The sequence below is a fragment of the Pseudomonas algeriensis genome, from assembly GCF_048847255.1.
In the GTDB taxonomy this organism is placed as follows: Bacteria; Pseudomonadota; Gammaproteobacteria; order Pseudomonadales; family Pseudomonadaceae; genus Aquipseudomonas.
Genome location: NZ_JBKKRK010000003.1, coordinates 114,286 through 168,771, shown reverse-complemented (window position 1 = coordinate 168,771; position 54,486 = coordinate 114,286). Strand labels below are relative to the sequence as shown.

Sequence of the window (54,486 nt, the reverse complement as noted above, 5' to 3'; positions counted from 1 at the left end):
GCTCGTCACTCGAATACAGCGGGGCGATGGGTGCGCGTTGCTGCACATCGCCAAGCTTGCGCCAATTGAGGTTGGCCACGCTGCGACGGGCCAATGCGAGGGCGTGCTCGTCGCTGTCGGCGTAATGGTCGGCCACCCCGGAAATCTTGCAGTGCACATCGGCACCACCCAGGTCTTCGGCGCTGACCACTTCGCCGGTAGCGGCTTTTACCAGGGGCGGGCCGGCGAGGAAGATCGTCGCCTGCTGGCGGACCATGATCGCCTCGTCCGCCATCGCCGGCACATAGGCGCCGCCGGCGGTGCAGGAGCCCATGACCACGGCAATCTGCGGGATGCCCTGGGCACTCATGTTGGCCTGGTTGAAGAAAATGCGGCCGAAATGCTCGCGGTCGGGGAACACTTCATCCTGGCGTGGCAGGTTCGCGCCGCCGGAATCCACCAGGTAAATGCAGGGCAGGCGGTTCTGTTGGGCGATGGTCTGGGCCCGCAGGTGTTTTTTTACCGTCAGCGGATAATACGAACCGCCTTTGACCGTCGCGTCGTTAGCGACAATCATGCACTCGACGCCTTCCACGCGACCGATGCCGGCGATCACGCCGGCCGCCGGCACGTCTTCCCCGTAGACTTCGTAAGCCGCCAGCGGGCTGATTTCCAAAAAGGGCGAGCCTGGATCCAGCAAGCGATTGATGCGTTCGCGCGGGAGCAATTTGCCCCGGGACGTGTGCCGCTCCTGGGCCTTGGGCCCGCCGCCTTGCTGGACGTGTTTGAGCAAGGTGCGCAAAGCCTCGACCTGACCAAGCATCGCGTCGCGGTTGGCGATGAACTCAGGCGAGCGGGTATGGAGCTGGGTGTGCAGCGTGGCCATGGTCAGCTCCGTTAGCGGGTTTCGTTGAACAGTTCGCGGCCAATCAACATCCGACGAATCTCACTGGTGCCCGCGCCGATTTCGTACAGCTTGGCGTCACGCAGAAGACGACCAGCCGGGAATTCATTGATGTAGCCGTTGCCGCCCAATATCTGGATGGCATCGAGGGCCATCTGTGTGGCGCGCTCGGCGCTGTAGAGGATCACCCCGGCGGCGTCCTTGCGGGTGGTTTCGCCGCGCTCGCACGCCTGGGCCACTGCGTACAGATAGGCGCGGCTGGCGTTGAGCTGGGTGTACATGTCGGCGACCTTGCCTTGGATCAACTGAAATTCGCCGATGCTCTGGCCGAACTGCTTGCGGTCGTGGATGTACGGAACGATCAGGTCCATGCACGCCTGCATGATGCCGGTCGGGCCACCGGACAAGACCACGCGCTCATAGTCGAGGCCGCTCATCAAAACTTTCACGCCACCATTGAGCACGCCGAGGATATTTTCCTCGGGCACTTCGACGTCATCGAAAAACAACTCGCATGTGTTGGAGCCGCGCATGCCGAGCTTGTCGAATTTGTTGCTGCGGCTGAAGCCTTTCCAGTCGCGTTCGACGATGAACGCAGTGATGCCATGAGGGCCTTTTTCCAGGTCAGTCTTGGCGTAAATGACGTAGGTGTTGGCATCGGGCCCGTTGGTGATCCAGGTCTTGCTGCCGTTGAGCACAAAGCGGTCGCCACGTTTTTCGGCGCGCAGTTTCATGGAAACCACGTCGGAGCCGGCATTCGGTTCGCTCATGGCGAGGGCGCCGACATGTTCGCCACTGATGAGCTTGGGCAGGTACTTGCTCTTTTGCTCATGGGTGCCGTTGCGGTTGATTTGATTGACGCACAGGTTGGAGTGGGCGCCGTAGGAAAGGGCGACCGAGGCCGAGCCGCGGCTGATTTCCTCCATGGCGACCACGTGGGCCAGATAGCCCAGGCCGGCACCGCCGTATTCTTCCGGCACAGTGATGCCCAGCAGGCCCATGTCGCCGAATTTGCGCCACATGTCGGCGGGGAACAGATTGTCGATGTCGATCTGGGCTGCCCTAGGCGCCAGCTCGGCCTTGACGAAGGACTGGACCTGGTCGCGCAACATATCGATGGTTTCGCCAAGGGCAAAATTCAGGGATGGGTAGCTCATGGGACACCTTTTGTTTTTTTGTCGGGTGCGGAAAGTAGCAGGTCTGCTCTCACCTTTACGTTAACGTAAGCTTGTGACGGATGGCTGTCAATCGCTCTTTACGTTAACGTCAACTTGGGCGAGAGTAAGGCCGCTTTCCTACGGAAATTGCCGATACACCCACCGAATAAAGACAAGAGGGGTCGTCATGGATCAACCCGGTTCGCAAGCGCAATCGAGCTACACCCGAGGCAGCCAAGCCAAGTCCTTGTTGGAGCAGACCATTGGCCAAGCATTCGACCAGACCGTGGCTCGATGCCCTGATGGCGAAGCACTGGTGGTTCGTCACCAGTCGCTGCGCTACAAGTGGCACGAACTGGCCGAAGTGGTCGACTTACACGCACGGGCTTTTTTGGCGTTGGGGTTGAAGACAGGCGATCGCCTGGGCATATGGGCGCCCAACTGTGCGCAGTGGTGCGTGAGTCAGTTCGCCAGTGCGAAGATCGGCGTGATTCTCGTCAATATCAACCCGGCGTATCGTGCCTCCGAACTGGAGTACGTACTCAAGCAGTCCGGCTGCCAGTGGCTGGTGTGCGCGGGGTCATTCAAGACCTCGGATTACCATGCCATGTTGCAAGCATTGGCGCCGGAACTGGCAGACCAACCTATCGGGCATTTGCACAGCGAGCGCCTTGCGGATCTGCGCGGTGTGATCAGCCTCGATCCGCAGCCACCCTCAGGCTTCCTGCCTTGGTCGCAGTTGACGGCCCTGGGTGCCTCGGTGTCGCCAGGGCAACTGGCCGAGCGCCAGGCCAGCCTGCGTTTCGATCAGCCCGTGAATATCCAGTACACCTCCGGGACCACCGGGTTTCCCAAGGGGGCGACCCTCAGTCATCACAATATTCTCAACAACGGCTACATGGTGGGTGAAAGCCTCGGCCTGAGCGCTGGCGATCGCTTGGTGATCCCAGTGCCGCTGTATCACTGTTTTGGCATGGTCATGGGCAACCTGGGTTGCGTGACGCACGCCAGCACCATGATCTACCCCAACGACGCGTTCGATCCGTTGCTGACCCTGCGCACCGTGGCCGAGGAAAAAGCCACCGCGTTGTATGGTGTGCCCACCATGTTCATTGCCATGCTGGACCAGCCGCAACGGGGGGATTTCGACCTGTCCAGCCTGCGTACCGGGATCATGGCCGGCGCTACGTGCCCCATCGAGGTGATGCGGCGAGTCATCAACGAGATGCACATGGCTGAGGTGCAAATTGCCTACGGCATGACGGAAACCAGTCCGGTGTCGTTGCAGACTGGTCCCACAGATGAATTGGAATTACGCGTCACTACCGTCGGCCGCACTCAGCCGCAACTGGAAAGCAAGATCATCGACCAGGCGGGGGAAATCGTCCCTCGCGGCACCATCGGTGAGTTGTGTACGCGAGGCTACAGCGTGATGCTCGGCTACTGGAATAATCCCAAGGGCAGTGCCGAAGCCATCGACTCGCAAGGCTGGATGCACACCGGCGACCTGGCGATCATGGACGGGCAGGGTTACGTGCGTATCGTCGGGCGCAACAAGGACATGATCATCCGTGGTGGAGAGAATGTTTATCCTCGGGAGTTGGAAGAATTCTTTTTCACTCATCCCGCAGTGGCCGACGTACAAGTGATTGGCATTCCTTGCTCGCGTTATGGCGAAGAGATCGTAGCCTGGATCAAGTTCCACCCCGGGCACAGCGCCTCCGAGCAAGAGCTGCAAGCGTGGTGCAAGGAGCGAATTGCTCACTTCAAGACGCCGCGGCATTTCAAGTTCGTCGAAGAATTCCCCATGACGGTCACGGGCAAGATCCAGAAATTTCGCATGCGGGAAATCAGCATCGAAGAACTGAGCGATAGCAATGGCTGAGTAATTTCCCTGTGGGGCGAGCTTGCTCGCTCCCGCAGGAAAACCCAAACGCCAGACAGCACAAAGGGGAGCCGAGGCTCCCCTTTAATTTTGTCGTCGCGTGCTCTTTTTTTATTATTGAGGGGCGGCCTGTTGTTGTTTTTGGCAGCCGTGACCCTTTACCGCTGTTTTTGGCGATCCCCATCCGGGATCAAGAGCAAACGTATTTTTTTGAGCGCTGATCTGCTTTTTCGCCTGGCGATCCAACCGATTCGGGTGCTACCTGAAGGTAGTTTTATTGTTCTCTGCCCGGTTGCGGGTTGCTCCTGAAAGCACCCTGAAAAGCACATCTTCTCCAAAAAAATCTGTTAGCTGCGTCTCTGCCGTGTTGTTTTTGTTATGCCAGAGTCGTTTCGTCTTGTTTTTATTGGGTTTGTCGCTTTTTTTTATTCTTGTTGTGCAGGAGATATAGCAGGTGGCGTGCCAACTTTTAAAAAGCTATATAGAACAATGACTTGTAATTTTCTCGAAAAAATCAGGACGGCCAATCCCAGACAAATTGTTTCCGTGTTACTCGTTTCACCCCCGTTACAGACGAGGGCGGTAACACCTCACTGCGCCAGCCGCGCCTTTGCAACACGCGAACCGGTGGGGTGGCCCAGCACGTCACAAATCTGCTGGCCCGCGGCAATCAGTGCGTCCAGGTCGATACCGGTTTCGATACCCAGCCCCTTGAGCAGGTAAAGCACGTCCTCGGTGGCGACGTTACCGCTGGCGCCCTTGGCATAGGGACAGCCGCCCAAGCCGGAAATGGAACTGTCGAACACGGCGATACCTTCCAGAAGGCTGGCGTAGACGTTGGCCATTGCCTGGCCATAGGTGTCATGGAAGTGTCCCGCGAGTTTTTCCCGGGGAACGTCACCCGAAACCACTTCAAACATCCTGCGTGTGGCGCCGGCGGTGCCCGTCCCGATGGTGTCGCCGAGGGAAACCTCGTAGCAGCCCATGTCGTACAGCTCCCGGGCGACCCAGGCCACTTGCTCGGGTTCGACCGCGCCTTCATAAGGACAGCCCAGCACACACGACACGTACCCGCGTACGCTGACACCGTTGCGCTGTGCGGCCTCCATGATCGGGGCGAAACGTTCCAGGCTTTCCTTGATGGAGCAATTGATGTTGCGTTGGGAAAATGCTTCGGATGCCGCCGCGAACACCGCAACCTCCTTGACGCCTGCCGCCAGCGCGTCCTCGAACCCCCGCAGGTTCGGCGCCAACGCGCCGTAGGTCACACCGGGCTTGCGCTGAATCTGCGCGAACACCTCGGCCGAGCCGGCCATTTGCGGCACCCATTTGGGCGAGACAAAACTGCCAACCTCGATGTAACCGAGGCCCGCGGCGCTCAAGGCATCCACCAGGCGCACCTTGTCGGTGACGCTGATGGGTTGCGATTCATTCTGCAGCCCGTCGCGGGGGCCGACTTCGATCAGGCGTACAAAAGAGGGCAGGGACATGGGGATTGACCTGTGGTGAATGGGCTCGGTGTGGAAGCGAGCTTGCTCGCTCCCACTGGATAACTGTTGTGTTACTGGACGGTTTCCTCGCCCTTGAGCGTCTGTTCCAGCGCCTGGATGCAACGTTCCTCGGCGGTGTCGAGTTCCAGTTTCATCTGTTCGATGTCCAACAGCTGCTGTTCGAGTTGCTCACGACGCTCGGCAATTTTCGCCAGCATGCTGTGTAACTGTTTCTGATTGCCGCTGGTGGGGTCGTACAGCTCGATCAGCTCACGGCATTCAGCGAGGGAAAACCCAATGCGTTTGCCCCGCAGGATCAGTTTCAGGCTGACTTTGTCCCGTGGCGAGTAAACACGTTCCTGGCCTCGACGCTCCGGACGCAAGAGACCCTGTTCTTCATAGAAGCGGATGGCTCGAGTGGTGATATCCAGCTCGCGGGCGAGATCGGAGATGCTGTAGGTCAGGCTGCTCATGGAAGCGCTCGAAACGATAGGAGTTGGCGCTAAGCTAATTGCAGGTTGACGTTCACGTCAAGCAATGAGCTGTCGACGAAACCTGTGGGAGCGAGCCTGCTCGCGAAAGCGGTAGTCCAGCCAATATGAATAGTGACTGATCCGACGCTATCGCGAGCAGGCTCGCTCCCACATTGGACAGGCTAAACCTTATCGAGCTTCTTCTCATGGGCCGTCACCTGTTGGCACAGTTCGATGATCTGCTCGCGCATCCAACGATTGGCCGGGTCCTGGTCGGTGCTTTCGTGCCAGTAGAGATGGGTTTCCACTGGCGGCACATCGTTGACGGGCACGTGGACCGCATGCAGGTCATGACGGCGCGTGAAGCGCTCCGGAACAGTCATGACCATATCGGTCTGCTGGAGCACCTGGGACGCCATCAGATAATGCTGCGAACGCAGGGCAATCTTGCGCTGTATGCCCATTTTGCCGAGGGCCAGGTCCACGTAACCCAGGCCGTTGCGGCGACTGGAAATATGCACGTGGGTCTGGGCCAGGTAATCGTCGAGGCTGAGTTTTTCCTTGTTCGCCAGCGGATGGCCCTTGCGCATGGCGCAGACGTAACGGTCCTCCATCAGCTTGACGTGGCGTACTTGTGGGTCGGTGTTGAGCGGGGCGTCCACCGCGAAGTCCAGGCGTCCGGCGGCCAGCTCCTTGGTGGTCTCCCGGCGCTTGGACAGGAAACTCTCGATAGCCACGGTCGGCGCCAGGCGACGCAGGCGCTGGAACAGCGGCGGCAGGATCACGCCCTCGGTGAGGTCGGTCATGCTGATGCGGTAGGTCTTGACGGCTTGCAGTGGGTTGAAGATCCGACTTTCCTGTACCGATACCCGCAGCAGCGACAGGGCGTTGCGCACCGGCCCGATAATATTCTGGGCCATCGGTGTAGGCACCATGCCCTGGGCGGTGCGCACGAACAGCGGATCATTGAAGGTCTCGCGCAAACGCGCCAGGGCATTGGACACGGCCGGCTGAGTGATGCCGACGATCTGCCCGGCACGGGTCAGGTTGGCTTCGGTGTAGATCGCATCGAAGACAATGAAAAGGTTGAGGTCGACCTTGCTCAGATTCATGGCGCTGCACTCTTATTCTTGGGCTTGTATGAGGTGCCGGGTGGCAATGCAAATCAGTGAACCATATATCGGTGATGAATGTTAATACACGCCGAGAATAGGTTAGGTAAATTTTCGTAGCTCAACTAGCATCGATTCCATGACCTAAAAACAACCTCTGCCAAGAAGGTGCTGCCCATGGATTTTGCCTATTCCCCCAAGGTTCAGGAGCTGCGTGAACGCGTTACGGCGTTCATGGATGCGCATGTCTACCCGGCCGAAGCGGTATTCGAACGACAAGTGGCCGAAGGTGACCGTTGGCAACCCACCGCGATCATGGAGGAGCTGAAGGCCAAGGCCCGGGCCGAAGGGCTGTGGAATCTGTTCCTGCCGGAATCCGAACTGGGCGCAGGCTTGACCAACCTTGAATATGCGCCGCTGGCGGAGATCATGGGGCGCTCGCTGCTGGGGCCGGAGCCGTTCAACTGCTCGGCGCCGGACACCGGCAACATGGAAGTGCTGGTGCGTTACGCCAATGAAGAACAAAAGCAGCGCTGGCTGGAACCGTTGCTGCGGGGAGAGATTCGCTCGGCCTTCGCCATGACTGAACCGGACGTCGCTTCGTCGGATGCCACCAACATGGCCGCCCGTGCCGAGCGCGATGGCGACCAGTGGGTCATCAACGGTAAAAAGTGGTGGACCTCAGGCGCCTGCGACCCGCGCTGCAAGATCCTGATCTTCATGGGCCTGAGCAATCCCGATGCACCTCGTCACGCCCAGCATTCGATGATCCTGGTGCCGGTGGACACGCCCGGGGTCAAGATCGTCCGGCCATTGCCGGTGTTCGGTTACGACGACGCGCCCCATGGCCACGCCGAAGTGCTGTTCGACAACGTGCGGGTGCCGTACGAAAACGTCCTGCTAGGCGAGGGCCGCGGTTTCGAAATTGCCCAGGGCCGCCTCGGCCCGGGCCGGATTCATCACTGCATGCGCTCAATCGGCATGGCGGAGCGCGCATTGGAATTGATGTGCCAGCGGGCCATCAGTCGCACCGCCTTCGGCAAGCCACTGGCGCGCCTGGGTGGCAACATCGACAAGATCGCCGATTCGCGGATGGAAATCGACATGGCTCGCCTGCTGACGTTGAAGGCGGCCTATATGATGGACACGGTCGGCAACAAAGTGGCCAAGAGCGAAATCGCCCAGATCAAGGTCGTTGCGCCGAACGTGGCGCTGAAGGTCATCGACCGGGCGATCCAGATTCATGGCGGGGCTGGGGTTTCCAACGACTTTCCGCTGGCCTACATGTATGCCATGCAGCGAACGTTGCGCCTGGCCGACGGCCCGGATGAAGTCCACCGCGCCGCCATCGGCAAGTTCGAGATCGGCAAGTATGTGCCCAAGGAGATGTTGCGCAGCGGGCATTGAAGCTTATTCACACTGACACGTAATCGCGAACAGGCTCGCTCCCACTGAGTTTGTTGGATGAACGCAGCATTGGCTTTCACCGCAAGCACCTTGGGAGCGAGCTTGCTCGCGATGGCCGTCTCCTGGACGGTGAATGAGCTTATTCCTTGACGCTCATGTATTCCTCGGCCCAACGGATGTACTCCTCGGGCTGGGTGTAGGTGTGGGTCAGTTCGGTGGCGCTCAGGTCCGAGGCCTGGGTAAAGATCTGGCGCTGTTCCCGCAGGCTGTCATAAGTGGCCTTGATCGCGGCGAAATAGGCGCCGTGGCCATCGATGGTGATCCGTACACCCAGCTCGGCCAGGCGTTTGTCGTCACGCAGCAGCGGGTTGCCGTAAGTGACCAGCATCAGCGGCACGTTCAGGTTCTCGCTGATCTTTTCCAGATGCTCGAAGTCCTGTACCCCGACCATGCAGATCCCATCGGCGCCGGCACGTTCGTATTGTTGGGTGCGGCTGATGATTTCCTGAACCGGCAGTATTCCCGCGTTGGTCCGGGCGATGATGGCCATCTCCGAATCGACGCGGGCCTCCAGGGCGGCGCGGATCTTGCCGACGCCTTCGGCCACGCTGATGAGGTCCGTGGACTTGCGGCCGAACTGGGCGGGCAGCAGGGTGTCTTCGATCGTCAGCGCGGCAATGCCGGCGCGTTCGAGCTCGATGATCGTGCGCATCACGTTCAGCGCGTTGCCGTAGCCGTGGTCAGCGTCGGCGATCACCGGCAGCTGGGCCACGCGACCGATGCGGGTAGCCTGTTCGGCAAATTCACTGAGAGTGATCAAGGCAAAATCCGGCGCGGCCAACACTTGCAATGAAGCGACCGAGCCGCCGAGGATCCCCACTTCGAATCCCAGGTCTGCGGCTATGCGCGCTGACATCGGGTCGAACACGGACGCAGTGTGGTAGCACGTGTCGGAAGCCAGCAATTGGCGGAAGTTGCGACGCAAATCTTGATGGGAAAGCCTGGACATATAAGTTCCACCAATGGAATGGAAGGGCTTGAGCAAAAGTGTCAACGCCGAAAAACCAAAGGCTATCATGCGGCAGGCACAAAGATGATGACGAATGTGCATGGGCCATGCTTTGCAGTGCACCAAAAAAGGCCACAGACCGGAAGGCCTGTAGCCTGGCGAGTGCCTACAGCTTAAACGATGTCAGGACAGGGTCGTTTCCCCCCACATCTTCTTGATCTCGTGAATGTTTCCAACGTTGAAGCGGGTCGAGAAGGGAATAGTGCAGAAGACTTCGTTCTCGTTCGTCAATTGGACAGCGGTATCCACCGCATCCGTACCGGCTCGCAGCAAAGGCGCTTGGTCCCAGTTGTTCATCAGGTTATCCATTTTTTTTCCTCTTTTGGTTATAGGGCAGCCAATGACTGCCCGGGGTTGAGCAACGACAGCGTGTCTTTGAATAACGCTGTCTCTTGTGCAGCTACGCCGGGGTAAAACGGCTTATAGTTGTCATCGAAACACCAGGCTTCGTCCGGTCTGATCGAGTGTTCAGGATGAATGAGCAGACTCAACGATGCAGACATTGACCGAGGCGCGATCTGTTTGTGGATCTCTCGAAATGCAGGCATGTATAAAACTTCGCCTGGCGCAAGTTTTACGCTTCGTTCCTTACCTAGTCTGGGCACCTTGCCCATTTGTAAGGGCAGTTCATCAAGTATTTCGCGGACAACCGTTGTATAACCATCTCCGCTATAGCCCACCGCATACATGTCGAAGTCATGATTGTGGTTCAGGTTGTAGATGAAAGTCTTGCTCTCGTCATGTGTTTCCACGGGTGCCCAGAATCCCAGGCGCAGGGTGAACTCATCGTTGCTGTGCAGTACAAAGGCATAGGCATTGTAGATATTGTTGCGGATGGCGAAACCATCTCTCTGTATTACGTCATGCAGATGGTGACTCAATAAAGAACGATTCGTCGCCAGCTGGCGCATGTCTTCAATGACATCGGCTTTGTCACGCTGCAGATCGTAAGTGTTTATGCGCTCCAGGAAAGTGTCGAGTTTCATGCGGCCTTCTCCAGTGGACGAAGCAAGCTGTCCAGGCGCGCACTTTTGTGTTTTTTCAGCAATGGAGCGTATGCCAGCGCCTTGGGCCGGTCCGCTCGGTAGAGTATCTGGAAGGCTTTCCACACCACAGCGGGATGATAGTGGTAGACCAACTCCTCCGCGACCTTGACGCCATCGAGGTCTTGGATTGTGTCGAGCAGCTCCAGGCTGACCAGATAACGAGAGGCACTTTCATCGTGGGGCAACCACGCTATCTTTTTCAACGTGACACGATCGAATACGCTGATATCGGCCGCTCTGTTTGGCAGATTGATTCGCCCTGTAAGTCTGGCTGGCTTGGGGGCGGTTTGGATGTAGTCGAATAATGTATGACGGCCGTCGATGATCAGCGGGTTTCTTTCGTCAATAACTACTCTATCGGCCTTTTCGATACGCTGTTCCATCAAAGTGTATCGCTGGACCTGGAAGGGTCGGTCAAGCGCGAACAGAATGCTGTGGCCGGGCACTGAGTACAGTGGCGATGAAGTTGAGTCGAATGTAGGTGATTTAACACTTATATTGCCTATGCTCGTCTGGTGCAGTATCACGGTTCCCGTATGCGGGTTGGTGGCGTTCATGATTGTTGCCCGCCGGAATGGCTCCCTGGCAAAGTTTGGTGCGGTGGTAAGTTGAGAAACCAGCTGTCTAGTTTCGGAGGTCATGTCCAATGATTTAATTGTTTCCGCAATGTCCGTTGGCGAAACTATCTCGGTAATTAGATTTTTGATCATGATCGTTTTCGTTGCAGTGGGTCGGCGTTGAAAAGTATGGAGTTGGACAGGGTGGGAGGCAACTTGCTAATTGTCGAGAAGTATTGCTGGGGAAATATCGAGTTGCTTTCTGGTTAAAGAGGGTTGTTATTGTTTCAATGTTACATCCTCACGTTGCGCGAGGAGTAAATGGAAAGTGCCGGGACAGGGCGGCGGATTTATGCCGCCTCGGCCTGTTCTCGCGGCCTGAGCAACGTCACGGCGCGTACCGTGTCGCCCGGTTGCACTTGCAAACGTTGGGCTGTGGCGCGGTCAACGAGCAGGCTTTGGCCATGCAGGTGGGCCCGGGCGCTGGTGACGCGGCAGCTTTCCAGGCGCCGGTTGTGGATCAGCCACACCGGCGCCTGCCCGTCCGGCGTGCCGATCGTCAAGGTCAGTGGCTGGCTGTCACGTACGCTGCGGATCTTCGAGACAGGTGCCTCGATGACCGGCCCGCCGTCAAAGATGTCCACGTATCCCTTGTGGGCGAAGCCTTCGGCACCGAGGATTTTCAAGGCGGGTTCGGTGTCCGGATGCGCTTTGCCTATCGCTGCCTGGGCCTGCTCGGTGAGTAGGCAGGTGTACAACGGTTGGCGTGGCATCAGCTCGGCGATGAAGGCCTTGTTGCCCATGCCAGCCAACTGGTCGGCGTAGCTGAAGTCCTTGTTGAAGAAGTGTCGTCCCAGGCTATCCCAGAAAGGCGAGCAGCCCTGGTCGTCCGCGGGACCGCGCAATTCTGCAATCAGCTTTTCGCCAAACAGCTGGGAAAACTCGGCCACGAACAGCAGGCGCGCCAGGGACAGCAAGCGCCCGTTATGGCCACGGCGCTGATGGGGATGAAGGAACAGCGAGCAGATTTCCGATTGACCGGTCATTTCGTTGTTGAGGAACAGCGTCGGGATCTGTCGCTGGATGCCCAATTCAGGCGCCGAGCTGACGGTCACACCCACGCGGTAGTTGTACCAGGGCTCGCGCACCCCCACCGCACCGGTCAGCGCGCTGATACCCACCACGTGCCGGTCGTCGTCCTCCAGCACGAACAGGTAGTCGGCATCGGCACGTTCCACCTGCCCGGCGAAGGTCCGTTGGGCCCAGCGCACTCGGTGCGCCAGGCGTTCTTCGTTGGCCGGCAGGCTGGTAAACCCCGGGCCGGCGCAGCGCGCCAGGTCCATCAACGCAGGCAGGTCGGTCAGGGCGACCGGGCGGACAATCATGGTGTCGCTCCTTGATCATGCCGGGCGCGATGCTGCCATAGACGGGCTCGAAGGCGTTTCATAGGCGGGCCACCCGGATCCGGTCACCCTCCGCAATGCCCAACGCTTGCAACATATCGGGCTGCAATGGGACGGGGCCTTCGCCGTTGACTTCCAGGTCGGCGACAATGGCTCGGTAATGGCCCAGGCGATCGTTGCTGACCAGGTAGCGACCCGTGGCGTCGATGTGTCGGCTCTGGCGCGCGATAGCCAAGTGACTCTGGGTGATCGAGCGGATGTTCGCGACCCGGGCGTGCAGCGTGGGGCCACCGTCGAAGATATCCACGTAGTTGTTGGTTTCGAAACCCTCGCGCTCGAGGATGTCGAAGGCTTCCTGGCCGTCCGGGTGGACCCGGCCAATGCAGGCCTGGGCCGCCGGGGGCAACATGGGGACATAGATCGGGTATTGAGGCATCAGCTCTGCGAGGAAGGTTCGGCTGCGCAAGCCGCACAGACGTTCGGCCTCGGTGTAGGGCAGGTCGAAAAAATGCTGTCCGACGGCGTCCCAGAAGGGCGACTGGCCATCCTCGCTGCTGAAACCGACGATCTCAGTGATCACCGAGTCGGCAAAGCGCCGCGGGTGGGCGCCGATGAACATCAGCCGGGCCCGGGAAAGCAACTCCGATTCCGGCGTGCGTACCCGTGCAGCGTCGATGTGGAAACCGCGCAGCAGCGTCTGACCGTTGAGGTCCTGGCAGAGCGACAGCGCGGGTACGCCGTGCTGGATGTTCAGCTCGCGGGATTCGCTGGAAAACGGCCGGTTGCGCAGGCTGTAGAATGGTTCGCCGCAACCCGTGGTGGCGACAATTTCCGAACAGCCCACGAGGCGACCTGATTCCAGCTCCTGCAAAACAAAAAAATAATTCTCCCCGCCCGGGGTGTGCACTTCGGCCTCGAAGGAGGCGCACGAGGCGAGAATTTTTTCCCGCAGGTGATCGACGTCGTCGGGAAGCGAAGTGACGCCTACCAGGCTATCGCGGGCCAGCTGTTGCAGTTGCGGCAAATCGGTCAATTGAACTGGACGTAAAGCCAGCATGGATTGCACTCCTGTTCCAAAGAACCCGCTGATAGGCACCGGGCTTGACGATCACTGTCGTTGTCCACGCGTTGTTGCTTTGCAGCTGAAAACTCTACACCGTCGTGTTTATAGCAGGGGAGCGAGGTATGCGCTCCAGGTCCTTAACGACTCGAGGCTGCGCAGTTGGTCGTTGCGCACTTCGATCAGCACCGAATCCAGGCCGCGGCCGTCGCCATGTACCGGAACCGTCATGTCGCTCAAGGGGCTGACCTTGTAGGGCTGGTTGCCGGCGACCCGCAGCGAGTGCCGGGCCAGCCCTTCGACGATGTGCTGGGCATATTCCCTGGCTTCGCCAAACAGGACGCCGGCCTCGAGTGCGCGCGGCTGGCCGTAGAACACCGGGGTGAAACTATGGATGCCCACTACCCGCACGACCCGGTTGTCAGCCAGGCGGCGGTCGATCAGGGTTCGCAGTCGGTCATGAAAAGGGTGGAACAGGCACTGCTGGCGGTATTCGCGCGTGGCGTCGTCCAGCGAGTGGTTGCCGGGGATCTGGTAGATCTCGCTTTGCGCCGGGATGCTGTCGGGGACGTGCAATGGGCGGTTCAGGTCGATCAACAGTCGCGAGTAGTTGGCCGACAGCAGGGTCGCGCCAAGGGTTTCGGACAGCCGCTCGGCCAAGGCCAGGGCACCGATGTCCCAGGCGATATGTTCCTGGGCCGCCGTCTCATCCAGCCCCAGGTCATTGAGCGCGCCTGGGATGAATCGGCTGGCGTGTTCACAGACCAGCAGCAGCGGATGGTCCGACTCTTCCCGCAGCAATCTGAAAGCAGGCTTGGTGTACAGACCTGATTCGGCGCATTCAATGGGTTCGCGCATAGTGCTCACAAGGCTCGGCAGATGGCGACGCCTGGGCCAAGGCCGGCTCCCGGGCCTTCAAGGCTGGACAAGCTTCAACCAGCGGGCTGGACACCGCTTCGAACAATGCCCGACTGCGCAGGGCATCTATGGCCTGGCTTTCCGATGGCGGCAAAACCAGGCATGGATCGCTGGTCTGGTCTCTGGAGAGAGGCATCCGTGCTCCTTGCCTGGATGGGTGTTGGGTTTTTTTCATCATTTCGAAAATAGTATTTGGGTAGCGGGTGCTACGTGTCCAGAGGTTTTTACGTTCCGTTTAAAAAGTCTGAACTTATGTGTAAGCCTTGTAGGGCAAGGCTTTGGTTGAGGTGCCTTTGTATGTCAGGTAATGCTTCTGCCGGTGTCGGACATAACGCCTTTTTGTCCAACGTTATTGGAGTTCATATAAGGTGCTGTACAACAAAGTGCGCCATTGCCCTGTCACTGATCCCCTCCAACCGCCCGAGAACCCCCCGTGCAAGCGACCCGCCTGACCTTGATGTGCCACGCCCGTACCGCCGCTCAGAAAAGCGCTCGCTTGGGCCTGGACGAACCGCTGGATGCCGGTTGGCTGGCGAAGCGCCCCGAGATCGGTCGCCAATACCACCATGTCCGGCATCTGCTCTGCGGGCCGGAACTGAGGACGCGCCAGACGGCGGCCTTGTTGGGTGACTCACCCGTGGTGACCCCGGCATTGGCCGATTGTGATTTCGGACGGTGGCGGGGGGCGTCGATCGACGAGTTGCTCGCGACCGAACCGCAGCACCTCCAGGCGTGGCGCGATGATCCGGACGCCGCACCCCACGGCGGTGAATCCGTCAGCCAATTGTGTCGGCGCGTCGGTGACTGGCTGGCGTCCCTGGAAAAGACCCCGGGTCGTTGGTTGGCCGTTACCCATCCGTTCGTGATCCGCGCCGCCATGATGAACGTGCTGGGCTGCCAACCGGCCATGTTCAACCGGATCGATATCGAACCCCTTGGCGTCGTTGACCTGCGATTCAACGGGGTTTGGCGCTTGCGAGCCTTGGAGTCACGACCATGAAAAAACTATTGGTGATCGGCATCGGTGCAGGTGATCCGGACCACTTGACGATGCAGGCGGTGAAGGCCTTGAACCAGGTGGATGTGTTTTTCCTGATGGACAAGGGACCTGCCAAGGACGGGTTGCTGGACTTGCGCCGCGAGATCTGTCGACGCTATATCGCCGACCATTCCTACCGTTTCGTCGAAGCCAGCAGTCCTGAGCGCGAGCGCGGCGATTCGGACTACGCGGGCACTGTCACGGAGCTGAATCGGGCGAAGCAGGCCATTTTCGAAGGGCTGATCGATGAGCAGTTATCGGACGGACAATGCGGCGGTTTCCTGGTGTGGGGCGACCCGTCGTTGTACGACAGCACCTTGCGTATCCTCCAGGCGATCCTTGATTCGGGACGCTGCGCTTTCGAGTTCGAAGTGATCCCTGGCATCACCAGCGTCCAGGCCCTCGCGGCGCGACATAAAGTGTCATTGAATACCATTGGCGGTTCGCTGGAGATCACCACTGGCCGGCGGTTGGCGGCGGGGCAGGTCGGCGACGCGCAGAGCGTGGTGGTGATGCTCGATGCGCAGGACGCGTATCGTCAGGTACGCGATCCGGACCTGCACATCTATTGGGGCGCCTATGTAGGGACGGCGGACGAAATCCTGGTCGCCGGCCGGCTGGGGGACGTGGCCGATGACATCGAACGCACTCGCCAGGCGGCGCGGCAGGCCAATGGCTGGATCATGGACACGTACTTGTTGCGCAGACGCTGAGCGTCGCGAGCAAACCTGGGCGAAGCTCATGCTGGGTTCATCCCCGCCCAAACCGCTCTCGGTAGACCGACGGCGCAACCCCCACCACGCTACGAAATGCCACGCGGAAACTTTCCACCGAGCGGTAGCCGCAGAGTTGGGCAATGATGTCGGTGTTGTCGCTCGTGCTCTCCAGCAGTTCCCGCGCCCGAGCCAGGCGTTCATGTTGCAGCCAGGCCTTGGGTGAAAGGCCAGAGGCCTGGGTGAAGCGGCGCAGGAAGGTTCGTTCGCTCATGGCGGCGTGGCTTGCCAGCTCGCGCACACCCAGCGGCTCGTGGAGACGTTCCCGGGCCCATTGCATGACGCCGGACAAGTCGCTGCGCGGTGTGCGACTGACCGGCGACGGAATGAATTGCGCCTGGCCGCCGGTGCGTTGCGTCGGCATGACCAGCCGGCGTGCCACGGTGTTGGCGACCTGGGCTCCGAAATCCCGCGCAACCAGGTGCAGGCACGCATCGATGCCTGCCGCGCTGCCAGCCGACGTGATCACTTGGCCTGAATCGACATAAAGCACGTCGGGATCCACATCGATGGCGGGGTAGCGCTCGGCGAGCTCGTCGGTGTAGCGCCAATGAGTCGTGGCGCCCAGGCCGTCGAGCAACCCCGTGGCGGCAAGCACGAACGCTCCTGAACAGATCGACAACAAACGGGCGCCGCGTTTATGGGCTCGCCGCAGGGCCTGGAGCAGGGCATCGGAGGGCGGACCGCTGCGAATGCGCCAGCCCGGCACGACAATCGTATGAGCGCTGTCGAGCAGTTCCATGCCGCCATCGGCCAGCACCTGGAAGCCGCCCATGGCGCGCATCGGGCCTTCGTCGACGGCGACAATGCGGTGCTCATACCACGGGAAATCGAACTCGGGCCGTGCCAGTCCGAATATCTCGACGGCGACGCCGAACTCGAACGTGCACAGGCCGTCGTAGGCAAGGATCGCGACGAGGCCGGGTGTAGGATGCATTTGGCGGAAAATTCCCACAGAGTGTCGTATCCGCCACTGTAGCGGCAAGCGCCAGGTCGATAAAGTCTCTTCGAGCCCTTTTGTTCCAGGAGTAAAAATCATGACCAGCCCCGTTAGCGAAGTGCCTGCCGCCTCATCCGACCTGGCCTTGCAACACTTCAGCCGCCGCCTGATGTTCGAAACCGACTGTTCCGATGTCCATGCCAGCCAGGAAACGGGCGATGTCGATTTTGTACTGGTGGATGTACGCGGTCCGCTGGCCTACGAGCGCGGGCATGTGCCGGGGGCGATCAATCTTCCAACCCGCACGCTCACGGCGCACGCACTGGCGGCCTATCCCGAGACGACTCTGTTCGTGGTCTATTGCGCCGGGCCACACTGCAACGGCGCCAACAAGGCTGCGGTCCGCCTGGCGACCCTCGGGTATCCGGTCAAGGAAATGATTGGCGGCGTCATGGGCTGGCTCGACGAGGGCTTTCGCCTGACCGGTTCCGTAGAGCGCGTGGCGGAGAAGATCGTCAGCTGCGATTGCTGAAATTTTCCGGCGGCTTGTTCACGTTGTGGCGAGGCAGCTTGCTCCCGCTGGGCTGCGTAGCAGTCCTGAGCGGTGCAGAACCTCGCCACCAGCGTTTGCCTCTGTCAGGCTTTTCGTAAATTCATGATCCTCAGCCAAGCCTGGGTATTTCTATAACTATTTGTCGCCTCTACGTAATTCGCCTCCCGAGTGCCCCTCTAGACTCCCGCCCACTTCGGTTTCCCAGACCGAACGCTGTTTCCGAATCTGCCAATAACGATCAAAAAAACCTGCGCACTCAGGAGCAAAAATGAAGAAGCTTGTCATGTTCGGTGCCCTGGCACTGTCCGTATTATCCTTCTCAGCCGTGGCCGAAGACGCCAAGCCGATCCGTCTCGGGATCGAGGCCGGGTATCCACCCTTTTCGATGAAAACCCCTGACGGCAAGCTGGCCGGCTTCGATGTGGATATCGGCGACGCGCTGTGCGAGCAGATGAAGGTCAAGTGTGTCTGGGTCGAGCAGGAGTTCGACGGCCTGATCCCGGCGCTGAAGGTCAAGAAAATCGACGCGGTCCTGTCGTCCATGACGATCACGGACGACCGCAAGAAAAACGTCGACTTCACCATCAAGTACTACCACACCCCGGCGCGTTTCGTGATGAAGCAAGGCACCGACGTCAAGGACCCGCTGACCGAGCTCAAGGGCAAGAAAGTCGGTGTGCTGCGCGCCAGTACCCATGACCGCTTCGCGACCGAAGTGCTGGTGCCGGCGGGGATCAACCTGGTGCGCTACACCTCCCAGCAGGAGGCTAACCTGGACATGGTTGCCGGTCGCCTCGACGCGATGCTGGCTGACTCGGTCAACCTCGACGAAGGTTTCCTGAAAACCGACGCCGGCAAAGGTTTTGCCTTCGTCGGGCCTACCTATGAAGACGCCAAGTACTTCGGCGGCGGCGCCGGCATCGCGGTGCGCAAGGGTGATAAAGAGCTTGCCGAGAAATTCAACGCTGCCATCGCTGAAATCCGCGCCAATGGCACCTACAAGAAAGTGCAGGACAAATACTTCGCCTTTGACGTCTACGGGCATTAATAGCTGAAGCCCACAGGTGGCCCGCCGCTGACCCGGCCGGCCACCTTTTTCATGGGCGATTGTTTTACCCTGAGCCTGTCGAGAAACCGATATCTGGAGTGCCTATGCAACGCATCGACCATATCCTGCCATGGAGTCACCTGGGCACGGAGCGTTCGCTCAGCGTGTTTCGTTACGGCCACGGGCCGCGCAAGGCGTACATCCAGGCGAGCCTGCATGCCGACGAGTTGCCGGGCATGCGCACGGCATGGGAGCTGAAACAGCGACTGAACGATCTTGAAGCCCGTGGTTTGCTCAAAGGCGTGATCGAGCTCGTGCCGGTGGCCAATCCCATCGGCCTGGATCAGCATCTGCAAAGCGCCCATATGGGGCGTTTCGAGCTGGGCAGCGGCAAGAATTTCAACCGTTCCTTCGTCGAACTCAGCGCCCCGGTGGCGCAACGCATCGGTGACCGTCTCGGGGATGACCCGGCCGCCAACATCACCTTGATTCGCCAGACAATGGTCGAGGTGCTGGAAGATCTGCCGCCGCCACCTTCCCAGCTTGAAGCCCTGCACCGGCTATTGCTTCGCCACGCCTGCGACGCCGATGTCACTCTGGATCTGCACTGTGATTTCGAGGCCGCGATCCACTTGTATGCCTTGCCCCAGCAATGGCCGCAGTGGCGCTCATTGGCCGCGCGGTTGAAGGCCGGGGTGGCGTTGCTGTGTGAAGATTCGGGCGGCAGTTCGTTCGATGAGTCCTGCTCGACACCCTGGTTGCGCCTGGCTAGGATTTTTCCGCAAGCGGCGATTCCGCCGGCCAACCTGGCGACGACGCTCGAACTGGGCAGCATGGGCGACACCCGGGTGGAGCAGGCCCAGGCCAATTGCGAAGCCATCCTGGGATTTCTCGCGGAACAGGGCCTCATCGCCGGTGACTGGCCGGCCGCGCCGCAAGAATGCTGCGAGGGCTTGCCGTTCGAAGGCACGCAATACCTGTTCGCGCCGCACCATGGCGTGGTGAGTTTCCTGCGGGAGGCCGGGGAGTGGGTGGAGCGCGGCGATCCGCTGTTCGAGGTGGTCGATCCGTTGAATGACCGGGTCAGCGTTGTGCCAGCGGGCACCAGCGGCGTACTGTTCGCCCTGGATCGTGGGCGCTACACCCAGCCAGGTATCTGGCAGGCGAAAGTCGCCGGGCGCGAGCCTATTCGGGCGGGCAAATTGATCAACGACTGATAAGTGCTGTCTACCTCACCGCACGGTCGTTGTCGTGCGGCTATCCAATGATGGAGGAAGACTGATGCTCAAAGCGTTCGCCCTGTTTCTGCTGCTGGTATCGGCCGGCGTGCAGGCCCAACCGTCGCTGCAAACGGATTTGCCCCTCAATTACCTGGCCCGCGCCGACGAGCAGGCCCGAAACCGGCCGCTGGTGATTTTCCTGCACGGTTCGGGCAGCAACGAAAAGGATCTGCTCAGGCTCGCCGATGAACTGCCCAGGCACTACAACTACCTCTCGGTGCGCGCGCCCAAGTCCATGGAACCGGGCCACTACCAATGGTTCGCCAAAAAGGGCGAGGGCGCGTATGACGGTGACACTTCAGACTTGAAGGCCAGTGGCCAGATGCTTATGGAATTCATCGAAAAGGCGCGGGCCAAGTACCCGACCGATGCGGGCAACGTCTACCTGGTGGGCTTCAGCCAGGGCGCGATGATGAGCTACGAAATCGCCTTGCGACACCCGGAAGCCGTCGGGGGCATCGCTGCGATGGGTGGGCGAATCCTGCCGGTGCTGCGGGCCGAACTGACGCCCGACGAGGCACGAAGGGCGCTAGCCGTGTTCATCGGCCACGGCACCGCGGATCCGATCATTCCCTTCCATGACGGCACCGACGCCGACACCTTCCTAAAGACCCTGGCCCTGGAGCCGGAATTCCATGCCTATCCGGGCCTTGGCCATGAGATCAATGCGCAGGAAGTGAAGGATCTGCGGGCCTGGCTTGAGCGACTCAACCCCTGATAGGCACATCAGCCCCCAAAAGGAGATTGTGCTGCGCTTGGGTTTTGAGTCCTCCACAAATCCAGTGTGGGAGCGACCTGCTCGCGATGGCGGTGTTTCAGTTGATGGGGATGGCGAATGTATCGCCGTCATCGCGAGCAGGCTCGCTCCCACAGGGGGTGTGCTGCGCTTGGGTTTTGAGTCATCCACAAATCCAGTGTGGGAGCGACCTGCTCGCGATGGCGGTGTTTCAGTTGATGGGGATGCTGAATGTACCGCCGTCATCGCGAGCAAGCGCGCTCCCACAGGGGGGTGTGCTGCGCTTGGGTTTTGAGTCATCCACAAATCCAGTGTGGGAGCGAGCCTGCTCGCGATGGCGGTGTTTCAGTTGATGGGGATGCTGAATGTACCGCCGTCATCGCGAGCAGGCTCGCGCCCACGGGTCAGGCATGCTGCGCCAGTGTTCTCACTTCCCGCTGGCGATCTGCTTGACCAGCGCCTCATGGCCGGCCTGGTCGCTGGCCCTGGAAATGATCTGCACCACGGCCATACGCGTGCCGGAGGCGCCGATCAGCGTGGTGTCCAACGTCGGCCCGCCACCCTGCGTGGCCTTGGTGTCGAGCTGACGCAGGCCCAGACCGGTGGTTTTCTGGACCAGGCTTTGTTCGCCAAGAATTTTGGCATCCGGCAGAGCCTTGGTTTTCTGAACGGCAAAATCGGCAAAGGTGCTGTCCAGGAAGGCCGCGTCGTTGTCCTTCACATTCGCCCCGTCGACCAAGGTGTTTTCAGCCGTGATCACCACTGTCTTGCTCGTGGCATTGCTGTACATCATACCGGTCGCCCCGGCTGTCCCCTGGGCCACTTCGCCCGCGGATAACGGCGTTGCCGTGTAGCCCTTGGGCAGGGTGAAGCTGAACTTGCCGCCCAGCATCGAAATCTTCTGGACCGGTGCCTGGGCCACGGTCTTGGGCTGGGCCGCCATGGCAGGCCATGCGGCCAGGCTGGCGACCGCCGTCAGCAGCACGGCGGCGGCTCGTTTACTCAGCAATGACATTAAAACGCTCCACGCAGGCTCGATCTAAAGCTGGATCATCCCATGGGCCTGGCCTTGACTCCAGCGCCCGACCGTCAAGGACGATCCCAGTAGGGCACCTCGCCGAAACATTCAAGGAAAAAGTCGATCACCGTACGCACCTTCACCGACAGGCGTCGGCTGCCGGGCCAGAGGATAGCGATTTGCTGGGGTTCGAGGCTGTTGGACGCTTCGTAGTCGCTCAGCACCGGCACCAGCGTTCCGCTGCGCACGGCTTCGCCGATGAGCCACGACGGGAACATCACCAGGCCCAGCCCTTGCACGGCGGCCTGGGTCAGGGTGTCGGCGTGGTTGCCGGTGATCGGGCCCCTGACACTGTATGGCGTCCAGGTTTGACCGGGACGTCGGAAGAACCAGCGCTGCTGGCCCGCCACGCCTTTATAGGCCAGGCATTCATGGGCAGCCAGGTCCTGGGGCTTGCGTGGCGTGCCATGACGGGCGAGGTAGTCGGGGCTTGCGGCAATCTGGAAGCGGTGCGGCGCGACGATCCGCGCCTGCATGCTGGAATCGTGCAGCGGCCCGATGCGAAAGAGCAGGTCGGCACCTTGCTGCAGCGGGTCCACATAATTGTCGGTCTGCTGGATGTCCAACTGCAGCTTGGGGTAGCGCTCGCACAACTGGCCCAGCCACGGCGTCAGGTGTCGCTGGCCGAACACCACGGGAGCGTTGATCCGTATCAGCCCGGCCGGCTCGCTGTACTGCTCCTGCAAGGCTTGTTCGGCTTCCTCCAGTTGCACCAGCAACAACCGTGCGTGGTGACCGAGCAGGCGGCCGGCTTCGGTGGGCGAAACGGCGCGCGTATGGCGATAGAGCAGTTGCTGGTTCAGCGCTTGCTCCATCAATTGGATCTGGCGGGAAATCGAAGAGGGCGCCAGCCCCTCACGCCGCGCCACTTCCGAAAAGCTGCCGTGATCGAGCACCGCGACAAACAGTCGGAGTGCCTTGAAACCCAGTTCATCGAGACCTTGCATGGGAAATCCGTTGTGCGTACTGCGCAAAAGTGTTGTTGGAATGCTCACATTTATCGCATAGGAGCGCCAGTTGATAATGCCCGTCGTTTCTTTCCAAGACAGGTACATTCGATGCAACCGACATCACAAGACGCGGCCGCGCCGATAGCGGCTGCGGCGCCACCCCGGCCATTTTTGCGCTGGCTATTGTTGCCCCTGGTCATCCTGGCGGGCATGGGATTGTCGGTGGAGGCCGGTCTGCTGGGACCGTTGGGCATCCAGGTCGGCCATCTATGGGCGACGTTGAGCATCTTTGGCGTGGGCGCCGCGCTGCTGTTCCTGCTGCTGTTGCTCAGCGGCCCGCAGCGAGGCCCATCACTGGACACGTTGCCGCGCTGGCAATTGATCGGCGGCTTTCTGGGACCCATCTATGTGGTGGTCCTGACCCTCGCCACCCCTCACATCGGTATTGCGATGACCATGATCGCGATCCTCTCCGGCCAAGTGGGCAAAAGCGTGCTGATCGACCATTTCGGTTGGTTCGGCGCGAGTCGCAAGCGGGTCAATCGCGAGCGTTGGCTGGCGTTGGCGTTGATTGTGGTGGCCCTTGTTCTGATAGCCCGAGGTTGATATGAGCATCATTGTGTTATTGCTGGTGGTCGTTGCCGCCGGCGCGGTACTGAGCGTTCAGGCCGCGATCAACGGACGCCTGGGCGAGACGGTTGGCGTGCTGCGCAGCAGCCTGCTGACCTTTGTGGTGGGCACGGTGGTCACGGGGCTGTTGATCGTGTTTTTCGAGCCGGCGCACGCCATGAGCCTGTTGGAGGTGCCCAAGTGGCAGCTCAGCGGTGCGTTGTTTGGCGTGGTGTACATGATAGTGATGGTCGGCGCGGTGCCACGAGTCGGCACGGCCGTTGCCACCGTGGCGGTCATTGTCGGGCAACTGGGCATGGGCATGCTGATCGATAACTTCGGCTGGCTGGGCAATCCGGCTATCGAACTGTCCAGCAGCCGCTTGCTGGCCATGGCCTGCCTGGCTTTGGCGCTGGTGTTCATGTACCGCAGCAGTACGCCGCGTGCCTGAGCGCTTCAGTCCGGTTCGACGTCCAGCTGCAAGCTGTCGTCGGCCAGGCGCTCGGAACGCCGAACGATACCGCTGATGCGTCGGCCTTCGGCGCTGAACACCACGATCTGTGCCTTTGCCAGGTCTTCGGGAAGCGGCGGGCGTACATGCAGGGCAAACCACGGCGGCTCGCCGTCGTCCAGACGCTTGACGTCGAACTGGCAGTCGACGCTTTTGGTCTCGCGGCCGAACAGCGTGTCGAGACCGTAATCAAGATGAGTCGTCGCGGGTGGGGTTGGGTCCATCGGCTATCTCCTTGGAAGGCTCGGCTATTGTTCAAGTGAGTCCCGCGACGCCGGAAAAATTCCGTCGGATACGCGGCGATTGATCGCGACGGGCGGTGGGCGGCGGACGTTGCTGGTAGAATTGCCGACCTTGACTTACGAGAGGTATGCCCATGAGCGAGCCGATTCGCCTGACCCAGTACAGCCACGGTGCCGGTTGCGGCTGCAAGATTTCGCCCCAGGTGCTGGAAGTGATCCTGGCCGGCAGCGGTGCGCAGAACCTTGACCCCAAGCTTTGGGTTGGCAATGCCTCCCGGGACGATGCAGCGGTGTATGCCATCGACGAGGAGCGCGGGGTGGTCTCGACCACCGATTTCTTCATGCCGATCGTCGACGATCCTTTCGATTTCGGACGCATCGCCGCGACCAATGCCATCAGTGATATCTACGCCATGGGCGGCGATCCGCTGATGGCGATTGCAATCCTCGGCTGGCCCGTCAACGTACTGGCCCCGGAGATTGCCCGGGAGGTCATTCGTGGTGGCCGCTCGGTGTGCGACGAGGCGGGCATTCCCTTGGCGGGCGGCCATTCGATCGATGCGCCGGAGCCAATGTTTGGCCTCGCGGTGACGGGGCTCCTGCACAAGCGCCACATGAAGCGCAACGACACCGCCGTCGCGGGTTGCCGCTTGTACCTGACCAAACCCCTGGGCATCGGCATCCTCACGACCGCGGAAAAGAAAGGCAAGCTGCGCGCCGCCGACGTGGGCCTGGCCCGGGATTGGATGTGCACCCTCAACAAGCCCGGCAGCCGTTTCGGCAAGCTCGACGGCGTGGCCGCAATGACCGATGTCACCGGTTTCGGCTTGCTCGGACACTTGGTGGAGATGGCCGATGGCAGCCAGCTCACCGCACGCATCCGCTACGACGCCGTGCCGCGCTTGCCGGGCGTCGAGTACTACCTGGACCTGGGCTGCGTGCCGGGCGGCACACTGCGCAACTATGACAGCTACGCCAGCAGGGTCGGTCGGGTCCAGGAGTTGCACAAGCGCGTGCTGTGCGACCCGCAGACCAGCGGCGGCTTGCTGGTTGCCGTCACGCCCGAAGGCGAAAGCGAATTCCTGCAGGTTGCCGTCGAGCTGGGCCTTTCGCTGGAGCCGATCGGTGAATTGGTCGAGCGACAGAGCCACGCGGTCGAGGTGTTCTGATGCCCCGCGACATCACCGATTACCGCGATATCTTCCTCAACGACCGTCCGATGATGGACACCCGAGCGCCCGTCGAATTCCTCAAGGGCGCGTTTCCCGGCGTGGTCAACCTGCCCCTGATGACCGACATCGAACGGCAACGCGTTGGCACTTGCTATAAACAACAGGGCCAGCAAGCTGCCATCGTCCTCGGGCATCAATTGGTTAGCGGTGACACCAAGGCCCAGCGCATCCAGGCCTGGTCCGACTTCGCCCGTTCCCATCCCGACGGAGTGCTTTATTGCTTTCGTGGTGGCTTGCGCTCGCAGATTGTCCAGCAGTGGCTCAAGGAAGAAGCCGGCATCGACTACCCCCGTGTCGGCGGTGGCTACAAGGCCATGCGTACCTTTCTGCTCGAAGCCGTCGATCAAGCGGCTGCCCAGTGCGACCTGGTCTTGTTGGGCGGCATGACCGGCACGGGCAAGACCGAAGTGCTGACGCAACTGCCCAACGCACTGGACCTGGAAGGCTACGCGAATCATCGCGGTTCCAGCTTTGGCAAGCGCGCCACCGGGCAGCCGTCCAACATCGATTTCGAAAACCTGCTGGCGGTGGATGTGCTGAAGAAGCGCGCCGCCGGGCTCGAGCAATTCGTGCTGGAAGACGAAAGTCGCATGGTGGGCAGCTGCGCCGTGCCGCTGCCGTTGTACCAGCGTATGCAGCAGGTGCCGATGGTCTGGCTAGAAGACAGCCTGGAGCGACGGGTCGAGCGAATCCTGGGCGATTATGTGATCAACCTCTGTGCCGAATTCATCGACGTGCATGGCGACGAAGGCTTCTCGCTGTTTTCCGAACGGCTGCTGTCAAGCCTCGATAACATCCATAGGCGGCTGGGGGGCGACCGTCATCGCCGGTTGATGGACATCATGGAGGCGGCCCTGGCCGAGCAGGCCAGTACGGGAGCCGTCGATTTGCATCGCGGCTGGATCGAAGGCTTGCTGCGCGAATATTACGACCCGATGTACGTATTCCAGCGAGAAAAGAAGGGCGGGCGCATCGAGTTCGCCGGGGAGCAGGCGGCGGTATTGCAATACCTGCGTGAGCGCGCGGCTCGGGGCGGGTAGGACGCCATCTGGCATTCAACACACCGTGCCCCTGGGGGAGCGAGCAGGCTCGCTCCCCCATTGGGTGTCCAGTCAATAGAAGTGGCCTGCTGTTTATGTCGGGCACGTCTCCTGCCCGTTATCCAACCCTTGCTTGTAGCTTTGGCTGTTGAGGCTGGCCTTGCCGTTGTGCCAGGTCAGGGTCAGTACATACAGCGAATCGAAATCGCTCGACGCCCAATCATCGGTAATCTCTTGCCGCTTGCCCACCGCTTCACCGGCGACTTTATTGATCAGCTCCGGCAGGTAGCCATGGGACCAGGCGGTGTAGATAGTGGAGTTGTGGTATTTGTCGTCCAGCAGTTCGTTGGCCAGGTCGCTGGTGTCGTTGGCTGAGTATTCGATATTGACCGGCAAGCCCAGCTTGATGGCACTGGGGCTGATGGTCATCAATGGGCGGATATAACTGTAGGAATTGTCCAACTCACCTTCTTCGACGTTTCGGGTAGGGTTGGCGGCGAATACATAGTCAGCTTTGCCGAATTTTTCCGGCAGCAGGGTAGCCAGATCGATGGCGCGGTTGAGACCCTGGCAGTTGAGCTGGCCGAGGCCTCCGGCGGGTTTCTCGGCGTGGCGCAAGAACACCAGGGTCTGGACACCGTCGGCTGGCTGCGCGCGGCTGACGCTGGATTCCAGCGACAGCGCCAATCCACAGGCCACAACCAGCGTCGGCAGCAGCAGCCACGAACGGCGTTTGAGGTAACGGGTGAATCTCTGTGGGTTCATCATGGAATAGACGTCTTCGATGCTCTCGATCAGGCTGACAAACCCCGGCACCGCGAAGCCCCTGGGCCCGGGTGTTTTCCTTGTCGTTACGCCGCTTCGATTCCTCGGGGCATCTCTCTGAGTACCTGCTCGCCCTTTGGTTCGATCCTGGCCGATGCGCTGTTTTTAACGGCATGCGGTCAGGAGATGAAGCGAATGTTAGCGACAGGATGTTGCGGATTTAAGAACGGGCGACGGCCCAAAGCTGGATCGGCTGATTTATGCTTCAGCTTTCTGGCTGACTCTTGGAATCCATTTCATGCCCAACCTGACCCCCTTTCCCATCACCGAAAAATGGCCCGCCCAGTACCCGGAGTGGATCCAGCTCTACTCCCTGCCAACCCCCAATGGGGTGAAGGTCTCGATCATGCTCGAAGAAATCGGCCTGCCGTACGAGCCCCACAAAGTCGATTTCGGCAGTAGCGATCAGTTGTCGCCCGAGTTCCTGTCGCTGAACCCCAACAACAAGATCCCGGCGATTCTCGATCCCCACGGCCCTGGCGACCAGCCGCTGGCGTTGTTCGAGTCGGGGGCGATTCTGATTTACCTGGCGGACAAGAGCGGCCAATTGCTTGCCCAGGAATCGGCGGCGCGCTACGAGACGATCCAGTGGCTGATGTTCCAGATGGGCGGGATCGGGCCGATGTTCGGGCAACTGGGGTTCTTCAACAAGTTCGCCGGCAAGGACTACGAGGACAAGCGACCGCGCGACCGTTACGTCGAGGAGAGCAGGCGCCTGCTCAAGGTACTCGATGGCCGTTTGCAAGGGCGGGACTGGATCATGGGCGAGCGCTACACCATTGCCGACATCGCGACGTTTCCGTGGGTGCGCAACCTGCTCGGTTTCTACGAGGCGGGTGACCTGGTGGGCATCCAGAACTTCCCCAACGTGACCCGGGTGTTGGAGCGTTTCCTGGCGCGGCCGGCGGTGACTCGCGGGTTGAAGATCCCGGAATGACCCGCATCCACGGCTCGCTGACGGAGTGATTATTGCCCGCTCGGTAACACTCTGTTTTCCGAGCGCCGTTTGTGCCCTGGCTGGCCAGGGCATAAGCTTTGCCTCGTGATTCAAACCTGACCCCGGAGTCCCATGTCCAGCCAGTTCCCCGCAGCACGTCCACGCCGTCTGCGCCGCAACGCGAGCTTGCGCAGCCTGTTCCAGGAAACCGAGTTCACATTGAACGATCTGGTGCTGCCAATCTTCGTCGAGGAAGAAATCGACGATTTTGTGCCGATCAAGAGCATGCCGGGTGTGACACGTATTCCCGAGTCGAAACTGGCCGGCGAGATCGAGCGCTATGCCCGCGCAGGTATCAAGTCGGTGATGACCTTCGGTGTGTCTCATCACCTGGACAACGATGGCAGCGACACATGGAGTGAGCGTGGCCTGGTGTCGCGCATGGCCGGGATCTGCAAGGACGCCGTGCCGGAAATGGTGGTGATGTCCGACACTTGTTTCTGTGAATACACCGATCATGGCCATTGCGGTGTGCTGCATGGCGATGAAGTGGATAACGACCGCACCTTGGTCAACCTGGGCAAGCAAGCCGTGGCGGCGGCGCGCGCCGGTGCCGATGTCATTGCGCCGTCGGCGGCCATGGACGGGCAAGTCCAGGCTATTCGCAAGGCTTTGGACAACGCGGGGTTCAGCCAGACCGCCATCATGGCCTACTCCACCAAGTTCGCCTCGGCGCTCTACGGGCCGTTTCGCGAGGCTGGCGGCAGTGCCTTGAAGGGCGACCGCAAGAGTTACCAGATGAACCCGATGAACCGTCGCGAAGCCTTGCGCGAGTCGTTGCTGGACGAGCAGGAGGGCGCCGATGCGTTGATGGTCAAGCCGGCAGGGGCCTATCTCGATATCATCCGCGACATTCGCCAGGCGTCGAACTTGCCCTTGTCGGCTTACCAGGTCAGCGGTGAATACGCGATGATCAAGTTTGCCGCCCAGGCCGGTGCCATCGACGAGGCCCGCGTGGTACGTGAAAGCCTGGGCGCGATCAAGCGGGCCGGGGCAGACCTGATCTTCACCTACTTCGCCCTGGACCTGGCCTTGAGCGGAATCTAACCCAGCACCGTACTAGCAAGCTCCCTCGCCACGGGTTTGCAGGTGGCCTTGAGTGAACGGCGTTGCCTTGTAGGAGCAAGCTTGCTCTCTATTGGATTTCTACCGGCTTTTGGTCGTATGGTTGCTCCCGAACAATGGATCTGATGGAGCACCATGCATTTCACTCGATTGACGATCAGCCTCGCCGCTTCACTGGCCCTGGCCGGTTGCGGCACTCGCCAGGCTCAGGAGCCTGAACGCCAGCCTGCCGAAGTCAAGGCGCAGATCGTTCGTTTGTTGCCGGCCAAGACCGCTGATCGGGCAGGCTGGGCAACGGATATCTACGTAGCCTTTTCGGCGCAGCAGATCCCGCCCACGACGCAGAACATCTGTTCGGTGCTGGCGGTGACCGAACAGGAATCCACGTTCCAGGCCGATCCGGCCGTGCCCGGGCTGGGCAAGATCGCCCGACAGGAGATCGACCGTCGCGCGGCCAAGGTGCACATTCCGGGGTTCCTGGTCAGCGGCGCGCTCCAGGTGCGTTCGCCGAACGGTAAAAGCTACAGCGACCGTCTGGACGCGGCGCGAAGCGAGAAAGAACTCAGCGCGATTTTCGATGACTTCATCAGCATGGTGCCGTTGGGCAAGACGTTGTTCGACGGCTTCAATCCCGTGCACACGGGTGGCCCGATGCAGGTCAGCATCGCATTTGCCCAGGCCAATGCCCGGGATTATCCGTACACGGTGGATGGCTCGATTCGGCGGGAAGTGTTCAGTCGTCGTGGCGGCATGTATTTCGGCATCGCCCATTTGTTGGGCTATCCGGTGAGCTACACCGAGCCGCTGTACCGGTTCGCCGATTTCAATGCCGGGTGGTATGCCAGTCGCAACGCGGCGTTTCAACATGCGGTGAGTCGCGCTTCGGGTATTTCTTTGGCCCTGGACGGCGACTTGATCTTGCATGGCTCGATCATGCCGGGCAGCACGGAATTGGCGGTGCGCACCTTGGGCAAGTCCCTGGGGATGCGCAACCCGACCATCCGCGATCAGTTGGAGCTGGGCGACAGCCTCGCCTTCGAAGACAGCAAACTCTACAAGCGCGTGTTCGAACTGGCTGAGAAGGCCGAGGGCAAGCCGCTGCCTCGGGCACTGTTGCCGGGCATTGTGCTCAAGAGTCCCAAAATCACACGCAAACTGACCACCGCATGGTTTGCCAAGCGCGTGGACGAACGTTATCAGCGCTGCATGGCTCGGGCTTCGGGGCGCTAAAACTTCTGGCCATGAAAAAGCCCGGCGGTTGAGGCCGGGCTTTCAGGGGGATGACTTGCAAGCGGGTTGGACCGTCATGGCAAGGGGCTGTCCTCGCCATGACTCGTATTGAACGTCGTTTGGAACCGGGTCAGGCATTGCGTGAAAACCACTCATGCACGGTTCTGAGCCAGACGATCGGAGCCACCTTCGGCGACGCGGCGTTCCAGCAAGCGGTCGGAACCACCTTCGGCGACGCGGCGTTCCAGCAAGCGGTCGGAACCACCTTCGGCGACGCGGCGTTCCAGCAAGCGGTCGGAACCACCTTCGGCGACGCGGCGTTCCAGCAGACGATCGGAGCCACCTTCGGCGACGCGGCGTTCCAGCAGGCGGTCGGAACCACCTTCGGCGACGCGGCTTTCGATCAGGCGGTCGGAGCCACCTTCGGCAACGACGGGTTGGGAAGTGGCGGCGAATGCGTTGGCGGCCAGTACCGAGAAAGCGAAGCTGAGGATGATTTGGCGTTTCATGATGGTGTGCTCCGGGGTGTGTTGTTTGTGTGGGGCCATTGTTGCGCCGGGCAGGGAGCATGAGAACTTCATTGACGTGATGGTGAACATCGACGGCGGTGATAGCTCGTTGCAGGTGTGTCAGTCAGATTGATGGAACACTCGCGGACCAGGAAGCTCTACCGGCATAATCCCTTTTGCAGGAGGCAGGTGCATGTACCAGTTATTCGGTCACAGCCAGTCCGGCTCGGCAGCTGTCGAGGTCGCCTTGAACCTATGCGGGGTGCCTTATCGACGCGTCGATACCTATTCGACCGAGGACAACGAGGCCGCGAAAGAACTCGAGGCGTTGAATCCTCAGAAGCAGGTCCCGACCCTGCAACTGCCGGACGGCTCGGTGTTGACCGAGGCGGCGGCGATCCTGATTCACTTGGGGTTGTCTTTCCGAGAATCAAAACTGTTGCCGGAGGATCCGGCCCAGCGCGCGCAGGTCATACGTGGCCTGGTCTATATCGCCGCCAACTGCTACACACCCATTGGCATTATCGATTTCCCCCAGCGCTGGCTGCCTGATGCGGACGAAGTCACCCAGGAACGTCTGGTGTCGGGCACGAAACAGCGCCTGTATCGCAACTGGGCGCTGTTTGCCGACCAGTTTGCAGCGTCACCCTTTCTCGGCGGCGCCGAGCCCGGCGCGCTGGATATCCTGGCGGCGGTGATCACGAAATGGGTCGAAACCCGGGAAGCGATGCTCAATGCCCGCCCTGAGTTCCATGCCTTGCTGGCGCGTATCGACCACCACCCGCGAGTCGCTCCAGTGCTTTCACTGCATTGGCCCGATTGAATCAGGGGCAGGCGTTGCGCGATGCCGCTTGCCCCACGAGGTCGACCAACTGCCGGACGTTGTTTTGATGCCCCTTCACCAAGTCGTCGATATTGCCCGTGGCCGGCGTTTGCAGGCTGCTGCGACAGGTGAGGGCGTGGGCGTCGCTGCCCAGCGTGCGCAGTCGCCATTGCACGTCCATGCGCGCATACCGACCGGGAATCGAGTCGAAGCGCTGCACGTCGACCCGCAGCAACCGCTTTGGCGCACCGGGGTTGCTCAATTGCTCGTCAAGGCTGCTGCGTAGTTCGTCCGCCAGGCTTGAGCCCCACCATTCGGTTTCGAGGATGGCCAACCCGCTGTCGCCCTGGCGAATCACCATCTGGGTGCGATCCACTTGCGGTGGAACGCTGAGTTGCTCGATCTGGATATCCACGCCCGCATGCACCTGGCCCGCCGGTTGGACCGGGCTCAGGGTGTGATAGTGGATAGGGTCGCTGCGGCAGGCGCCGAGGAGCAGCGCCAGGGCAATCAACGAAGATTTCAGCGTCAGCGGCATCGAGCGTGCTCCTGTCATCATTCTTTCACCGGAAAAGTCAGGTTTTGCGCCGGGGCGTCCTTCGGACGGCCGCGAAGCAGCGATTCAGGATGTCGGCTCAGGTAGTCCGACAGCTCGCGCAGCGAACGGGACATGCGGCCCAGGTCATCCAGGGTCTGGGTCAGCTGTTCACGCTGTGGCGAGTCTTCCGCCAACGTAGAATTTGCCGATTGCAGGGTCTTGCTCACGTCCTGCAAGGTGCTTTGCACGCCCGGCAGGGTCTTGTTGTTGAATTGCGAGAGTCCTTTGCGCAGCTCCACCAGATTGCCGTCCAGATTGCTGGCGATGCTCTCCAGCGGCAGCTTGTTGATGCGCTCCACCACCGTTTGCAGCTGTTCCTGCAATTGCTGCAGGCTGCCCGGGATCGTCGGGATCCGCAGGGGGCGGGCGGCGAGGTCGAAGGCGACCTTTTCCGCTTTGGGGTAGAAATCCAGGGAGATATACAACTGCCCGGTCAGCAGGTTGCCGCTGCGAGCCTGGGCGCGCAGGCCCCGTTCGACGAAACTGCCCACCAGCCGGGCAGCGGCGGCTTCGTCTTCCGGATTGTGATTGAGGGATTTGAGCAGTTTTTCATGCGCCTTGCCCAGCAGTTGGGGGTAGATCACGATGCCGACATTGACGGGAAATGTGCGCTGCTTTTCGTCGAAATCCAGGTTCATGGCCACCACCCGGCCAATCTCAATCCCGAGGAATTCCACCGGCGCCCCCACGCGCAACCCGCGCAAGGCCTGGTCGAACCGCAAGGCCAGGTATTGCGCCTTGCCACTGGGCGGGGCAAGGGCGCTTTGCTGATCGGCGAACAGCTCGAAATTCTTGTCTTCGGGTGCGGGCGTGTCGTTGGGGCTGTACTCCGGGGCCCTGAAGGCGATGCCGCCGACCAGCAGGGCGGAGAGGGATTCGGTCTTGACCGCGAAACCGTTGGCGCCGACGTTCACATCGACACCGCTGACGTTCCAGAAGCGGGTGTTCTCGGTGACGTAGGCATCGTTTGGCGCATTGACGAACACTTCGATATTGACCCCCTTGCCTTCGGCGTCCAGGGCATAGGACACCACTTGGCCCACCGGGATCTTGCGCAAGTACACCGGCGAGCCGATGTCCAGCGAACCGAGGTCCTGGGAGTGCAGGGTAAAGCGCTTTCCCGGCTCTCCGTAAGTGATGGGGGGCGGGGCCTCCAGGCCGGTGAAGGACTTGGCGCGCACGGTGGAGTGGCCGGCGTCGGCACCGATGAAATCCCCGGACAGCAAGGTATCGATCCCGGAGATACCGCCGGCGCCGATACGCGGCCGGACCACCCAGAACACCGAGTCTTCATGGGTGAACGTGTCCGCGGTCTTGGCGAGCTTGACGGTGGCGGTCACATTCTTCTGGTCGGCGCTCAGTTGCACGTCGGTGACCTGGCCGATGACCACGTTGCGGTATTTGACCGGAGTCTTGTTCGCGGTGAGGCCCTCGCCCGTCTTGAAGGTGATGGTGATGGTCGGGCCTTCCTGCAGCCAGTTATGGACCACCAGGGACACCCCCACCAGCACGGCGATGATGGGTACGATCCATACCAGCGACACCGTCCAGCGACGGCTGGTGACATGGGCCCGGCCCGGTGCGGGCTGTCCATCAGTGGCTTGCGACTTCATCCATGACCTCCTCGGATGGTTGGGTATCCCAGATCAGCCGTGGATCGAAACTCATGGCCGACAGCATGGTAAACAGCACCACGAGACCGAAGAACAGTATTCCCGGTCGCGGTTCGATGTCGCTCAGGGCCTGGAATTTCACCAGCGCCGCCACCAACGCTACGACCAGCACATCGAGCATCGACCAGTAGCCGATGACCTCCACCAGCCGGTACAGCTTCGCTCGCTGGACCTGGGCCCAGGTGCTGCGCCGCTGCACGGTCACCAGCAGCAGCGTCAGCACGACGAACTTGATGCCCGGTACGGCGATGCTGGCGATGAAGATGATCAAGGCGATGTCCCAGGCGCCACTGTTCCAGAACTCGAGAACGCCGCTGATGATCGTGCTGTCCGCGCCATCGCCGAGCATTTGGGTGTTCATGACCGGCAGCAGGTTCGCCGGGATATAGAACACCAGCGCCGCCAGCATGTAGGCCCAGGTGCGGGTCAGGGTATCGGGTTTGCGCCGGTGCAGGGCGGCATCGCAGCGCGGACACGTCTCGGGCTCGTCGCTCATGTCGCACGCCAGGCCGCAGCTGTGGCACAGGCACAGGTCCAAGTCGCCGGCCCGGGGCGGGTTGCCTGGCAATGGCCCGTTCACAGGGTGTCCCAAAGGTCGCGGACATCACGGCCGGCAATACGGATCATTAAGAGGCTCAAGGCCGCCAGGGCGAACAGGCCGATGCCGGGCAGTACATCCAGCAGGCCGGCAAGCTTGATCACCGCGACCAACGCACCCAGCAGGCACACCTCCAGCATGCTCCACGGCCGCAGGGTTTCCAGGCTGCGCATGCACAGGCTGAAAGCCGGTGCCCGCCGTTCGGAATAGGCGTAGCCCAGCACCCAGAGCAGGAGCGCCAATTGGAAGGCCGGGGCGATGATGATCGCGACGGCGGCGACCAGGGCGATGAAGGTAATGGGGCCCTGGCTCAGCGCAACGACGGAGTCCCACAGCGTCGCGCTGTTGCTCAAGCCCTGGAGGCGGATGCTCATCACCGGATAAACGTTGGCGAAGACCCACACCACCGCCGCGGTGATGGTCAAGGCCAAGCGCTGTTCGATGGTCAAGCCGTTGTAGCGCTGGATCACGGCGTGACATTGCACGCACGCAGCTTTTTGATGCGGGGCGAGCTCAACCGGCTCGTACACCGCATCGCAATGTTCACAGATGATCAGTCGTTCGGTAACGGCCATGGGGATGCTCGGCGGGGCAACTTCTTCAATATAGAAGTGAGTCGCAAATGAGCAACCCGCCCGAGCCGATCATTCGCCGCGAATGTATTGCTCCAGTTGTCGGATCAGGTCTGCTTGTTCGGCAATGGCCTCTTTCACCAGGTCGCCGATGGACAACAGGCCGACGAGCTTGCCGTCCTCCACGACGGGCAAATGCCGCAAGTGCTTTTCAGTCATGATGCTCAGGCACGTCTCGACGTTCTGATGGGGATCGATGGTGATCACGGGCGAAACCATGATGTCGCTGACTTTCGTGCCCACCGATGAGCGCCCGTGCAAGACCATTTTGCGCGCATAGTCACGCTCACTGATGATGCCCAGCACCTCGTCGTTCTTCACCACCAGCAAGGCACCGACGTTTTTCTCGGCCATGCGCATCAGGGCCTGCAAAACCATGTCGTCCGGTGAAATGGTGTGCACTTGCTGGTTCTTCTCGTCTTTTATCCGGAGCAACTGCGCGACGGTTTTCATGGGGAGGCCTCGGGTGTCGTTTTTTTGCGGGTGGTAAAAGAATCGTAGACCCAACGGCGAAGGGCAAGCGATAAAGCGGCAGTCAGTCGTCCAAAAGCGTCATGGCGGGTGAATTCACTCCTATCTAAAGTCATCCGCCGTTGTGGCGAGGGGATTTAGCGAAGCGTCGCGCCGCCCCGCTGGGCTGCGCAGCAGTCCCAAAAATGTCGACACGACATTCATCTGATGCAAGTTGCTTGAGGGGCTGCTGCGCACCCCAGCGGGGATAAATCCCCTCGCCACAGGTAGAATCAGCGCACATGCAAGTTTTGAGGTTTCAGCGGTGGATCTACAGCAGGGCTTCGTCCTGACCCGGCATTGGCGCGATACCCCGGCGGGCACCGAAGTCGAGTTCTGGCTGGCGACCGATGCCGGTCCCCGGCGCGTGCGCCTGCCGGTGCAGCCTTCGGTGGCGTTCGTGCCGCAAGTGCAGCGCGGCCAGGCCGAAGCGCTGTTGCAAGGGGAGAAGGACATCGAGCTGCGTCCCCTGGACCTGCTGGATTTCGAGCATCGCCCGGTGCTGGGCCTGTATTGTCGACAGCATGGACAACTGGTGCGCCTGGACACCACGCTGCGGCGCGCCGGCGTGGACGTGTTCGAAGCTGATATCCGGCCACCGGAGCGCTACCTGATGGAGCGCTTCATCACCGCCCCGGTGTGGTTCGGTGGCACGCCATCGGCCGACGGCGTGCTGCTTGACGCCCAGATGAAACCGGCTCCCGAGTACCGCCCACCGCTGCGGCTGGTGTCCCTGGACATCGAAACCACCGCCCAGGGCGATTTATACTCCATCGCCCTGGAAGGCTGCGGCGAGCGACAGGTCTATATGCTCGGTCCACCGAACGGCGATGATCGCGACGTTGATTTCCAACTCGAATATTGCGAATCCCGAACGCTGCTGCTCAAGAAGCTCAATGAGTGGTTTGCCCGCTTCGACCCCGACGCGATCATCGGCTGGAACCTGGTGCAGTTCGATTTGCGCGTGTTGCATGAGCATGCTCGTCGGTTGGCCGTGCCGCTGCGCCTGGGGCGTGGCGGCGAGGAAATGCAGTGGCGCGAGCATGGCGCGCGCAACAATCATTTCTTCGCCTCGGCGGCGGGCCGGTTGATCATCGACGGGATCGAGTCCTTGCGTTCGGCGACCTGGAGTTTCCCGTCGTTCAGCCTGGAGAACGTCGCGCAGACCCTGCTGGGCGAAGGCAAGTCCATCGACAACCCGTACCAGCGCATGGACGAGATAAACCGCATGTTCGCCGAGGACAAGCCGGCCCTGGCCCGCTACAACCTCAAGGACTGCGAGCTGGTGACGCGGATTTTCGCCAAGACCGATCTGCTCGAGTTCCTGCTGGAGCGCGCCAGCGTCACCGGCCTGCCGGCCGATCGCAGCGGTGGTTCGGTGGCGGCGTTCACGCACCTTTACATGCCGCTGATGCACCGCCAAGGCTTCGTTGCGCCGAACCTCGGCCAGCGTCCTCCCGAGGCCAGCCCTGGCGGGTTCGTCATGGATTCCCAGCCGGGGCTCTACGAATCGGTGCTGGTGCTCGACTACAAGAGCCTGTACCCGTCGATCATCCGCACCTTTCTGATAGACCCGGTGGGCCTGATCGAGGGGCTGCGCCATCCGGGCGAGCACGAGTCTGTCCCAGGCTTTCGCGGGGCGCGGTTCTCCCGTACCCGACACTGCCTGCCGTCCATCGTGGCGCGGGTCGCTGAAGGCAGGGAGACCGCCAAGCGCGAACATAACGCGCCCTTGTCCCAGGCGCTGAAAATCATCATGAACGCGTTTTATGGAGTGCTCGGCTCCAGTGGCTGTCGCTTCTTCGACCCGCGCCTGGCGTCGTCCATCACCCTGCGCGGTCATCAGATCATGCAACGCACCCGGCAGTTGATCGAAGCAAGGGGGCATGTGGTGATCTATGGGGATACCGATTCAACCTTCGTCTGGCTGCGCCGGCCCCATGGCCAGGAAGAAGCCGCGGCGATTGGCCGGGAACTGGTGGCTTACGTCAACGGGTGGTGGCGCGAGCACGTGCGTGACGAGTTCGGCCTGGAGAGCGCGCTGGAGCTGCAATTCGAAACCCATTTCAAGCGTTTCCTCATGCCGACCATCCGCGGCGCGGAGGAGGGCAGCAAGAAGCGCTACGCCGGCTTGGTGACCCGCGCCGACGGCAGCGATGAAATCATCTACAAGGGCCTGGAAACCGTGCGCACCGATTGGTCGCCCCTGGCCCGGCAGTTCCAGCAGGAGCTGTACGGACGGATCTTCCATCGCCAGCCGTATCAGGATTATGTGCGCGACTACGTGCGCCAGACGCTGGCCGGTACATTCGATGAGCGCTTGGTCTACCGCAAGCGCCTGCGCCGCCCCCTGGATGATTACGAACGCAACGTGCCGCCCCACGTACGGGCCGCGCGGCTCGCCGACGAGTTCAACGAACGCCAGGGTCGGCCTCGGCAGTATCAGAACGGCGGTTGGATCAGCTACGTTATCACCGTGGCCGGCCCCGAGCCGCTGGAAACCCGCAGCGCGCCGATAGATTACGACCATTACGTGACTAAGCAACTACAGCCGGTGGCGGATGCAATCCTGCCGTTTGTGGACGATGATTTTTCGACTTTGGTCGGGGGGCAGATGGGGTTGTTCTGATGCCGCTGAGTGATGGGTTGGAGGGGGAGGCTCTTGCTCCCGCTCGGTTGCGCAGCAGCCGCCTAAAGCGAGGGCCGCTTCGCACCCCAGCGGGAGCAAGCTCCCTCGCCACAGAACCTTCGATTCCCCAAGCTAAACCATCGCCAACCGCTGCTTGCCCTGGGGCTTGGGAAACACCAGGTCCAGCGCCGCCAGATCCTGGCGCTCAAGTTGCAGATTCGCCGCTTCGGCATTCAGGCGCACATGTTCAGGCTGCACGGCCTTGGGAATGGCGATCACATTGTCCTGGCGCAACAGCCAGGCCAGGGCAATCTGCGCCGGTGTCGCGCGGTGGCGTTCGGCGATTTGTTGCATGGTGTGATCCCTGAGCAGCTGCCCACCCTGGCCGACCGGGCAGTAGGCCATGATCGACATGCGCCGTTGCTGGCTCCAGGGCAGCAGGTCGTATTCGATGCCGCGCTCCTGCAGGTTGTACAGCACCTGGTTGGTGGCGCAGTCGGGCGCGTTCAGTTCTTCCATGTCGCCGACGTCGAAATTCGACACGCCCCAGCGCCCGATCTTGCCGTCTTCGCGAAGTCGTTCAAACGCTTCGACGGTTTCTTCCAGCGGGTATTGGCCACGCCAGTGCAGCAGATAAAGGTCGATGTAATCGGTGTCGAGCCGCCGCAGGCTGCGCTCGCAGGCCAGCGGAATGCCTTTGCGGCTGGCGTTGTGGGGGTAGACCTTGCTCACCAGGAACACTTGGTCACGCAGCCCGGTGATCGCTTCGCCAACGACTTTTTCGGCGCCGCCCTCGGCATACATTTCGGCGGTGTCGATCAGGGTCATGCCCATTTCAATGCCCAGGCGCAGGGCAGCCACTTCTTTTTTGTGATGGGACGGTTCTTCACCCAGGCGCCAAGTGCCCTGGCCGATTACCGGCACGGACACGCCGGCCAACTCCAGAGTTCTCATTCGCATCTCCTGTCGTGCGGGTCGATTAAGCTGTGGCAGCAGAATAGACCAGGCGTTCAGGTTTGATTCGCGCCGCAATGCAGCGGGATGCTCTAGGGCCGAAATGCATGACGCAGAGCGCCACGGGAGGCGTCCCCACGCGCAACGTGGGAACGCTCGGTTGGCAGGAGGGTTATTCCGCCGAGAACTTCAGCACCATGGCCTGGGTGTAGGTCTGGCCCGGATCCAGCCGCGTGGTCGGGAAGTCCGGCTGGTTCGGCGAGTCGGGGAAGTGCTGGGTCTCCAGGGTAAACGCGCCCCAGTGCGGATAGACCTTGCCTTGCTTGCCCTTGACCGTGCCATCGAGGAAGTTGCTGGTGTAGAACTGCACACCGGGTTCGCTGGTAAAGAGCTGCAGCCGTCGCCCGGACTTCGGATCCTGGACGTCGGCGGCGAGTTTGTTTACGTCACCCTTGGCGTCGAGCACCCAGTTGAAGTCAAACCCACCCTGTTTTGGCTCGGCGAACTTCAACTGCGGATGATCGGCTTTGATATGGGTGCCGATGGCGGTTGGCTTGGTAAAGTCCATCGGCGTGCCGGCCACTGGCGCCAGCTCGCCGGTGGGAATCAGCTTGGCGGTCACCGGTGTGTAGCGGGACGCGTGCAAGGTCGCGACTTGCTTGAGGATGTCGCCATTGCCTGCACCCGCCAGGTTGAAATAACTGTGGTTGGTCAGGTTCAGTACGGTCGGTTTGTCAGTGGTGGCCTTGTAGTCGATGCGCAGTTCGTTCTTGTCGTTGAGGCTGTAGGTGACGTCAGTCTTCAGATTGCCGGGAAACCCCATCTCGCCGTCTTTCGACAGGTAGGTCAGGGTCACGCCGACCGAGTCCTTGTCGTTGCTCGGCTCGGCTTTCCAGACACGCTTGTCGAACCCTTGCGGCCCGCCGTGCAGCGAATTGTCCTTGTCGTTCTGCGGCACCTGGTAGCGCTTGCCATCCAACTCGAACGCGCCGCCAGCCAGGCGATTGCCGAAGCGGCCGATGGTCGCGCCGAAATATACATTGCCATTCTTCTGGTAGCCCTGGACATCGTCGAAGCCGAGCACGATGTCGTCGGTCATGCCGTTTTTGTCCGGCACGATCAGCAACTGGAGAATCCCGCCATAGGTGATGACGGTAGCCTCCATGCCGTTGCTGTTGCGCAACACATATTTTTCAACCGCCGTGCCGTCGTCGGTCTTACCGAAAGCAACGCGTTCGTTGGTCAGGCCGGCGGCCTGTGAAGAGGTGGCAATCATCAGAGAAACTCCGAGGGCCGAGAGCAGGTGTCTGGATTCAAGCATGAGTGTGACCTTCCTTCCTGTTGTTTTTTTGTTGTTTTAACGCGGGTCGAGTCCGTTAATTGGTCGGACAGCGATGAAGGTTTTTCTGTTCAGTAGTCTTTCTATTTGCGGGTGGAGATGGGATTTATAGCTATAAATTGAGATTTATCAATTAAAAAGTAAGACTAATTGATCGAGGCGAATCGTGACCAGACGTCAACTCTCGGGTAAGGCACTGCACTTTTAGGGTTTTTTCCGCTCTATCCATGGCCAGGAAGCGGCGAGCCCCACCGCTTCCCCATGTCCAGACGAGATTCGATGGCCGGTGTTTTACTTTCCGTGATGGTGTCGCCACGTCGCAGCAACCTGCTGTTGGTGGGCCTGTTGCTGTTGCTCAGCGGCGGCTGCACCCACCAGCAAGGCCAGGACATGGTTACGCAGTTCAGCAACGCCAAGCCCCAGGAATTCTTGCAGACCAGCGTGGACCGGATGGCCACGCTCTCGATGCACGACAACTTGCAGAGCCTTTACCTGCTGATGCACAAACTTTACCTGCGCAACCCGGAAGAATTGCGCAAGTCGGGCTTCCTCGACGTCCGCGTCGCCGTGAAGCAAGTGCGCCAAGCCATCGAGCAACAGCAGCCCTTGCCGACCTTGGGCAATAAAAAGGACCTGGCGGCCCTGAGCTATGCCATGAGCCCCGAGTTCCTTGGTGATAGGGTCGGTGCGTTCATCTACGCCATTGGCAGCATGCTGGTCACGGCCCACGGCAATCGCCTGGAGTTCTACATGACCGACACCATCGATCCGCGCTTCGTCAGCAACGCTGCGCGCAACATCGAAAAGGCAACCTGGTTGCTGGGCCAGCGGCAGAACAAGGACGGCTCGCCGATGCTGTTTTCCAACGAAATCTCGGAGGAGGGCAGCAACCTGAGCTTTGCCGTCGAGTTCGGGAAAATCGTTGCACGCCTGGACCTGCTGACGCAGATGCTCGACGAGCGCTACCGGCGGATAGGGCTCAACTATGCACAGAGCCTGCTGTTCCTGAATTTCCTGCCCGTCCAGTGATCAAAAATGGAATAAAGATAGATCACATCGATATAGGGGGTTATAAGAAAAATCGCTATGCTCGCGGCCAGATTTTTCACGCGGTCGCGCTGAGACGGGTTTGATGGATTTCGGTAATTTCGGTTTAGTCGTAGCGGGCCTGGTGGTCGGTTTCATCGTCGGGATGACCGGCGTGGGTGGCGGATCGCTGATGACCCCCATTCTGCTGTGGTTCGGCATCAACCCCGCGACGGCGGTGGGTACGGACCTGCTGTACGCGGCCATTACCAAATCCGGCGGCGTGCTGGTTCACGCCAAGAACCGCAATATCGACTGGTCCATCACCGGTTGGCTGACCTTGGGCAGCGTGCCGGCGGTCGGGCTGACCCTGTGGTTCCTCAGCAGCCTGAACAGCTCGCCAGACGCGATGAACGCAGTCATCAAGCAAGCACTGGGTTTTGTGTTGTTCGCCACTGCCCTGGCGATCCTGTTCAAGAAACGCCTGCTGCAATTCGCCCACGATCGCGCCGGCGGCCACTACAACCCCAGCGGCTCACGGCTCAACGTACTCACTGTGGTTACCGGCTTGGTGCTGGGCACGATGGTCGCGTTGACCTCCATCGGCGCCGGCGCCCTGGGCACTGTCGCGCTGTTCATCCTCTATCCGCTCCTGGTCACCAGGCGCCTGGTGGGGACCGAGATCGCCCACGCCGTGCCGCTGACCCTGGTGGCCGGCCTGGGCCACGCAAGCATGGGCAACATGGACTGGCACATCCTCGGCTTCTTGCTGATCGGTTCACTGCCGGGCATTTACCTGGGCAGCCATTTGTCGGGACGTATTTCCGATGAACTCCTGCGCCCTTGCCTGGCGGTGATGTTGGCGATGATCGGCTTCAAACTGGCGTTCTGATTTGCTCGGAGTCATGGGCCGATAGGCATAGTCATACCTGTAAACCAGGTACTGATGAGGCCACGATCCATGAACAGCCCAGCCAGAGATCTGCTGCAACGCCTGCGCCGTCGTCGCGTCGAACCTCGCTCCGACATCGCCGACATTCTGCGTCATCACGCCGAACCGCTGCCCGCCGAGGACAGCCCGGCGTTTGGCGAGATGTTCGATCGCTTTGCCGACGCGAAGGTCTTGCTGATCGGCGAAGCCAGCCACGGCACCCATGACTTCTACCGCACCCGCGCGGCCATCACCCGGCACATGATCGAGCATCACGGCTTCGGGATCGTCGCCGTCGAAGCCGACTGGCCCGACGCCGGGCAAATCGACCGCTGCGTGCGTGACCTCGGACCCTCGGCCTGGAAACAGCAGGCTTTCGCCCGGTTTCCAAGCTGGATGTGGCGCAACACCGACGTACAGTCCTTCGTCCGCTGGTTGCGCGATTACAACCTGGAGCAGTCGGGCGATCGGCGCGTGGAGTTTCGCGGGCTCGACGTCTACAGCCTGCGGCACTCGATCGACGAAGTGCTCAACTACCTCGATAAGGCACACCCCCACCTGGCCCGCGGCGCCCGGCATCGTTATGGTTGCCTGACGCCTTGGCACGACGACCCGGCGCTTTACGGTCATTTCACCGAACGCGGCAACCTGGCGACCTGCGAGGACGCGGTGGTCGAGCAGCTCAACACGCTGCTCGCCGAGCGCCTCGATCCCCTGATCGAGGATGACGAGAGTTTCTTCAGCGCCATCCAGAACGCCCGGGTCGTGCGCGCCGCCGAACAGTACTACCGGGCCATGTATCGCGGCGGAAAATCGTCCTGGAACCTGCGGGACCGGCACATGTTCGACACCCTGCAGAGCCTGATGGAACATCGTGGCCCCGATGCGAAAGCGGTGGTCTGGGCGCACAACTCCCACATCGGCAATGCCGCCGCGACCCGCATGGGTTGGGAAGGTGAATTCAATATCGGCCAGTTATGCCGCATGGCTTACGGCCGCGACGCGGTGCTGTTGGGCATGGGCACTGATCATGGCAGTGTGGCGGCGGCCGATGACTGGGACTCACCGATGAAAATCAAGCAGGTGCTGCCCGCATTGGCCGGCAGTTGGGAGCGGGAATTCCTGAATGCGGGTGTTCGCGCATCGCTCACGGACTGGCGGACTAATCCTGACGAGGCACTGCTGGACGCATTGTCCGAGCCCCTGCTCGAACGCGCTATCGGCGTGATCTACCGCCCTGAAACCGAACGCCAGAGCCATTACTTCGAAGCCGTATTGGCCGAGCAGTTCGATGCCTGGCTCTGGTTCGAGCAGACCGAAGCGGTCACGCCATTGCCAACACCTCACACGCTTGAGCACGAGGAAGACACCTTCCCGTTCGGCCTTTGAGCGCTTCGTGACGCGGTTGCGCTATGGGGCCGGTGGCCTAAGCTTCAAGGCAGGCAGCTGCGGTAACGGGCGACTCTCGCGGAACAATCGCCGCCATGTGCAATCAGTACAGCGTAAATATCAAAAGGAGAGGCGCATGCTTATTCGGTCGTTGACCTTCGCTACCTTGCTGGCATTTGCTGGCCCCTTGTTCGCCGCTGATGGCGACTCGCCCCTGGTGGCGGAGGTGGGCAAGACCCGCCCCTTGATCATTATCGCGCCCAGCTCCGTCGACCCTGCATGGTCCACGTTGAAAGCAGAGCTCGAAAAGCCAGAGGGCAAGCAGGGATTCTCCGAACGAAACATGATGCTCTACACCGTTTTCAACACCATCGGGAAACGTGATGGCAAGGATTTGGACCCGCAAAGCACCATGGCACTGATCCGTTCTCTCAAGCTGGGAGCCGGTGCGCTGCCCAAGATCATCCTGGTGGGCAAGGATGGGGAAAAGAAGCTTGAGCATTCCGGCGCGATCACATTGAGCGAGCTGTTCGATGCTGTCGACAAATTGCCTGCGGCTGAAAAGGAAGCCGTGGCGCCAACCCCGCTACCCGAGCCAGAACCCGCGCCGGCCAAGGACGCGAAAGGCGCCAAGCCGGGCAAGGCGGCCAAGCCCACCAAGCCCGCGGCCGCGCCGAAGGCGCTGGAGGATTGACCCTCCATAGCACCGAATTTACGTGGCGAGGGAGCTAGCCCCCTCGCCACAAAAGCAGACTTCATTGTCGTTCCAATGCCGCCAGGATTTTGTGGGCGGCCTTTATCCGTTCTTCGATCGGGTAGTTCTTGTTCGCCAACATCACAATCCCCAAATCCTTTCCAGACACGAGCGCCGCGTATGCGCCAAAGCCGTTGGTAGAGCCTGTCTTATTGATCCAGCTGCCGTCCGGCGCCGGGCGGGGCGGGTTGAGCGGTTCGACTTTCTGTGGGGTCAGGGCCATCTGCGGGGTATTGCCGGCGAGCAGGTCATCCACGGTGAACGGGGCAGGGTAGAACTCCCAGCCCAAGCCCTGGGTCATTCCGCCGACCCGATAGAAACCCATGTGGGTCGTGCCGATGGCTTGCTTCAAGGCTTCGTCCAGCTTTTGCGGTCGCAGGTTGGCCTCGACGAAACGAATGAGGTCCGCTGAGCTGGTCTTCACCCCATACGCCTCGGAATCCAAGGCGCCAGGTCCGACCCGCACGGGCTTGCCATCCTTTGCATAGCCCTGGGCGTATCGGCCCGATTGGTCTTGCGGCACCCGTACATAACTGTGTTTGAGGCCCAGCCCCGGCATCAGCGTTTGTTCCATCACGTCATCGAATGACCGACCCAGGGCGCGGGCCGCCAGATGGCCAAACAGGCCGATGCTCGGGTTCGAGTAGAGCCGTTGGGTGCCGGTCGGGTAGAGCGGTTTCCAGGACTTGTAATAGCTGAACATCCTGTCGGCATGGTCTGCATCGTCGGGAAACTGCAAAGGCAGCCCGCCCGCCGTGTAGGTAGCGAGATCGAGCAGGCGGGTGTTTGCCAGCGCTGCTCCGTTCAGCTGCGGGGCATAGCGACCGGCCGGATCCGACAATTGCAACTTGCCTTGGGCCTGGGCATAGGCGCCGAGCGTGGCGGTGAAGGTCTTGCTGATCGAGCCGACTTCGAACAGGGTCTGGTCGGTGACGGGCTTTCTCGTGTCCTTGGAGGCAACGCCATAATTGAAGAACTGGCGCTGGCCGTTGTGGGTGATCGCCACCGCCATCCCCGCGATGTCCTGCTGTTTCATCAGGGGTTGGATAACGGCATCGACAGTTTCTTCAAGGCGTTCCTGGGCGACGCCGGTAAAAGAAAGGATCAGGAAAAAGCTCCCGGCGAGTATCGATTTGGCAATGTGCATGATGGAGCGCTCTCGTTGGCCTTCCTTGAGGGACGGTCAATCTAGGGCGTTTTTTGCTGCCCGGCAATCCGCAGCAACGGATGCAGGCTGGGTTCCGAGCTGTCTGACAGGGACGTGGGAGCGTTCCCACAAAACGGTCCCGTCGGCCGAAGGGTCCTGTCCTCAAGCGAAACGACACAAAGCGGCGGCCGCCGGGTAAACTCGCGACTCTTTCCGAAGGAGTTCCCATGAGTTACTACCAGCCCGGCATTCTCGCCACCCCTGTTCCGCCTCAGGCCCGTCATCTGTTTTTTGCCCTGGAATCGGTCGAGGCACTGCCGGCTGCGATCGATAAATTGTTGCTGCAATTGGATGGCCGCGCGGTTGTCGGGTTTGGCGAGTCGTTGGTGCAAGCGTTGGGCGCCGAGGTCAAGGGGCTGCGGGCATTTCCTGCCCTGGCCGGTGTCGGCGTCGATAATCCCTCGACCCAGCACGCGCTGTGGTGCTGGTTGCATGGCGAGGATCGCGGCGAGCTGCTGCACCGCAGCCGCGCCATCGAAGCGGCCCTGGCGCCGGCCCTGCGCCTGGTGCAAATGAACGAAACGTTCCGCCATATGACCGGCCACGACCTGACCGGCTACGAAGACGGCACCGAGAACCCCCACGATGACGCGGCCGTCGCCGCTGCCCTGGCCCAGGGCGCCGACGGACTGCGCGGTGGCAGCTTCGCCGCGATCCAGCAGTGGCAGCACGATCTGGACGGGTTCGCGGCGATGCAGCCCCACGAACGCGACAACATCATGGGCCGTCGCCTGAGCGACAACGAGGAAATCGAAGATGCGCCGGAGTCGGCCCACGTCAAGCGCACGGCCCAGGAAAGCTTTGCACCGGAGGCTTTCGTCGTGCGCCGTTCCATGCCGTGGATCGAAGGCGATCGCGCTGGGCTGATGTTCCTGGCGTTCGGTTTCTCCCTGGATGCCTTCGAAGCGCAACTGCGCCGCATGAGCGGCCTCGAAGACGGCATTACCGATGGCTTGTACCGCATGAGCCGGCCGATCACTGGCGGGTATTACTGGTGCCCGCCGCTGCTGGACGGGCGCCTGGACCTGCGCGCACTGGCTCGCCAGTCGGTGTCATCGCCCCGGTAAACCGGCCGCGTTGTGCAAATCGTCGGGTCAACGCTATTCTTGGGCCCGACGTGTTTGCGTGGAACGGGAGAGCAAGCGTGGATAAAGTCATCGTCATCACTGGTGGCGGGCGCGGGATCGGAGCGGCCACGGCGCTGCTGGCGGCGGATCAGGGCTATCACATCTGCATCAACTACCAGTCCGATGAAAACGCCGCTCAGGACATCCTCGAACAGGTCCGGGCCAAGGGCGCGCAGGCCATTGCGGTGCGGGCCGACGTGAGCATCGAAGATGAGGTGGTCGGCCTGTTCAGCCGCGTCGACGCCGAATTGGGCCGTGTCACCGCCCTGGTGAACAACGCCGGTACGGTCGCCCACAAATCCCGGCTCGATGAAATGTCCGAGTTCCGCATTCTCAAAATCTTGAAGACCAATGTGCTGGGGCCGATCCTGTGTGCCAAGCATGCGGTGCTGCGCATGTCGCCCCGCCATGGCGGGCAGGGCGGTAGCATCGTCAACGTCTCGTCGGTTGCCGCCCGCTTGGGCGCGCCGGGGGAATACGTCGACTACGCGGCCTCCAAGGGCGCACTGGATACCTTCACCGTAGGCCTGTCCAAGGAAGTGGCCGGCGAAGGCATTCGCGTCAACGCCGTTCGCCCGGGCTATATCTACACCGATTTCCACGCCCTCAGTGGTGATCCTGAGCGGGTCAGCAAGCTGGAATCGGCGATTCCCATGGCGCGAGGCGGGCGTCCGGACGAAGTGGCCGAAGCGATCATCTGGCTGCTGTCGGACAAGGCATCGTATGCGACGGGGACGTTTGTTGACCTTGGTGGTGGGCGCTGAGAACTGGGCGGTCTGCCCTGGCCTCATCGCGAGCAAGCTCGCTTCCACAGGGGATTGCGTTCCAAATGTGGGAGCGAGCTTGCTCGCGATGGCGGTAGTGCTGGCAAACCAAATATTAGAACGACCGGATAATCCGCCCCAACGTTTCCATCGCCTTTTCCGACGCCTCAGTCCAAGGCCCGCCATAGTTCAGCCGGATGCAATTCCTGAAACGTTGGGTCGGTGAAAAGATCGGCCCGGGGGCGATGCTGATGCCTTGCGCCAATGCCATCTGGAACAGCTTCAGCGAGTCGATCTGCTCCGGCAGTTCCAGCCAGAGGAAATAGCCGCCCGCCGGCTGGCTGACGCGGGTCTGGGGCGGGAAATAGCGGCCGATGGCGGCGAGCATGGCGCTTTGCTGTTCTTCCAGGGCGTAGCGCAGCTTGCGCAGGTGCCGGTCGTAGCCGCCGTGTTGCAGGTAGTCGGCGATCGCGGCCTGGGCCGGCATCGAGGCGCACAGGGATGTCATGAGCTTGAGCCGTTCGATCTTCTGCGCATAGCGCCCGGCGGCGACCCAGCCGACGCGATAACCCGGGGCCAGGCTCTTGGCGAACGAACCGCAATGCATCACCAACCCTTCGGTGTCGAACGCCTTGGCTGGTTTGGGAGCCTGCTGGCCGTAATAGAGTTCGGCATAGACGTCGTCCTCGATCAACGGCACCTGGTGTTGGCGCAACAGCTCCACCAACGCTTGCTTGCGCGCCTCGGGCATGGTGGCGCCCATGGGGTTCTGGAAGCTGGTCATGCACCAGCACGCCTTGATCGGATGGCGCGCCAGCGTCTGTTCCAGCACGTCCAGGTCGATCCCGTCACGCGGATGCACGGGGATTTCCACGGCCTTGAGCTTCAGCCTTTCCAGCACTTGCAGGCTGGCATAGAACGCAGGGGCTTCGATCGCCACGAGGTCGCCGGGCTCGGTCACCGCTTGCAGGCATAGGTTCAAGGCTTCCAGGGCGCCGTTGGTGACCAGCAATTGCTCCATGGGCAACATCAGCCCACCGACCATATAGCGCAAGGCGATCTGGCGGCGCAGTTGAGGATTGCCCGGTGACATGTCGGTCACCACCACGCGTGGGTCCATGTCCCGGGTCGCGCTGGACAACGAGCGGGACAGCCGCTGCAACGGAAACAGCATGGGGCTGGGGAATGCAGAGCCGAACGGTACGGTGGCGGGATCCTTGATCGAGTCGAGCACCGAAAACACCAGTTCGCTGACATCGACTTCAGTGGACTCTTGCACCTGGCTGCTGATGACCGGTTCGCAGAACGGGCGCGGTGCAAGATTATTGACGAAATAACCGGAACGCGGCCGGGCCCGGATCAGGCCGCGTCGCTCCAGCAGGTAATAGGCCTGGAAAACAGTGGACGGGCTGACGCCGTACGTTTGGCTGGCGTAGCGCACCGACGGCACGCGCTGGCCGGGCCCCAGCATGCCGGAGCGGATCAGTTCAGCGATGTCGTCGGCGAATTTTTCGTAGCGTTTCATGGCGGGCCCGGTCATAAGGGACATTGCATCTTAAAGGGTCACCGATTCATCGGCGCGACAAAACGGCTCTTGGCCACGCTGTAGACTTGCTGCTCGTCACTGTCGGCAACCTTGAAGGTCATTTCCTGGGAACCGCTGCGTGGCCGTTCGCTGAGCATCGCCACCGAGACTGGCACGTCGACGATTTCCCCCGGCGCCAGGCTCAGGCGTGTCTTGCCTTGCAGGACAAAGCCGTCGCCGTCCACCAGGGACAATTCATACGCCTGGTGTTGCTGGGTCTTGTTGATGATTTTCAGGCTATAGATGTTTTCGATCTGGCCCTGGCTGTTTTCACGGAACAGCCCACGGTCCTTGCTGACATCCAGCGACACCATGGGGCGCTCCGCCAGCGCCACCGCCAGGGCACCGATCATGACCAGCAGCACCGCCGTGTAGCCCACCAGCCGTGGCCGCAGCAGATGTGTCTTGCCTCCTTGCAGTTGATGCTCGGAGGTGTACTTGATGAGGCCACGGGCGTAGCCCATCTTGTCCATGATCGAGTCGCAGGCGTCGATGCACGCCGCGCAACCAATGCATTCCATTTGCAAGCCATCGCGGATATCGATGCCGGTGGGGCAGACCTGCACGCACATCTGGCAGTCGATGCAATCACCCAGTCCGACATCGGCGGGATTGACCTCGCGTTTGCGTGGCCCGCGAATGTCACCACGGGCCACGTCATAGGAAATGGTCAAGGTGTCCTTGTCGAACATCACGCTCTGGAACCGTGCGTAAGGGCACATGTGCATGCACACCGCTTCGCGCAGCCAGCCGGCGTTGAGGTAGGTGGCCGCGGTGAAAAACAGCACCCAGAACAGGCTGACGCCGCCGATCTGCAAGGTCAGCAGTTCCTCGGCCAGGGGGCGGATCGGGGTGAAATAACCGACGAATGTCAGGCCGGTGAGCAGGCTGATGACGAGCCACAAGGTGTGCTTGGCCGAGCGCCGCAGGAGTTTGTTCAAGTCCCACGGCGCGGCTTGGAGTTTGATGCGCTGGTTGCGTTCACCTTCGGTGATTTTCTCGACCCACATGAAGATCCAGGTCCATGAGCTTTGAGGGCAGGTGTAGCCACACCACACGCGCCCGGCGAACACGGTGATGGCGAACAGGCCGAACGCGGCGATGATCAGCAGGGCGGACAGCAGGATGAAATCCTGAGGCCAGAAAGTCGCGCCGAAGATGTGGAACTTGCTCTCGGAAAGGTCCCAGAGCACCGCTTGGCGACCGCCCCAGTTCAGCCATACCGTGCCGAAGAACAACAGGAACAGAATGCCGGCACCGCTGATGCGCAAGGTGCGGAACAAGCCGGTAAAGCTGCGGGTGTGGATCAGGTTGTCGGTGGTTCTGGACTTTGTTTTTGTGGGCGTGGGGTCGAAGGTCTGTATCAGTTGGGCGGGGATTCTTTCGCTCATGGTCGGTCGCTCATCAGCCGCTATCTGGCTGGGGCACTATGACCATTGAACTGTTTGCATAACAGACTCAGGTGGGTTGATAAAAACCGGATCAGATGCGATGTAGGCCTCGCTTTGCGGCAGTTTGATGCGACTTCCGGATTGGTGTGTATATCCATCTCTGCGGTTGTGGCTACTGACGGTTCCGCCCTTACGGCGGCTTACTTTTTTTCAGACGCCAAAAAAAGTAAGCAAAAAAGGCTTCGCCCCACCACTCGGCACCTCGCCTAGGCTCGGCGTTCCCTCACTCCGGCATTGCTCCGTGGGCCCGCCGCGATGGGCCATCCATGGCCCTGCGCGGCTATCCCGGCATCCATGCCGGGATACCCACTACGCAATACCTGCGTTCGGCCAGCGTGGTTAACGGGGCGTTCAAGATCAAAAGCCGAAGCGAGATCAAGAGCAACGCAAGATCAAAAGCGAGGCAAAATCAAAAGCAACGCAAGATCAAAAGCAAAGCAAAATCAAAAGCAACGCAAGATCAGAAATAAGAGCCAAACGAGCCGTCAGATGACCGAATCCCCGTCCGTCGCCTTCAGATTCTGCCGCCCGTCAGCCGCCCCAGCCACGATCAGGGCATCGACCTGCGCTTCGGTCAGGTAGACCCGCCCGCCATTGAGTTCCACCGCCGACATGGCCTTGTCAGGGTCGGTGATGATGGTCAGCTCGCTGGCCGGGCGAAGTTCCGGCCCGTTGGCGGTGTCGAAATGGCAGGTCTGGTGGTCATCGATACGTACAGTCATGGTACTGCTCCTTCCTGTATGCCTGAACGTTAGGCGCCTCCCGATCGGCAGGGTTCTTCGTGGCTGATCAGCGGTCGCACGTCTCGCATCGCTTGCGGTCAATCGTTTATCGAGTGAAGAGAGGAACGTTCATGGATTCGTGGTGGGATGAAGTCTGGATGACCCTGCAAGCGGAGTTCGCCGACATCGCCGATGTCCAGCAAATGACGCGGGTGACGGTGCGCCTGGTAATGGCTGCACTGTTGGGAGGCATTTTGGGGTTCGAGCGTGAGCACAAGGGCAAGGCCGCCGGGGTGCGCACCCACATGCTGGTGGCGCTGGGCGCCGCGCTGTTCGTGCTGGTGCCGCAAATGTCGGGGTCAGAGGCCGATGCGATGAGCCGGGTGATACAGGGCGTTGTCGCCGGGATCGGTTTCCTCGGCGCAGGCACCATCCTGAAGAATACCGACGGCGACGAAAGTCATGTCAAGGGACTGACCACCGCCGCAGGCCTGTGGATGACCGCCGCCATCGGCGTCGCCGCCGGGCTCGGTCGGGAGGCGACGGCGGTGCTCAGCACCGTGCTGGCGTTGGCGATTTTCAGTGTGATGCCGGTGATTGTTCGTGTGTTGGAGAAGAAGGACTAGGGATGGGTGGAGCTTTAAGGGCGGCGGCCTTGATAAAGGCCTCGTCCAGCGTATTGGCGCTGTATGTAGATGTGAACTCCTCATCCGAGTGGAATTTCTTAAGTTTGTATTGACTGATCATGTAAAAAAAGTCGCAGTGTGCTGTGACTTCCTCGATGCTATGAGAGGACACAACGATGGCTGTCCCTTCTCGGGCTGCTCGTTTTAGGCATTGCCATGTGTAATGGCGAAATTCTGGGTCGATACCAGCAGTGGGTTCGTCGAGAATCAGTAGCTCGGGCTCCATCGCTAAAAGTGAAAGGGTAAAGAACCAACGCTTCTCTCCATAGCTACAAATTGCAGATTTTTTTTTCCAGATTTCTTTATAGCGGTCAGTCAGTTCCGGACACCATTTGGATATTTTTGTTAATGCGGATTGCTGAGTGAGATTCTTGTCTGAGCTAAGAATAGTAATCATTTTGAATATTTCGTGCATGCGTAGCACAGGAGGGGTTGTGATGATCTGAGATAAATACAGTTGACTCTGAAAGGTGTTATGGGTTTTTTTGTTTTTTGTGAAGCTGACCTCGCATAGAACATCAAATAGCGTTGTTTTTCCAGAGCCGTTCGGTCCGAGTATTCCCGTTATTGATCCGGGCTGAATAGTGAGCGAGGCTTCATGGAACAAAATCTTTCCAGGGAATTTAATATTAAGATTTTCGATAGATAGTGAACGCATTAATAGCGGCTCCATACAGGGTTTATTCTCAGGTGCCTCATCGAGAAAAATAGTGTAATTGTCAGGGTGGTCGTTGAGATGACCAGTGTTTCGATGTTTTCCTGGATACCGCTCCGCATGATTTTATTAGCCAGGTGTAGTGGGTTCAGAAGGTTCATCTGGTCCGCAAGAGGGAAGGTGTTTTCTGGTGTTGTGCCCGAACTAGCCACTCCCAGAGCAATCATGGTGAATAATAGGATGGAGAAAATAGTGCTGGAGTTCTGAAAGTTTATGGGGAGTAAAGTCAATATCAGCCCGATCGTGCAAAAAATCAGAAAGCATGCATAGAATCTCACTACGATATCAAATAGCTCAAAAGCTTGTAGTTTCCCGAAAAAAATCTTTGTGAGTAAGTAGAAAGTGCAGCAATAAATCATGGCAATGACAGAGTATGAAAGGAATTGGCCCGCCAGGAATATTATTTTTGATGTGCTAGTATATATGAAGGAGCGGATGAATCCGCTCTCTCGTCGACCGACAATGTAAAGTGCGAATCCGAAGAGGCCAACGCTTGCAGCAATGTAACCGTAAAACCATGAGCTGCCCTCCATGTAATTGAAGTCGGGATTTTTTTCAGGGTTGTTTGCATGGTTGATAAGATAAAATAGCAAGCTAGGGGAGATAATGGTCCATAGGATTGCGGTAGGCTCCTTGAATTGTTCTTTTAGCAATAAAAGGGCTAGTTTTGTCGAGCGGATGAATATGTGTTTTTGCATTAAGTTTTTTCCTATGGGAAAGGAACCATCTGTTTTTTGCGATCTGGTTGTATTGCATGAAGAAAAGGTCGGGAATATAAATTTTCAAGATTGATGTTTTGAGCATTGTTCATGTGCATGAAAAAGTCTGGTGATATGAATTTGCTGCAAAAGCCGAATTGATTCTCAATGGGGACCATCTTCAGGTAGATGTAGCCGAGCGCTTTGTGCTTGGTAAGACATCCTAAAAGCGAAGAGAGGCAAAACGGCTCGATCGGAGGGCTGGAAGGAGCCTGTGATTGGGTGTGTAGAGATGTGATCTCGCGATACGTCTGGTAGTGATTGCATTGCAAAAAATATTTCAAGTATGAGTCATGGATACTTTCGTTTGTTTGTTCTGTAGCCACGAAAACATCAATGAACCGGAAGGTTTGCCATAATTCCAGAAGGGATTTTTCCATGGCCTGTTCTAGAGTGGCCGCGTAAGCCATGCCAGCACAGTAGCGTACATTTTGTTCGGTATTGCTTTGTCCGTAGACGGCCAAGATACAAATGCCAGGGTACGCAACGTCCGATATG

At 60.3% G+C, this 54,486-nt stretch carries 57 protein-coding genes and 1 pseudogene (2 of these 58 cut by a window edge); 25 read left to right on the top strand and 33 right to left on the bottom strand.

All coding sequences use genetic code 11. The features are described 5' to 3' along the window. A protein-coding gene (locus ACLK1G_RS06050) for a carboxyl transferase domain-containing protein (RefSeq protein WP_420764602.1) crosses the window boundary here: on the bottom strand, positions 1–865 show its 5' portion. Its footprint begins 743 nt before the window's first position; only the first 865 of its 1,608 coding nucleotides appear in the window; the start codon lies at positions 863–865; the stop codon falls past the left edge of the window. A gap of 11 nt (positions 866–876) precedes the next feature. Further along, positions 877–2,040 carry an isovaleryl-CoA dehydrogenase gene (locus ACLK1G_RS06045; protein ID WP_420764601.1) on the bottom strand — a complete coding sequence of 388 codons (1,164 nt, stop codon included), beginning with the start codon at positions 2,038–2,040 and terminating at the stop codon, positions 877–879. A 187-nt stretch (positions 2,041–2,227) separates the two neighbouring features. Between ACLK1G_RS06045 and ACLK1G_RS06040 the strand changes: the two genes are divergently transcribed. After that, entirely contained in the window at positions 2,228–3,925 is a 1,698-nt protein-coding gene (locus ACLK1G_RS06040; protein ID WP_420764600.1) for an AMP-binding protein, read from the top strand. Between the two features lie 590 nt (positions 3,926–4,515). Here ACLK1G_RS06040 and ACLK1G_RS06035 read toward each other — a convergent pair. The 3 genes from ACLK1G_RS06035 to ACLK1G_RS06025 all read right to left on the bottom strand — a co-directional run bounded on the left by ACLK1G_RS06035 (position 4,516) and on the right by ACLK1G_RS06025 (position 7,000). After that, positions 4,516–5,415: a hydroxymethylglutaryl-CoA lyase gene (locus ACLK1G_RS06035; protein WP_420764599.1), complete on the bottom strand. Its 900-nt coding sequence runs from the start codon at positions 5,413–5,415 to the stop codon at positions 4,516–4,518. Between the two features lie 71 nt (positions 5,416–5,486). Beyond that, on the bottom strand, positions 5,487–5,888 hold the full coding sequence (locus tag ACLK1G_RS06030) for a MerR family transcriptional regulator (RefSeq protein WP_420764598.1): 402 nt from the start codon (positions 5,886–5,888) through the stop codon (positions 5,487–5,489). A 182-nt stretch (positions 5,889–6,070) separates the two neighbouring features. Continuing rightward, on the bottom strand, positions 6,071–7,000 hold the full coding sequence (locus ACLK1G_RS06025; protein ID WP_420764597.1) for a LysR family transcriptional regulator: 930 nt from the start codon (positions 6,998–7,000) through the stop codon (positions 6,071–6,073). 177 nt (positions 7,001–7,177) lie between these two features. Between ACLK1G_RS06025 and ACLK1G_RS06020 the strand changes: the two genes are divergently transcribed. Beyond that, the gene (locus ACLK1G_RS06020) at positions 7,178–8,407 is read left to right on the top strand and encodes an acyl-CoA dehydrogenase (RefSeq protein ID WP_420764596.1); all 1,230 of its coding nucleotides are present in this window, start codon (positions 7,178–7,180) and stop codon (positions 8,405–8,407) included. Positions 8,408–8,546: 139 nt separating this feature from the next. On the opposite strand, the gene ACLK1G_RS06015 is transcribed toward ACLK1G_RS06020, so the two are convergent. The 8 genes from ACLK1G_RS06015 to ACLK1G_RS05980 all read right to left on the bottom strand — a co-directional run bounded on the left by ACLK1G_RS06015 (position 8,547) and on the right by ACLK1G_RS05980 (position 14,596). Continuing rightward, entirely contained in the window at positions 8,547–9,416 is an 870-nt protein-coding gene (locus tag ACLK1G_RS06015; RefSeq protein WP_420764595.1) for an isocitrate lyase/PEP mutase family protein, read from the bottom strand. A gap of 183 nt (positions 9,417–9,599) precedes the next feature. Further along, positions 9,600–9,785 carry a hypothetical protein gene (locus ACLK1G_RS06010; protein WP_420764594.1) on the bottom strand — a complete coding sequence of 62 codons (186 nt, stop codon included), beginning with the start codon at positions 9,783–9,785 and terminating at the stop codon, positions 9,600–9,602. Between the two features lie 17 nt (positions 9,786–9,802). Beyond that, positions 9,803–10,462, bottom strand: a complete 660-nt coding sequence (locus ACLK1G_RS06005) for a transposase (protein WP_420764593.1) — start codon at positions 10,460–10,462, stop codon at positions 9,803–9,805. Continuing rightward, complete coding sequence (locus ACLK1G_RS06000; protein WP_420764592.1) at positions 10,459–11,232, bottom strand: hypothetical protein; 774 nt, start codon at positions 11,230–11,232, stop codon at positions 10,459–10,461. Before ACLK1G_RS06000 ends, ACLK1G_RS06005 begins: the two co-directional genes overlap by 4 nt. Positions 11,233–11,429: 197 nt before the next feature. Continuing rightward, a complete protein-coding gene (gene astA, locus ACLK1G_RS05995; RefSeq protein WP_420764591.1) occupies positions 11,430–12,464 on the bottom strand; it encodes an arginine N-succinyltransferase in 1,035 nt (344 codons plus the stop codon). Positions 12,465–12,522: 58 nt separating this feature from the next. Further along, complete coding sequence (locus tag ACLK1G_RS05990; protein WP_420764590.1) at positions 12,523–13,539, bottom strand: arginine N-succinyltransferase; 1,017 nt, start codon at positions 13,537–13,539, stop codon at positions 12,523–12,525. Positions 13,540–13,647: 108 nt separating this feature from the next. Then, complete coding sequence (locus tag ACLK1G_RS05985) at positions 13,648–14,400, bottom strand: N-formylglutamate amidohydrolase (RefSeq protein WP_420764589.1); 753 nt, start codon at positions 14,398–14,400, stop codon at positions 13,648–13,650. Further along, positions 14,384–14,596 (bottom strand): hypothetical protein, encoded by a 213-nt coding sequence (locus ACLK1G_RS05980; protein WP_420764588.1) that lies wholly within the window; start codon positions 14,594–14,596, stop codon positions 14,384–14,386. The genes ACLK1G_RS05985 and ACLK1G_RS05980 overlap by 17 nt, the downstream gene beginning before the upstream one ends. 297 nt (positions 14,597–14,893) lie before the next feature. Between ACLK1G_RS05980 and ACLK1G_RS05975 the strand changes: the two genes are divergently transcribed. Beyond that, positions 14,894–15,460, top strand: a complete 567-nt coding sequence (locus ACLK1G_RS05975) for a histidine phosphatase family protein (RefSeq protein ID WP_420764587.1) — start codon at positions 14,894–14,896, stop codon at positions 15,458–15,460. Beyond that, positions 15,457–16,212, top strand: a complete 756-nt coding sequence (gene cobF / locus ACLK1G_RS05970) for a precorrin-6A synthase (deacetylating) (protein WP_420764586.1) — start codon at positions 15,457–15,459, stop codon at positions 16,210–16,212. The genes ACLK1G_RS05975 and cobF overlap by 4 nt, the downstream gene beginning before the upstream one ends. A gap of 37 nt (positions 16,213–16,249) precedes the next feature. Here the strand turns inward: cobF and ftrA are convergent, their stop codons facing one another. Continuing rightward, positions 16,250–17,209: a transcriptional regulator FtrA gene (gene ftrA, locus ACLK1G_RS05965; protein ID WP_420764585.1), complete on the bottom strand. Its 960-nt coding sequence runs from the start codon at positions 17,207–17,209 to the stop codon at positions 16,250–16,252. A 100-nt stretch (positions 17,210–17,309) separates the two neighbouring features. Here ftrA and ACLK1G_RS05960 point away from each other — a divergent pair, with 100 nt between their 5' ends. The 4 genes from ACLK1G_RS05960 to ACLK1G_RS05945 all read left to right on the top strand — a co-directional run bounded on the left by ACLK1G_RS05960 (position 17,310) and on the right by ACLK1G_RS05945 (position 20,811). Then, the gene (locus ACLK1G_RS05960) at positions 17,310–17,744 is read left to right on the top strand and encodes a rhodanese-like domain-containing protein (protein WP_420764584.1); all 435 of its coding nucleotides are present in this window, start codon (positions 17,310–17,312) and stop codon (positions 17,742–17,744) included. Positions 17,745–18,033: 289 nt separating this feature from the next. Further along, positions 18,034–18,813, top strand: coding sequence for an ABC transporter substrate-binding protein (locus ACLK1G_RS05955; RefSeq protein ID WP_420764583.1), 780 nt, complete (start codon positions 18,034–18,036; stop codon positions 18,811–18,813). 104 nt (positions 18,814–18,917) lie between these two features. After that, entirely contained in the window at positions 18,918–20,030 is a 1,113-nt protein-coding gene (locus ACLK1G_RS05950) for a succinylglutamate desuccinylase/aspartoacylase family protein (protein ID WP_420764582.1), read from the top strand. Between the two features lie 64 nt (positions 20,031–20,094). Then, the gene (locus tag ACLK1G_RS05945; RefSeq protein WP_420764581.1) at positions 20,095–20,811 is read left to right on the top strand and encodes an alpha/beta hydrolase; all 717 of its coding nucleotides are present in this window, start codon (positions 20,095–20,097) and stop codon (positions 20,809–20,811) included. Between the two features lie 445 nt (positions 20,812–21,256). Here the strand turns inward: ACLK1G_RS05945 and ACLK1G_RS05940 are convergent, their stop codons facing one another. Continuing rightward, entirely contained in the window at positions 21,257–21,844 is a 588-nt protein-coding gene (locus tag ACLK1G_RS05940) for a DcrB/PsbP domain-containing protein (RefSeq protein ID WP_420764580.1), read from the bottom strand. 74 nt (positions 21,845–21,918) lie between these two features. After that, positions 21,919–22,854, bottom strand: a complete 936-nt coding sequence (locus tag ACLK1G_RS05935; RefSeq protein ID WP_420764579.1) for a LysR family transcriptional regulator — start codon at positions 22,852–22,854, stop codon at positions 21,919–21,921. A 111-nt stretch (positions 22,855–22,965) separates the two neighbouring features. On the opposite strand from ACLK1G_RS05935, the gene ACLK1G_RS05930 reads away from it, so the two are divergent. Together ACLK1G_RS05930 and ACLK1G_RS05925 are read left to right on the top strand one after the other, a co-directional pair. Then, a complete protein-coding gene (locus tag ACLK1G_RS05930; protein ID WP_420764578.1) occupies positions 22,966–23,463 on the top strand; it encodes a DMT family transporter in 498 nt (165 codons plus the stop codon). Position 23,464: 1 nt separating this feature from the next. Next, a complete protein-coding gene (locus tag ACLK1G_RS05925; RefSeq protein WP_420764577.1) occupies positions 23,465–23,917 on the top strand; it encodes a DMT family transporter in 453 nt (150 codons plus the stop codon). A 5-nt stretch (positions 23,918–23,922) separates the two neighbouring features. Here the strand turns inward: ACLK1G_RS05925 and ACLK1G_RS05920 are convergent, their stop codons facing one another. After that, positions 23,923–24,201 (bottom strand): hypothetical protein, encoded by a 279-nt coding sequence (locus ACLK1G_RS05920; protein ID WP_420764576.1) that lies wholly within the window; start codon positions 24,199–24,201, stop codon positions 23,923–23,925. Positions 24,202–24,353: 152 nt separating this feature from the next. Here ACLK1G_RS05920 and selD point away from each other — a divergent pair, with 152 nt between their 5' ends. Both selD and mnmH read left to right on the top strand, forming a co-directional pair. Continuing rightward, on the top strand, positions 24,354–25,388 hold the full coding sequence (selD, locus tag ACLK1G_RS05915; protein ID WP_420764575.1) for a selenide, water dikinase SelD: 1,035 nt from the start codon (positions 24,354–24,356) through the stop codon (positions 25,386–25,388). Then, positions 25,388–26,491 (top strand): tRNA 2-selenouridine(34) synthase MnmH, encoded by a 1,104-nt coding sequence (mnmH, locus tag ACLK1G_RS05910; protein ID WP_420764574.1) that lies wholly within the window; start codon positions 25,388–25,390, stop codon positions 26,489–26,491. Before selD ends, mnmH begins: the two co-directional genes overlap by 1 nt. Positions 26,492–26,584: 93 nt before the next feature. On the opposite strand, the gene ACLK1G_RS05905 is transcribed toward mnmH, so the two are convergent. Continuing rightward, entirely contained in the window at positions 26,585–27,259 is a 675-nt protein-coding gene (locus ACLK1G_RS05905; RefSeq protein ID WP_420764834.1) for a histidine phosphatase family protein, read from the bottom strand. Between the two features lie 295 nt (positions 27,260–27,554). Between ACLK1G_RS05905 and ACLK1G_RS05900 the strand changes: the two genes are divergently transcribed. The 3 genes from ACLK1G_RS05900 to ACLK1G_RS05890 all read left to right on the top strand — a co-directional run bounded on the left by ACLK1G_RS05900 (position 27,555) and on the right by ACLK1G_RS05890 (position 30,608). Beyond that, a complete protein-coding gene (locus tag ACLK1G_RS05900; protein WP_420764573.1) occupies positions 27,555–28,253 on the top strand; it encodes a glutathione S-transferase family protein in 699 nt (232 codons plus the stop codon). Between the two features lie 132 nt (positions 28,254–28,385). Beyond that, positions 28,386–29,360: a porphobilinogen synthase gene (gene hemB / locus ACLK1G_RS05895; protein WP_420764572.1), complete on the top strand. Its 975-nt coding sequence runs from the start codon at positions 28,386–28,388 to the stop codon at positions 29,358–29,360. A gap of 153 nt (positions 29,361–29,513) precedes the next feature. After that, a complete protein-coding gene (locus ACLK1G_RS05890) occupies positions 29,514–30,608 on the top strand; it encodes a DUF1615 domain-containing protein (RefSeq protein ID WP_420764571.1) in 1,095 nt (364 codons plus the stop codon). A gap of 158 nt (positions 30,609–30,766) precedes the next feature. On the opposite strand, the pseudogene ACLK1G_RS05885 reads toward ACLK1G_RS05890, so the two are convergent. Then, a pseudogene (locus ACLK1G_RS05885) lies at positions 30,767–31,117 on the bottom strand (phage infection protein); the annotation flags it as partial. Positions 31,118–31,310: 193 nt separating this feature from the next. On the opposite strand from ACLK1G_RS05885, the gene ACLK1G_RS05880 reads away from it, so the two are divergent. Continuing rightward, on the top strand, positions 31,311–31,940 hold the full coding sequence (locus tag ACLK1G_RS05880) for a glutathione S-transferase family protein (protein WP_420764570.1): 630 nt from the start codon (positions 31,311–31,313) through the stop codon (positions 31,938–31,940). Position 31,941: 1 nt separating this feature from the next. Here the strand turns inward: ACLK1G_RS05880 and ACLK1G_RS05875 are convergent, their stop codons facing one another. The 5 genes from ACLK1G_RS05875 to ACLK1G_RS05855 form a co-directional block, all read right to left on the bottom strand. Then, positions 31,942–32,478 (bottom strand): PqiC family protein, encoded by a 537-nt coding sequence (locus tag ACLK1G_RS05875; RefSeq protein ID WP_420764569.1) that lies wholly within the window; start codon positions 32,476–32,478, stop codon positions 31,942–31,944. 17 nt (positions 32,479–32,495) lie between these two features. Continuing rightward, on the bottom strand, positions 32,496–34,151 hold the full coding sequence (locus tag ACLK1G_RS05870; RefSeq protein WP_420764568.1) for a PqiB family protein: 1,656 nt from the start codon (positions 34,149–34,151) through the stop codon (positions 32,496–32,498). After that, complete coding sequence (locus ACLK1G_RS05865; RefSeq protein ID WP_420764567.1) at positions 34,132–34,791, bottom strand: paraquat-inducible protein A; 660 nt, start codon at positions 34,789–34,791, stop codon at positions 34,132–34,134. Before ACLK1G_RS05865 ends, ACLK1G_RS05870 begins: the two co-directional genes overlap by 20 nt. Next, a complete protein-coding gene (locus ACLK1G_RS05860) occupies positions 34,788–35,384 on the bottom strand; it encodes a paraquat-inducible protein A (protein ID WP_420764566.1) in 597 nt (198 codons plus the stop codon). The genes ACLK1G_RS05865 and ACLK1G_RS05860 overlap by 4 nt, the downstream gene beginning before the upstream one ends. A 69-nt stretch (positions 35,385–35,453) precedes the next feature. Then, positions 35,454–35,894, bottom strand: a complete 441-nt coding sequence (locus ACLK1G_RS05855; RefSeq protein ID WP_030138503.1) for a CBS domain-containing protein — start codon at positions 35,892–35,894, stop codon at positions 35,454–35,456. 322 nt (positions 35,895–36,216) lie between these two features. Here ACLK1G_RS05855 and ACLK1G_RS05850 point away from each other — a divergent pair, with 322 nt between their 5' ends. Next, positions 36,217–38,580, top strand: a complete 2,364-nt coding sequence (locus ACLK1G_RS05850; RefSeq protein ID WP_420764565.1) for a DNA polymerase II — start codon at positions 36,217–36,219, stop codon at positions 38,578–38,580. Positions 38,581–38,712: 132 nt separating this feature from the next. Here ACLK1G_RS05850 and ACLK1G_RS05845 read toward each other — a convergent pair whose 3' ends face one another. Together ACLK1G_RS05845 and ACLK1G_RS05840 are read right to left on the bottom strand one after the other, a co-directional pair. Beyond that, positions 38,713–39,534, bottom strand: coding sequence for an aldo/keto reductase (locus tag ACLK1G_RS05845; RefSeq protein WP_420764564.1), 822 nt, complete (start codon positions 39,532–39,534; stop codon positions 38,713–38,715). A 172-nt stretch (positions 39,535–39,706) separates the two neighbouring features. Next, entirely contained in the window at positions 39,707–40,855 is a 1,149-nt protein-coding gene (locus ACLK1G_RS05840) for an aldose epimerase family protein (protein WP_420764563.1), read from the bottom strand. A 297-nt stretch (positions 40,856–41,152) separates the two neighbouring features. Here ACLK1G_RS05840 and ACLK1G_RS05835 point away from each other — a divergent pair, with 297 nt between their 5' ends. From ACLK1G_RS05835 to ACLK1G_RS05820, 4 genes are all read left to right on the top strand, one after another. Continuing rightward, positions 41,153–41,902, top strand: coding sequence for a hypothetical protein (locus ACLK1G_RS05835; RefSeq protein WP_420764562.1), 750 nt, complete (start codon positions 41,153–41,155; stop codon positions 41,900–41,902). A gap of 103 nt (positions 41,903–42,005) precedes the next feature. Next, complete coding sequence (locus ACLK1G_RS05830) at positions 42,006–42,791, top strand: sulfite exporter TauE/SafE family protein (RefSeq protein WP_420764561.1); 786 nt, start codon at positions 42,006–42,008, stop codon at positions 42,789–42,791. 69 nt (positions 42,792–42,860) lie between these two features. Further along, positions 42,861–44,219: an erythromycin esterase family protein gene (locus ACLK1G_RS05825; RefSeq protein WP_420764560.1), complete on the top strand. Its 1,359-nt coding sequence runs from the start codon at positions 42,861–42,863 to the stop codon at positions 44,217–44,219. A gap of 136 nt (positions 44,220–44,355) precedes the next feature. After that, entirely contained in the window at positions 44,356–44,913 is a 558-nt protein-coding gene (locus ACLK1G_RS05820) for a DUF4174 domain-containing protein (RefSeq protein WP_420764833.1), read from the top strand. A 61-nt stretch (positions 44,914–44,974) separates the two neighbouring features. Here the strand turns inward: ACLK1G_RS05820 and ampC are convergent, their stop codons facing one another. Next, a complete protein-coding gene (ampC, locus tag ACLK1G_RS05815; RefSeq protein ID WP_420764559.1) occupies positions 44,975–46,120 on the bottom strand; it encodes a class C beta-lactamase in 1,146 nt (381 codons plus the stop codon). A gap of 227 nt (positions 46,121–46,347) precedes the next feature. Here ampC and ACLK1G_RS05810 point away from each other — a divergent pair, with 227 nt between their 5' ends. Beyond that, positions 46,348–47,247 carry a Dyp-type peroxidase gene (locus ACLK1G_RS05810; RefSeq protein ID WP_420764558.1) on the top strand — a complete coding sequence of 300 codons (900 nt, stop codon included), beginning with the start codon at positions 46,348–46,350 and terminating at the stop codon, positions 47,245–47,247. Between the two features lie 77 nt (positions 47,248–47,324). After that, a complete protein-coding gene (locus tag ACLK1G_RS05805; RefSeq protein ID WP_420764557.1) occupies positions 47,325–48,071 on the top strand; it encodes an SDR family oxidoreductase in 747 nt (248 codons plus the stop codon). A gap of 115 nt (positions 48,072–48,186) precedes the next feature. Here the strand turns inward: ACLK1G_RS05805 and mapR are convergent, their stop codons facing one another. Further along, complete coding sequence (mapR, locus tag ACLK1G_RS05800) at positions 48,187–49,596, bottom strand: GntR family transcriptional regulator MpaR (protein ID WP_420764556.1); 1,410 nt, start codon at positions 49,594–49,596, stop codon at positions 48,187–48,189. 38 nt (positions 49,597–49,634) lie between these two features. Continuing rightward, positions 49,635–51,047: a cytochrome c oxidase accessory protein CcoG gene (ccoG, locus tag ACLK1G_RS05795; RefSeq protein ID WP_420764555.1), complete on the bottom strand. Its 1,413-nt coding sequence runs from the start codon at positions 51,045–51,047 to the stop codon at positions 49,635–49,637. Positions 51,048–51,373: 326 nt separating this feature from the next. On the opposite strand from ccoG, the gene ACLK1G_RS05790 reads away from it, so the two are divergent. After that, positions 51,374–51,577 carry a hypothetical protein gene (locus ACLK1G_RS05790; protein WP_420764841.1) on the top strand — a complete coding sequence of 68 codons (204 nt, stop codon included), beginning with the start codon at positions 51,374–51,376 and terminating at the stop codon, positions 51,575–51,577. Positions 51,578–51,592: 15 nt separating this feature from the next. Here the strand turns inward: ACLK1G_RS05790 and ACLK1G_RS05785 are convergent, their stop codons facing one another. After that, positions 51,593–51,829, bottom strand: a complete 237-nt coding sequence (locus ACLK1G_RS05785; protein ID WP_420764554.1) for a DUF3203 family protein — start codon at positions 51,827–51,829, stop codon at positions 51,593–51,595. Between the two features lie 131 nt (positions 51,830–51,960). Between ACLK1G_RS05785 and ACLK1G_RS05780 the strand changes: the two genes are divergently transcribed. Further along, positions 51,961–52,455, top strand: a complete 495-nt coding sequence (locus tag ACLK1G_RS05780; RefSeq protein ID WP_420764553.1) for an MgtC/SapB family protein — start codon at positions 51,961–51,963, stop codon at positions 52,453–52,455. Here ACLK1G_RS05780 and ACLK1G_RS05775 read toward each other — a convergent pair. The 3 genes in view from ACLK1G_RS05775 to ACLK1G_RS05765 are tightly spaced (at most 11 nt apart) and all read right to left on the bottom strand, a layout consistent with a single transcriptional unit that may run on beyond the window. After that, positions 52,409–53,173, bottom strand: coding sequence for an AAA family ATPase (locus tag ACLK1G_RS05775; RefSeq protein ID WP_420764552.1), 765 nt, complete (start codon positions 53,171–53,173; stop codon positions 52,409–52,411). The genes ACLK1G_RS05780 and ACLK1G_RS05775 overlap by 47 nt on opposite strands. After that, positions 53,173–53,928: an ABC transporter permease gene (locus ACLK1G_RS05770; RefSeq protein WP_420764551.1), complete on the bottom strand. Its 756-nt coding sequence runs from the start codon at positions 53,926–53,928 to the stop codon at positions 53,173–53,175. Before ACLK1G_RS05770 ends, ACLK1G_RS05775 begins: the two co-directional genes overlap by 1 nt. Before the next feature lie 11 nt (positions 53,929–53,939). After that, positions 53,940–54,486, bottom strand: the final stretch of a protein-coding gene (locus ACLK1G_RS05765; protein WP_420764550.1) for a YcaO-like family protein. The gene runs 653 nt beyond the window's last position; only the last 547 of its 1,200 coding nucleotides appear in the window; the start codon falls outside the window, past its right edge — the gene reads right to left on this strand; its stop codon occupies positions 53,940–53,942.

Excerpts from the sequence above, each read along its gene's own strand:
- cobF (WP_420764586.1), top strand. The coding sequence starts at position 15,457 with ATGAAAAAACTATTGGTGATCGGCATCGGTGCAGGTGATCCGGACCAC.
- ampC (WP_420764559.1), bottom strand. The coding sequence starts at position 46,120 with ATGCACATTGCCAAATCGATACTCGCCGGGAGCTTTTTCCTGATCCTT.
- ACLK1G_RS05920 (WP_420764576.1), bottom strand. The coding sequence starts at position 24,201 with ATGGACCCAACCCCACCCGCGACGACTCATCTTGATTACGGTCTCGAC.
- ACLK1G_RS05790 (WP_420764841.1), top strand. The coding sequence starts at position 51,374 with ATGGCCCTGCGCGGCTATCCCGGCATCCATGCCGGGATACCCACTACG.
- ftrA (WP_420764585.1), bottom strand. The coding sequence starts at position 17,209 with ATGCATCCTACACCCGGCCTCGTCGCGATCCTTGCCTACGACGGCCTG.
- ACLK1G_RS05780 (WP_420764553.1), top strand. The coding sequence starts at position 51,961 with ATGGATTCGTGGTGGGATGAAGTCTGGATGACCCTGCAAGCGGAGTTC.
- ACLK1G_RS05875 (WP_420764569.1), bottom strand. The coding sequence starts at position 32,478 with ATGCCGCTGACGCTGAAATCTTCGTTGATTGCCCTGGCGCTGCTCCTC.
- mapR (WP_420764556.1), bottom strand. The coding sequence starts at position 49,596 with ATGAAACGCTACGAAAAATTCGCCGACGACATCGCTGAACTGATCCGC.
- ACLK1G_RS05950 (WP_420764582.1), top strand. The coding sequence starts at position 18,918 with ATGCAACGCATCGACCATATCCTGCCATGGAGTCACCTGGGCACGGAG.
- ACLK1G_RS06035 (WP_420764599.1), bottom strand. The coding sequence starts at position 5,415 with ATGTCCCTGCCCTCTTTTGTACGCCTGATCGAAGTCGGCCCCCGCGAC.
- ACLK1G_RS05785 (WP_420764554.1), bottom strand. The coding sequence starts at position 51,829 with ATGACTGTACGTATCGATGACCACCAGACCTGCCATTTCGACACCGCC.
- selD (WP_420764575.1), top strand. The coding sequence starts at position 24,354 with ATGAGCGAGCCGATTCGCCTGACCCAGTACAGCCACGGTGCCGGTTGC.
- ACLK1G_RS05835 (WP_420764562.1), top strand. The coding sequence starts at position 41,153 with ATGGCCGGTGTTTTACTTTCCGTGATGGTGTCGCCACGTCGCAGCAAC.
- ACLK1G_RS06015 (WP_420764595.1), bottom strand. The coding sequence starts at position 9,416 with ATGTCCAGGCTTTCCCATCAAGATTTGCGTCGCAACTTCCGCCAATTG.
- ACLK1G_RS06030 (WP_420764598.1), bottom strand. The coding sequence starts at position 5,888 with ATGAGCAGCCTGACCTACAGCATCTCCGATCTCGCCCGCGAGCTGGAT.
- astA (WP_420764591.1), bottom strand. The coding sequence starts at position 12,464 with ATGATTGTCCGCCCGGTCGCCCTGACCGACCTGCCTGCGTTGATGGAC.
- ACLK1G_RS05860 (WP_420764566.1), bottom strand. The coding sequence starts at position 35,384 with ATGGCCGTTACCGAACGACTGATCATCTGTGAACATTGCGATGCGGTG.
- ACLK1G_RS05985 (WP_420764589.1), bottom strand. The coding sequence starts at position 14,400 with ATGCGCGAACCCATTGAATGCGCCGAATCAGGTCTGTACACCAAGCCT.
- ACLK1G_RS05980 (WP_420764588.1), bottom strand. The coding sequence starts at position 14,596 with ATGCCTCTCTCCAGAGACCAGACCAGCGATCCATGCCTGGTTTTGCCG.
- ACLK1G_RS05810 (WP_420764558.1), top strand. The coding sequence starts at position 46,348 with ATGAGTTACTACCAGCCCGGCATTCTCGCCACCCCTGTTCCGCCTCAG.
- ACLK1G_RS05890 (WP_420764571.1), top strand. The coding sequence starts at position 29,514 with ATGCATTTCACTCGATTGACGATCAGCCTCGCCGCTTCACTGGCCCTG.
- hemB (WP_420764572.1), top strand. The coding sequence starts at position 28,386 with ATGTCCAGCCAGTTCCCCGCAGCACGTCCACGCCGTCTGCGCCGCAAC.
- ACLK1G_RS06000 (WP_420764592.1), bottom strand. The coding sequence starts at position 11,232 with ATGATCAAAAATCTAATTACCGAGATAGTTTCGCCAACGGACATTGCG.
- ACLK1G_RS05840 (WP_420764563.1), bottom strand. The coding sequence starts at position 40,855 with ATGCTTGAATCCAGACACCTGCTCTCGGCCCTCGGAGTTTCTCTGATG.
- ACLK1G_RS05775 (WP_420764552.1), bottom strand. The coding sequence starts at position 53,173 with ATGCGTTCACTATCTATCGAAAATCTTAATATTAAATTCCCTGGAAAG.
- ACLK1G_RS05845 (WP_420764564.1), bottom strand. The coding sequence starts at position 39,534 with ATGAGAACTCTGGAGTTGGCCGGCGTGTCCGTGCCGGTAATCGGCCAG.
- ACLK1G_RS05960 (WP_420764584.1), top strand. The coding sequence starts at position 17,310 with ATGACCAGCCCCGTTAGCGAAGTGCCTGCCGCCTCATCCGACCTGGCC.
- ACLK1G_RS06010 (WP_420764594.1), bottom strand. The coding sequence starts at position 9,785 with ATGGATAACCTGATGAACAACTGGGACCAAGCGCCTTTGCTGCGAGCC.
- ACLK1G_RS06040 (WP_420764600.1), top strand. The coding sequence starts at position 2,228 with ATGGATCAACCCGGTTCGCAAGCGCAATCGAGCTACACCCGAGGCAGC.
- ACLK1G_RS05830 (WP_420764561.1), top strand. The coding sequence starts at position 42,006 with ATGGATTTCGGTAATTTCGGTTTAGTCGTAGCGGGCCTGGTGGTCGGT.
- ACLK1G_RS05945 (WP_420764581.1), top strand. The coding sequence starts at position 20,095 with ATGCTCAAAGCGTTCGCCCTGTTTCTGCTGCTGGTATCGGCCGGCGTG.
- ACLK1G_RS05930 (WP_420764578.1), top strand. The coding sequence starts at position 22,966 with ATGCAACCGACATCACAAGACGCGGCCGCGCCGATAGCGGCTGCGGCG.
- ccoG (WP_420764555.1), bottom strand. The coding sequence starts at position 51,047 with ATGAGCGAAAGAATCCCCGCCCAACTGATACAGACCTTCGACCCCACG.
- ACLK1G_RS05855 (WP_030138503.1), bottom strand. The coding sequence starts at position 35,894 with ATGAAAACCGTCGCGCAGTTGCTCCGGATAAAAGACGAGAAGAACCAG.
- ACLK1G_RS06005 (WP_420764593.1), bottom strand. The coding sequence starts at position 10,462 with ATGAAACTCGACACTTTCCTGGAGCGCATAAACACTTACGATCTGCAG.
- ACLK1G_RS05925 (WP_420764577.1), top strand. The coding sequence starts at position 23,465 with ATGAGCATCATTGTGTTATTGCTGGTGGTCGTTGCCGCCGGCGCGGTA.
- ACLK1G_RS06020 (WP_420764596.1), top strand. The coding sequence starts at position 7,178 with ATGGATTTTGCCTATTCCCCCAAGGTTCAGGAGCTGCGTGAACGCGTT.
- ACLK1G_RS05825 (WP_420764560.1), top strand. The coding sequence starts at position 42,861 with ATGAACAGCCCAGCCAGAGATCTGCTGCAACGCCTGCGCCGTCGTCGC.
- ACLK1G_RS06045 (WP_420764601.1), bottom strand. The coding sequence starts at position 2,040 with ATGAGCTACCCATCCCTGAATTTTGCCCTTGGCGAAACCATCGATATG.
- mnmH (WP_420764574.1), top strand. The coding sequence starts at position 25,388 with ATGCCCCGCGACATCACCGATTACCGCGATATCTTCCTCAACGACCGT.
- ACLK1G_RS05820 (WP_420764833.1), top strand. The coding sequence starts at position 44,356 with ATGCTTATTCGGTCGTTGACCTTCGCTACCTTGCTGGCATTTGCTGGC.
- ACLK1G_RS05900 (WP_420764573.1), top strand. The coding sequence starts at position 27,555 with ATGCCCAACCTGACCCCCTTTCCCATCACCGAAAAATGGCCCGCCCAG.
- ACLK1G_RS05880 (WP_420764570.1), top strand. The coding sequence starts at position 31,311 with ATGTACCAGTTATTCGGTCACAGCCAGTCCGGCTCGGCAGCTGTCGAG.
- ACLK1G_RS05905 (WP_420764834.1), bottom strand. The coding sequence starts at position 27,259 with ATGATGAACCCACAGAGATTCACCCGTTACCTCAAACGCCGTTCGTGG.
- ACLK1G_RS05870 (WP_420764568.1), bottom strand. The coding sequence starts at position 34,151 with ATGAAGTCGCAAGCCACTGATGGACAGCCCGCACCGGGCCGGGCCCAT.
- ACLK1G_RS05990 (WP_420764590.1), bottom strand. The coding sequence starts at position 13,539 with ATGCTGGCTTTACGTCCAGTTCAATTGACCGATTTGCCGCAACTGCAA.
- ACLK1G_RS05770 (WP_420764551.1), bottom strand. The coding sequence starts at position 53,928 with ATGCAAAAACACATATTCATCCGCTCGACAAAACTAGCCCTTTTATTG.
- ACLK1G_RS05935 (WP_420764579.1), bottom strand. The coding sequence starts at position 22,854 with ATGCAAGGTCTCGATGAACTGGGTTTCAAGGCACTCCGACTGTTTGTC.
- ACLK1G_RS05955 (WP_420764583.1), top strand. The coding sequence starts at position 18,034 with ATGAAGAAGCTTGTCATGTTCGGTGCCCTGGCACTGTCCGTATTATCC.
- ACLK1G_RS06025 (WP_420764597.1), bottom strand. The coding sequence starts at position 7,000 with ATGAATCTGAGCAAGGTCGACCTCAACCTTTTCATTGTCTTCGATGCG.
- ACLK1G_RS05940 (WP_420764580.1), bottom strand. The coding sequence starts at position 21,844 with ATGTCATTGCTGAGTAAACGAGCCGCCGCCGTGCTGCTGACGGCGGTC.